The 57,671-nt window shown below is 73.0% G+C and carries 44 protein-coding genes and 2 pseudogenes (1 of these 46 running past the window's edge); 34 read left to right on the forward strand and 12 right to left on the reverse strand.

The features are described 5' to 3' along the window. The 5 genes from ACFQ87_RS13240 to ACFQ87_RS13260 form a co-directional block, all read left to right on the forward strand. Nucleotides 1-369, forward strand: a 369-nt coding sequence (locus ACFQ87_RS13240) for an HAD-IC family P-type ATPase (RefSeq protein ID WP_380610801.1), incomplete at its 5' end; no start/stop codon positions are given. Between the two features lie 376 nt (nt 370-745). Continuing rightward, nucleotides 746-1,804, forward strand: a complete 1,059-nt coding sequence (locus tag ACFQ87_RS13245; RefSeq protein WP_380610802.1) for an iron ABC transporter substrate-binding protein — start codon at nt 746-748, stop codon at nt 1,802-1,804. Then, entirely contained in the window at nt 1,801-3,354 is a 1,554-nt protein-coding gene (locus ACFQ87_RS13250) for an ABC transporter permease (protein WP_380610803.1), read from the forward strand. Before ACFQ87_RS13245 ends, ACFQ87_RS13250 begins: the two co-directional genes overlap by 4 nt. Next, nucleotides 3,351-4,415 carry an ABC transporter ATP-binding protein gene (locus ACFQ87_RS13255; RefSeq protein ID WP_380610804.1) on the forward strand — a complete coding sequence of 355 codons (1,065 nt, stop codon included), beginning with the start codon at nt 3,351-3,353 and terminating at the stop codon, nt 4,413-4,415. The genes ACFQ87_RS13250 and ACFQ87_RS13255 overlap by 4 nt, the downstream gene beginning before the upstream one ends. Before the next feature lie 10 nt (nt 4,416-4,425). Beyond that, complete coding sequence (locus ACFQ87_RS13260; RefSeq protein ID WP_380610805.1) at nt 4,426-4,962, forward strand: hypothetical protein; 537 nt, start codon at nt 4,426-4,428, stop codon at nt 4,960-4,962. Between the two features lie 37 nt (nt 4,963-4,999). On the opposite strand, the gene ACFQ87_RS13265 is transcribed toward ACFQ87_RS13260, so the two are convergent. Then, nucleotides 5,000-6,772: a serine/threonine protein kinase gene (locus tag ACFQ87_RS13265; protein ID WP_380610806.1), complete on the reverse strand. Its 1,773-nt coding sequence runs from the start codon at nt 6,770-6,772 to the stop codon at nt 5,000-5,002. A gap of 205 nt (nt 6,773-6,977) precedes the next feature. On the opposite strand from ACFQ87_RS13265, the gene ACFQ87_RS13270 reads away from it, so the two are divergent. Both ACFQ87_RS13270 and ACFQ87_RS13275 read left to right on the forward strand, forming a co-directional pair. Next, nucleotides 6,978-11,069 (forward strand): hypothetical protein, encoded by a 4,092-nt coding sequence (locus ACFQ87_RS13270; RefSeq protein ID WP_380610807.1) that lies wholly within the window; start codon nt 6,978-6,980, stop codon nt 11,067-11,069. A gap of 129 nt (nt 11,070-11,198) precedes the next feature. Continuing rightward, nucleotides 11,199-11,624, forward strand: coding sequence for a hypothetical protein (locus tag ACFQ87_RS13275; RefSeq protein WP_380610808.1), 426 nt, complete (start codon nt 11,199-11,201; stop codon nt 11,622-11,624). 32 nt (nt 11,625-11,656) lie between these two features. Here the strand turns inward: ACFQ87_RS13275 and ACFQ87_RS13280 are convergent, their stop codons facing one another. Further along, the gene (locus tag ACFQ87_RS13280) at nt 11,657-12,865 is read right to left on the reverse strand and encodes an RNA-guided endonuclease InsQ/TnpB family protein (protein WP_380610809.1); all 1,209 of its coding nucleotides are present in this window, start codon (nt 12,863-12,865) and stop codon (nt 11,657-11,659) included. 59 nt (nt 12,866-12,924) lie between these two features. On the opposite strand from ACFQ87_RS13280, the gene grpE reads away from it, so the two are divergent. The 6 genes from grpE (at nt 12,925) to ACFQ87_RS13310 (ending at nt 19,283) form a co-directional block, all read left to right on the forward strand. Beyond that, the gene (grpE, locus tag ACFQ87_RS13285) at nt 12,925-13,686 is read left to right on the forward strand and encodes a nucleotide exchange factor GrpE (protein ID WP_380610810.1); all 762 of its coding nucleotides are present in this window, start codon (nt 12,925-12,927) and stop codon (nt 13,684-13,686) included. Nucleotides 13,687-13,717: 31 nt separating this feature from the next. Then, the gene (locus ACFQ87_RS13290) at nt 13,718-16,288 is read left to right on the forward strand and encodes an Hsp70 family protein (RefSeq protein WP_380610811.1); all 2,571 of its coding nucleotides are present in this window, start codon (nt 13,718-13,720) and stop codon (nt 16,286-16,288) included. Next, a complete protein-coding gene (locus ACFQ87_RS13295) occupies nt 16,285-16,602 on the forward strand; it encodes a hypothetical protein (protein WP_380610812.1) in 318 nt (105 codons plus the stop codon). Before ACFQ87_RS13290 ends, ACFQ87_RS13295 begins: the two co-directional genes overlap by 4 nt. 93 nt (nt 16,603-16,695) lie before the next feature. After that, a complete protein-coding gene (locus tag ACFQ87_RS13300; protein ID WP_380610813.1) occupies nt 16,696-16,935 on the forward strand; it encodes a chaplin in 240 nt (79 codons plus the stop codon). Nucleotides 16,936-17,074: 139 nt separating this feature from the next. Further along, on the forward strand, nt 17,075-18,715 hold the full coding sequence (locus tag ACFQ87_RS13305) for an AMP-binding protein (RefSeq protein ID WP_380610814.1): 1,641 nt from the start codon (nt 17,075-17,077) through the stop codon (nt 18,713-18,715). Nucleotides 18,716-19,109: 394 nt separating this feature from the next. After that, nucleotides 19,110-19,283, forward strand: a complete 174-nt coding sequence (locus ACFQ87_RS13310) for a hypothetical protein (RefSeq protein WP_380610815.1) — start codon at nt 19,110-19,112, stop codon at nt 19,281-19,283. 74 nt (nt 19,284-19,357) lie between these two features. Here ACFQ87_RS13310 and ACFQ87_RS13315 read toward each other — a convergent pair whose 3' ends face one another. After that, on the reverse strand, nt 19,358-19,759 hold the full coding sequence (locus tag ACFQ87_RS13315) for a YccF domain-containing protein (RefSeq protein WP_380610817.1): 402 nt from the start codon (nt 19,757-19,759) through the stop codon (nt 19,358-19,360). A gap of 125 nt (nt 19,760-19,884) precedes the next feature. On the opposite strand from ACFQ87_RS13315, the pseudogene ACFQ87_RS13320 reads away from it, so the two are divergent. Continuing rightward, nucleotides 19,885-20,004 (forward strand): annotated as a pseudogene (locus ACFQ87_RS13320) (IS630 family transposase); the annotation flags it as partial. A 257-nt stretch (nt 20,005-20,261) separates the two neighbouring features. Then, nucleotides 20,262-22,919: a beta strand repeat-containing protein gene (locus ACFQ87_RS13325; RefSeq protein ID WP_380610818.1), complete on the forward strand. Its 2,658-nt coding sequence runs from the start codon at nt 20,262-20,264 to the stop codon at nt 22,917-22,919. 203 nt (nt 22,920-23,122) lie between these two features. Here the strand turns inward: ACFQ87_RS13325 and ACFQ87_RS13330 are convergent, their stop codons facing one another. Together ACFQ87_RS13330 and ACFQ87_RS13335 are read right to left on the reverse strand one after the other, a co-directional pair. After that, nucleotides 23,123-23,731, reverse strand: a complete 609-nt coding sequence (locus ACFQ87_RS13330) for a hypothetical protein (RefSeq protein WP_380610819.1) — start codon at nt 23,729-23,731, stop codon at nt 23,123-23,125. A gap of 99 nt (nt 23,732-23,830) precedes the next feature. Continuing rightward, the gene (locus tag ACFQ87_RS13335) at nt 23,831-24,877 is read right to left on the reverse strand and encodes a YncE family protein (RefSeq protein WP_380610820.1); all 1,047 of its coding nucleotides are present in this window, start codon (nt 24,875-24,877) and stop codon (nt 23,831-23,833) included. Between the two features lie 135 nt (nt 24,878-25,012). Here ACFQ87_RS13335 and ACFQ87_RS13340 point away from each other — a divergent pair, with 135 nt between their 5' ends. Further along, nucleotides 25,013-25,909: a LysR family transcriptional regulator gene (locus ACFQ87_RS13340; protein WP_380610822.1), complete on the forward strand. Its 897-nt coding sequence runs from the start codon at nt 25,013-25,015 to the stop codon at nt 25,907-25,909. A gap of 95 nt (nt 25,910-26,004) precedes the next feature. Here ACFQ87_RS13340 and ACFQ87_RS13345 read toward each other — a convergent pair whose 3' ends face one another. Next, nucleotides 26,005-28,422, reverse strand: coding sequence for a collagenase (locus ACFQ87_RS13345; protein WP_380610824.1), 2,418 nt, complete (start codon nt 28,420-28,422; stop codon nt 26,005-26,007). A 249-nt stretch (nt 28,423-28,671) separates the two neighbouring features. Here ACFQ87_RS13345 and ACFQ87_RS13350 point away from each other — a divergent pair, with 249 nt between their 5' ends. From ACFQ87_RS13350 to ACFQ87_RS13365, 4 genes are all read left to right on the forward strand, one after another. After that, on the forward strand, nt 28,672-29,097 hold the full coding sequence (locus ACFQ87_RS13350; RefSeq protein WP_380610825.1) for a DUF6153 family protein: 426 nt from the start codon (nt 28,672-28,674) through the stop codon (nt 29,095-29,097). Nucleotides 29,098-29,204: 107 nt separating this feature from the next. Continuing rightward, nucleotides 29,205-30,839 (forward strand): multicopper oxidase family protein, encoded by a 1,635-nt coding sequence (locus ACFQ87_RS13355; RefSeq protein ID WP_380610826.1) that lies wholly within the window; start codon nt 29,205-29,207, stop codon nt 30,837-30,839. A 339-nt stretch (nt 30,840-31,178) separates the two neighbouring features. Further along, nucleotides 31,179-33,113: an amino acid transporter gene (locus ACFQ87_RS13360; RefSeq protein ID WP_380610827.1), complete on the forward strand. Its 1,935-nt coding sequence runs from the start codon at nt 31,179-31,181 to the stop codon at nt 33,111-33,113. A 148-nt stretch (nt 33,114-33,261) separates the two neighbouring features. Continuing rightward, nucleotides 33,262-34,023, forward strand: a complete 762-nt coding sequence (locus ACFQ87_RS13365; protein ID WP_380610828.1) for a methyltransferase domain-containing protein — start codon at nt 33,262-33,264, stop codon at nt 34,021-34,023. 106 nt (nt 34,024-34,129) lie between these two features. On the opposite strand, the gene ACFQ87_RS13370 is transcribed toward ACFQ87_RS13365, so the two are convergent. Next, the gene (locus tag ACFQ87_RS13370) at nt 34,130-34,798 is read right to left on the reverse strand and encodes a transglycosylase family protein (RefSeq protein ID WP_380610829.1); all 669 of its coding nucleotides are present in this window, start codon (nt 34,796-34,798) and stop codon (nt 34,130-34,132) included. A 223-nt stretch (nt 34,799-35,021) separates the two neighbouring features. Here ACFQ87_RS13370 and ACFQ87_RS13375 point away from each other — a divergent pair, with 223 nt between their 5' ends. Then, complete coding sequence (locus ACFQ87_RS13375; RefSeq protein WP_380610830.1) at nt 35,022-35,876, forward strand: S-methyl-5'-thioadenosine phosphorylase; 855 nt, start codon at nt 35,022-35,024, stop codon at nt 35,874-35,876. Between the two features lie 98 nt (nt 35,877-35,974). On the opposite strand, the gene ACFQ87_RS13380 is transcribed toward ACFQ87_RS13375, so the two are convergent. Further along, nucleotides 35,975-36,643, reverse strand: coding sequence for an ArsR/SmtB family transcription factor (locus ACFQ87_RS13380; protein ID WP_380610831.1), 669 nt, complete (start codon nt 36,641-36,643; stop codon nt 35,975-35,977). A gap of 201 nt (nt 36,644-36,844) precedes the next feature. Here ACFQ87_RS13380 and ACFQ87_RS13385 point away from each other — a divergent pair, with 201 nt between their 5' ends. Beyond that, nucleotides 36,845-38,227 (forward strand): rhodanese-like domain-containing protein, encoded by a 1,383-nt coding sequence (locus ACFQ87_RS13385; RefSeq protein ID WP_380610832.1) that lies wholly within the window; start codon nt 36,845-36,847, stop codon nt 38,225-38,227. 391 nt (nt 38,228-38,618) lie between these two features. On the opposite strand, the gene ACFQ87_RS13390 is transcribed toward ACFQ87_RS13385, so the two are convergent. Together ACFQ87_RS13390 and ACFQ87_RS13395 are read right to left on the reverse strand one after the other, a co-directional pair. Further along, on the reverse strand, nt 38,619-39,323 hold the full coding sequence (locus tag ACFQ87_RS13390) for a sirohydrochlorin chelatase (RefSeq protein WP_380610834.1): 705 nt from the start codon (nt 39,321-39,323) through the stop codon (nt 38,619-38,621). After that, nucleotides 39,323-40,447, reverse strand: a complete 1,125-nt coding sequence (locus ACFQ87_RS13395; protein ID WP_380610835.1) for a uroporphyrinogen-III synthase — start codon at nt 40,445-40,447, stop codon at nt 39,323-39,325. Before ACFQ87_RS13395 ends, ACFQ87_RS13390 begins: the two co-directional genes overlap by 1 nt. A 192-nt stretch (nt 40,448-40,639) precedes the next feature. On the opposite strand from ACFQ87_RS13395, the gene ACFQ87_RS13400 reads away from it, so the two are divergent. The 10 genes from ACFQ87_RS13400 to ACFQ87_RS13445 all read left to right on the forward strand — a co-directional run bounded on the left by ACFQ87_RS13400 (nt 40,640) and on the right by ACFQ87_RS13445 (nt 54,282). Then, nucleotides 40,640-42,757 (forward strand): molybdopterin oxidoreductase family protein, encoded by a 2,118-nt coding sequence (locus ACFQ87_RS13400; RefSeq protein WP_380610836.1) that lies wholly within the window; start codon nt 40,640-40,642, stop codon nt 42,755-42,757. Further along, nucleotides 42,754-43,977, forward strand: a complete 1,224-nt coding sequence (locus ACFQ87_RS13405) for an NAD(P)/FAD-dependent oxidoreductase (protein WP_380610838.1) — start codon at nt 42,754-42,756, stop codon at nt 43,975-43,977. The genes ACFQ87_RS13400 and ACFQ87_RS13405 overlap by 4 nt, the downstream gene beginning before the upstream one ends. After that, on the forward strand, nt 43,974-46,559 hold the full coding sequence (gene nirB / locus ACFQ87_RS13410; RefSeq protein WP_380610840.1) for a nitrite reductase large subunit NirB: 2,586 nt from the start codon (nt 43,974-43,976) through the stop codon (nt 46,557-46,559). The genes ACFQ87_RS13405 and nirB overlap by 4 nt, the downstream gene beginning before the upstream one ends. Next, the gene (gene nirD, locus ACFQ87_RS13415) at nt 46,556-46,915 is read left to right on the forward strand and encodes a nitrite reductase small subunit NirD (RefSeq protein ID WP_380610841.1); all 360 of its coding nucleotides are present in this window, start codon (nt 46,556-46,558) and stop codon (nt 46,913-46,915) included. The genes nirB and nirD overlap by 4 nt, the downstream gene beginning before the upstream one ends. Continuing rightward, nucleotides 46,912-48,243 carry a nitrate/nitrite transporter gene (locus ACFQ87_RS13420; protein ID WP_380610842.1) on the forward strand — a complete coding sequence of 444 codons (1,332 nt, stop codon included), beginning with the start codon at nt 46,912-46,914 and terminating at the stop codon, nt 48,241-48,243. The genes nirD and ACFQ87_RS13420 overlap by 4 nt, the downstream gene beginning before the upstream one ends. A 129-nt stretch (nt 48,244-48,372) precedes the next feature. Further along, nucleotides 48,373-48,822, forward strand: a complete 450-nt coding sequence (locus tag ACFQ87_RS13425) for a hypothetical protein (protein ID WP_380610843.1) — start codon at nt 48,373-48,375, stop codon at nt 48,820-48,822. Nucleotides 48,823-49,021: 199 nt separating this feature from the next. Then, nucleotides 49,022-50,884 (forward strand): molecular chaperone DnaK, encoded by a 1,863-nt coding sequence (gene dnaK / locus ACFQ87_RS13430; protein ID WP_380610845.1) that lies wholly within the window; start codon nt 49,022-49,024, stop codon nt 50,882-50,884. A 77-nt stretch (nt 50,885-50,961) separates the two neighbouring features. After that, on the forward strand, nt 50,962-51,201 hold the full coding sequence (locus tag ACFQ87_RS13435) for a DUF6213 family protein (protein WP_380610846.1): 240 nt from the start codon (nt 50,962-50,964) through the stop codon (nt 51,199-51,201). 129 nt (nt 51,202-51,330) lie between these two features. Continuing rightward, a complete protein-coding gene (locus ACFQ87_RS13440) occupies nt 51,331-51,951 on the forward strand; it encodes a hypothetical protein (protein ID WP_380610847.1) in 621 nt (206 codons plus the stop codon). A gap of 336 nt (nt 51,952-52,287) precedes the next feature. Further along, nucleotides 52,288-54,282, forward strand: a complete 1,995-nt coding sequence (locus ACFQ87_RS13445; RefSeq protein ID WP_380610848.1) for an Ig domain-containing protein — start codon at nt 52,288-52,290, stop codon at nt 54,280-54,282. A gap of 77 nt (nt 54,283-54,359) precedes the next feature. Here ACFQ87_RS13445 and ACFQ87_RS13450 read toward each other — a convergent pair whose 3' ends face one another. Next, on the reverse strand, nt 54,360-54,833 hold the full coding sequence (locus ACFQ87_RS13450) for a hypothetical protein (RefSeq protein ID WP_380610849.1): 474 nt from the start codon (nt 54,831-54,833) through the stop codon (nt 54,360-54,362). 589 nt (nt 54,834-55,422) lie between these two features. Between ACFQ87_RS13450 and ACFQ87_RS13455 the strand changes: the two are divergent. Beyond that, nucleotides 55,423-56,025: pseudogene (locus ACFQ87_RS13455) on the forward strand (molybdopterin cofactor-binding domain-containing protein); the annotation flags it as partial. Nucleotides 56,026-56,078: 53 nt separating this feature from the next. Beyond that, a complete protein-coding gene (locus tag ACFQ87_RS13460; protein ID WP_380610850.1) occupies nt 56,079-57,335 on the forward strand; it encodes an alpha/beta hydrolase in 1,257 nt (418 codons plus the stop codon). 25 nt (nt 57,336-57,360) lie between these two features. Here the strand turns inward: ACFQ87_RS13460 and ACFQ87_RS13465 are convergent, their stop codons facing one another. Continuing rightward, nucleotides 57,361-57,671 carry the 3' portion of a universal stress protein gene (locus tag ACFQ87_RS13465; RefSeq protein WP_380610851.1) on the reverse strand. Its footprint extends 175 nt past the window's final position, so the window shows 311 of its 486 coding nt (coding positions 176-486); its start codon lies off the right edge, out of view; it ends in the stop codon at nt 57,361-57,363.

Here is a 57,671-nt window from a genome sequence, read left to right on the forward strand (position 1 = left end):
GACACCGTCAAGCGGCTGCAGGCCGAGGGCAAGGTCGTGGCGATGGTCGGCGACGGCGTCAACGACGCGGCCGCGCTCGCCCAGGCCGACCTGGGTCTGGCGATGGGCACCGGCACCGACGCCGCGATCGAGGCCGGCGACCTCACCCTGGTCCGCGGCGACCTGCTGGCCGCGGCGGACGCCATCCGGCTCTCCCGCAAGACCCTCGGCACCATCAAGAGCAACCTGTTCTGGGCCTTCGGCTACAACGTCGCCGCCCTGCCGCTGGCGGCGGCCGGGATGCTCAACCCGATGATCGCGGGGGCCGCGATGGCCTTCTCCTCGGTCTTCGTGGTCGGCAACAGCCTCCGGCTGCGCCGCTTCCGCTGAGCCCCCTCCCCGACGGCCCCGGGGCCCCGGAACCGCTGCCCGGTTCCGGGGCCCCGGCGCGTCCGGGCCCTCCTTGTACCGCCGATCGCTGTCACGCGCCGTAGTCAAGATCGTCATCGGGATCGTCGCCCCGGCTCGACCGCCGGAATCCGCCTGGTTCGGGCACGTCCACCCTGACCTGCGCTTGAAGGTATTTTGCGTGGGCTTGGGGCGGCACTCACCGAAATCCTACCTCATCGCGACCGGACCGAGATGTGACGCTCCGACACTTGTTAGGCAAGCCTTTCCTGCCCTAGGTTCTCGTGTCGCCAGGTCGATGCCCTGCGGCTGCCGCAGGCGTGCACGGCCGAACCCGCTTCCTCGGAGGACCCTCACCATGCCCGGAACCGCCAGGCCCCTCGCGGCCCTGTCCCTCCTCGCCGCCTGCGCGCTCGCCCTCACCGCCTGCGGCAGCTCGGGTGGGGGCAGCGCTTCCCCCGAGGCCTCCGGCACCGCCCTGGCCGGCCAGACCATCACCCTCTACAGCGGCCAGCACGAGCAGACCGTCAAGGCGCTGACCGACGACTTCACCAAGCGCACCGGCATCAAGGTCGAGCTGCGCTCCGGCGACGAGGCCGAGCTGGCCAACCAGATCCTCCAGGAGGGCGACGCCTCCCCGGCCGACGCCTTCTACGCCGAGAACCCGCCCGCGCTCACCGTCCTCGGCGACAAGGGCCTGCTCGCCAAGGTCGCCCCCGACACCCTCAAGGCCGTCCCGGCCAACGACAGTTCGGGCCAGGGCGACTGGGTCGGCGTCTCCGCCCGCACCTCCGCCTTCCTCGCCGCCACCGGCAAGGGCGCCGACACCGCGCCGCCCGCCTCCGTGCTCGACCTGGCCAAGCCCGAGTGGAAGGGGCGCCTGGGCATCGCCCCCAGCGAGACCGACTTCGCCCCGGTCGTCACCCAGGTCCTCAAGGCCAAGGGCGAGGACGCCGCCAAGCAGTGGCTCAAGGGCCTCAAGGACAACGCCAAGGTCTACGACAGCAACGAGACCCTCTCCGCCGCGATCAACAGCGGGGAGGTCGAGGGCGGCGTCATCGACCACTACTACTTCTACCGGATGCGCGACGAGAAGGGCGCCGCCGAGACCCACGCGACCCTGCACTACTTCCCCAAGGGCGACCCGGGCTCGCTGGTCGACGTCTCCGGCGCGGCCGTCCTCAAGCACGGCAAGCACCAGGCCGCCGCCCAGGCCTTCCTCGGCTACCTCGCCTCCGCCCCGGCCCAGACCGTCATCGCGAACTCCGCGAGCTACGAGTACCCGCTGGTCGACGGCGTGAAGGGCAAGCCCGAACTGCCCGCGCTGGACGGCATCGGCACCGTCGCCGACCCGGCCCAGCTCGGTGACGGCAAGCAGGCCCTGGCCCTGCTGCAGGATGCCGGTCTGCTCCAGTGACGACCCCCGTTGCCGGGCCGCGGGGGCGGTGGCGGGCCACCGGCCTGCTCGCCCCCGTCGCCGTCGCCGTCGTCGCGGTGGTCGCCTCGCCGCTCGGCTTCGTCATCGCCCAGGCCGCGCAGGCCGGTTGGGACCAGACCCGGCGGCTGCTCGGCCGCCCGCTGATCGCCACCCTGCTCGGGCACACCCTCGGCCTGACCGCCGCCGTCACCCTGGCCACCGCCGTCCTCGGCTTCGGCGCCGCCTACCTGGTCGAGCGCACCGCCCTGCCCGGGCGCCGCGCCTGGACCGTCGCGCTCGCCCTGCCGCTGGCCGTACCGGAGTTCGTCCGCGGCTACTCCTGGGTGTCGCTGTTCCGCTCCGTCCACGGCTACTGGGGCGCGGTGCTGGTGATGACCTGCTCGCTCTACCCACTGGTCTTCCTGCCGGTCGCGGCCGCCCTGCGGCACGGCGACGCCGCCGCCGAGGAGGTCTCCCGCTCGCTCGGCCGCGGCCGCCTCGCCACCCTGTGGCGGGTCACCCTCCCGCTCACCCGGCCCGCGCTGGCCGGCGGCGTGCTGCTGGTCTCGCTCTACCTGCTCGGCGAGTACGGCGCCTTCGCGATGCTGCGGTACACCACCTTCGCCACCGCCGTGTTCACCCAGTACAAGCTGGGCTTCGACGCGGCCTCGGCCTCCCTGCTCACCCTGGTGCTGGTCGCGCTCGCCCTGCTGCTGGTCGGCCTGGAGGCCTGGGCCGGCCGCCGGGCCAGGGTCACCCGGCACGGCGCCCTCGCCCGCCCCGCCCCGCCCGTCCGCCTCGGCGGCTGGACCGTCCCGGCGCTCGCCGCCCTGGCCGCGCTGGTCGGCGTCTCGCTCGGGGTGCCGCTGTACGCGCTGGCGTACTGGCTGATCAAGGGCAGTTCCACCACCCTTCCCTCCGCCTCCGTCCTCGGCGCCACCCTGGCCACCCTCGGGTACGCGCTCGGCGCGGCCGTGGTCGCCACCGCCGCCGCCGTCCCGGTCGCCCTGTACGGCTGGCGGCGCGGCACCCGGCCGGCCCGCGCGGTCGAGCGGGTCGCCTACCTCACCCGGGCGCTGCCCGGCATCGCGGTGGCCCTCTCGGTGGTGTACTTCGCGGTCCGCTGGGCCCAGCCCCTGTACCAGCAGCCGCCGATGCTGATCGCCGGGTACGTCGTGCTGTTCTTCCCGCTGGCGTTGACGGCCGTGCGCGCCGCCCTCGCCCAGGTCCCGCCCGGCGTCGAGGAGGCCGCCCGCTCGCTCGGCACCCGGCCGCTCGCCGTCCTCGGCCGGGTCACCCTGCCGCTGGTCCTGCCCGGCCTCGGCGCCGCCGTCGCCATGGTCGGCCTCACCGCCTCCACCGAGCTGACCGCCACCCTGCTGCTGCGCCCGACCGGCACCCAGACCCTGGCCACCCAGTTCTGGGTCTACACCAGCGGTCTCGCCTACGGCGCCGCGGCGCCGTACGCGGCCCTGATGGTCGCGCTGTCCGTCCCCTCCGTCCTGCTGCTGACCCGCCGCACCCTCGGCCCTCCCGGGAGCACCCCATGACCGGACTCTCCGTCGTCGACCTGCACGCCGCGCACGGGCGCAGCCCGGTCCTGCACGGCATCGACCTGACCGTGCCGGACGGCGCCCTCGCGTGCGTGCTCGGCCCCTCCGGCTGCGGCAAGTCCACCCTGCTGCGGGTGCTGGCCGGCTTCCACCCGGCCGCCGCCGGGCAGGTCGTGCTGCACGGCCGCGTCCTGGACGACGGCCGCAACCGGCTCGCCGCCGAACATCGGGGCATCGGCCTCGTCCCGCAGGACGGCGCGCTCTTCCCGCACCTGAGCGTCGCCGCCAACATCGGCTTCGGACTCCCGCGTTCGCAGCGCCGCGCCCGGGTCGGCGAACTGCTGGACCTGGTCGGCCTGCCCGGACTGGGGGAGCGCCGCCCGCACCAGCTCTCCGGCGGCCAGCAGCAACGCGTCGCCCTCGCCCGGGCGTTGGCGCCCCGACCGAGCCTGCTGCTGCTGGACGAACCCTTCGCCGCCCTGGACGCCGCGCTGCGCGCCGAGCTGCGCCGCGAAGTCGCCGCCACCCTGCGGCAGTCCGGGACCACGGCGGTCCTGGTCACCCACGACCAGGACGAGGCGCTGTCCTTCGCCGACACCATCGCCGTGCTGCGCGACGGCCGGATCGCCCAGTCCGGCAGCCCGGACGAGCTGTACCACCGCCCGGCGGACACCGCAGTCGCCCGGGTGCTGGGCGAGGCGAACCTGATCCCCGCCGAGATCAAGGGAGTTGAGGCCCTTACATCATTCGGCGCCCTGCCGCTGGCCTCCTCCTCCGCCGCCCCCGGCCGTGGCCTCGCGCTGCTCCGCCCGGGCCAACTCCGGCTCACGGCCGAGCCGGTGGCGGGAGCCGTCCCGGCGAAGGTGATCGGCGGCGACTTCCGGGGCCACGACCACCGCGTCGAACTCCGCCCCGAAGCCGCCGGGTTGCCGGACACCCTGATCGCCTCCGCCGACCGCCCGTGGTCGGTGGGCGGCGAGACGTACGTCAGCGCCGCCGGGCCGGTGCACGTGCTGCCGGAGGCCCCGGTCGGCCGAGGGACGTCGGTCGGGGGTTAGGGTCCGACCCATGGACGAAGACACCGCACTCTGGCACCGGCTCGCCGATCTCCTCCCGGACCCCGCCTCGAAGGAGGTCAAGGACTGCTGGGACATCGGGGAGCAGGAGTGCGGGCTCGGCCTGCTGGTCGAGGGCCTGCTCGCCCGCCAGGTCCCGGTCGGCGGTACGGACCGGGCGCAGATCTCCGTGCTCGCCGAGCAGTGGGGCGAGCGCGAGCGGCTCACTCCCGGCCTCCTGCGCTGCCCGGGTGACGGCGCGCCCGCCCCGGTGCGGCTGCTCGACGGCGACCGCGACGAGGCCGAGGTGCTGACGGGCTGGAGCGAGCCGGAACTCGCCGACCTGGTGCTGGTGCCGTGGATCGGCTGCAACCGCTGCGGGCGGGTCCTGCTGCGCGCCCACGTCTGGGAGCCCTGGGACGACTTCTCCTACCTCGCCGAGCGTTACGTGATCAGCACGCCGGACTGCGACGCGGCGCTGCGGATCCTCCCGTCCGACTCCGCCGGTGAGGCCTTCGCCGAACTCCTCCACGGCTGCCCGGAGGCGTAGCGGGGCGTCGAGCCGGACGCACCGTGCCCGGCGGGGCTCAGCCCTCCTCCGGCAGCTCCACCGCCTGCCAGCGGTACGCCGCGTCCTCCTGCCACACCTGCAACTCGCCCTCCACCACCGCTGCCAGGCACAGCCGCCAGTCGTCCCCCACGGCCAGCGCGACCCGGGTGGCCGGGCGCAGCGTGGGCCGCCACCAGCGCGGCCGCCGCGAGGCGCCGCCGGCCGGCAGCCGCAGCCGTACCCCGCCCGCGCCCGCCAGGGCGATGGTGGGCCCGCCGCGGTGGCCGACCATGGCGATGCCGAGGGCGGGCTCCCCGTCGCCGATCTCCGCGCCGGTCCCGGGAGCACCCAGGGTGTGCAGTTGGACGGAACCGTCCGCCCGCAGGGTGGCGGCCTGCGGTCCGGCGGAGGTACGGGCCAGCGCCCCGGCGCGCAGGGCGCCCGGCGGGCCGAGCGGGACGGGCGGCTGGCCGGCGCCCGGGCGCCAGCTGAGCACGCGCTCGCGGTGCTCGACCAGCACCAGCCAGGCGCCGGGGCGCTCCTCCTCGGCGGCGAGCACCCGGTCGGCGGGGCAGCCGGGGTGCTCCTGGCCGGTCAGGGTGAGGCCGGGCGCCCAGCGGTAGGAGCGCAGGGCGCCGCCGGCCGCGGTCCACGCCGTCAGCTCCCCGGCCGAGTTGACCGCCCCGGCCAGGCCGCTGATCCCGCGCGCCGCCTCCCACCAGCCGGTCGCGGTGCCGACCCAGAGGGTGCCGGCCCGGTCCTCGGCGCAGACCACCAGCTCGCCCTGGCGACCGGCCCAGCCGGCCGCCAACTCCCGTACCGTCCCTGGGCTCTGGCCGGCGGGCAGCCGCTGCCCGGTGCGGCCGGGGCCGGCCAGCGCGGTGCCGTCCGCGCCGCCGGTGACCACCAGCGGCCGGCCGGCGCGGTCGGGCAGGACGGCCAGGCCCGCGGTGCGTGCCACCGGGCGGTGGGCGCGCAGGAGTTCGCGGCCGCGGGCGACCCACGGACCGAGCGGGGAGGGGCGGCGGTCCGGGTCCCGGGCCAGCGGTTCGCAGGCCCAGCGGGCCAACTCCTCGCCGTAGCCGGCCGCGAGCAGTTCGGCGCGGGCCTGCTCGGCGGCGAGCCGGTGGTCGAGCCGGCCGTGGTCGGGCAGCAGCAGGGTGCGGGCCAGGGTGCCGACCGCGAAGAGGTCCTTGGCGGTGGTCGGGAAGCCGCCGACCTGTTCGGCCTCCGGCGGGACGTGCCCGGGGGTGAACACCGCGACGGTCAGGGTGTGGTCGAGCGGGGCGAGGAAGGTCAGGTCGATCAGCTTGACCTGGCCCTGGCCGTCCACCAGCACGTTGGCGGGGGAGATGTCGCGGTGCACCCAGCGCTTGCGGTGCAGCTCGTCGACGATCCGGCACAGCCGCGCCAGCACCTCGGCCACCGCCGTCTGGCCGCCGCGCTGGCTGCGCGCCCAGGTGTGCAGCGGCACGCCCTCGACCCAGGGCGAGATCTGGTAGCCCAGCAGCCCGCCCGAGGGCACGGTGCCCGGCCGGTGCGGGGAGGGCCCGAGCAGGAAGCTGGGCACCACCAGGTCGTTGACGCCGAGGCGGTGGGCGTTGTGCGAGACGTCGTCCCAGCGCCCCAGCCAGCGGCGCACCTCGGACGGGTCGCGCTCCAGCATGATCTTGGCGGCGACCAGTTCCTTGATCCCGTTGTGGCCGGTACGAACGGCCCGCCACACCTCGGCCTCGCCGCCGCGGTGGTGGAACTCCAGCAGTTCGTACTGCTCGGGGTCGAATTCGGGCCCGAAACGGAGCCCGGGCACCCAACGAGACTCGGACACACGACCCCCGACGCTTCTCACCGCTGCTGATGCGCTGCCCAGGATAGTCCGGGTTCCTGTTCGGCCGCCCCGAGGAGGGCCTATTCTGATGGCGCCCGAGCAACATCACGAAATCACGTCAACTCATGATCGTGCGGGGACTGTTGATCATGACACGGACGACTGTTGAACAACAGGGGGACGGTGCATGCTGCTGATCGCGGTGCTGCTGGTCGTGGTGGCACTGGCCGGTGTGGCCGCCGTCGTACTGGCGCGCAGGCGAACGACCCTGGACGCCACCGGCGTTGCCAAGGCCCTCGCCGCCGCCGCTGAACAACTCGCCGCCGGCAAGGCCCCGCAGGCCCGCCGCCGCTACGCCCGGCTGGCCCGCCAACTCGCCAACGGGCCCGCGGAGCTGAGCCCGCAGCGCGGCCTCGCCCTGCTCGGCCAGGCCGAGGCCACCATCCCCACGGGCGACCAGCAGGCCACCCTCGCCCTGCACCGCGAGGCCTTCCCGCTGCTCGCCGACCCCGCCCGGCAACTGCCCCGGTGGAGCCTGCGCCGCCTCGCCGAGGAACGCATGCAGGCCCCCGACGGCGACCTCGGGCCGCTGCTCGCCTTCCTCCAGGCCACCGCCGCCGGCGCCGACCCCGGCGAGGAGGCCGAGGCCGCCGCCCGCACCCAGCACTGGCTGCAGCGGCTGTGCCACGAGGGCACCGCCGACCAGCGCGACCACGCCACCGCCCGGGCGCTCGCCGCCCTGCCCGGCCGGGACTGGCCGGTGCTCGCCCGGGCCGCCCTGCTGCGCGCCGCCGGCCGGGCCGCCGAGACCGAACCCCTGCTCGCCGCGGCCGCCCCCGGCGGCAGCGGCGAACTCTGGTTCCGCTGGGGCGCCCAACTGTTCACCCTGCACCGCGACGAACCCGCCGTCACCGCCTTCGACGAGGCGCTGCGCCGCGGCCCCGGCGAGCCCTCCCCGTGGGGGCGCGGCCCGGCGCTGCGCACCGACAGCCTGCTCTTCCGCGGCCTGGCCCGCCAGCGGCTCGGCGCCACCGACGCCGCCTGGGCCGACCTCGCGGCAGCCGCCGGGGAGAGCCCGAGCGATCCGCGCCCGCGCTACGCCCTCGGCCGGCTCGCCCTGCTGCTCGGCGCCGACGACCAGGCCCGGGAGCAGTTCACCGCCGCCCTGACCGTCCAACCCTCCTTCGCCCCCGCGCGGTTCGGCCTCGCCCTGGTCCACGAGCGGGCCGAGCGCCCGGCCGAGGCCGCCGCCGACTACCGGGCCGGTCTCGGCCAGGCCCCCGACTGGCGCGCCGCCCGGGTCCGGCTCGGCGCCGCCCTGATAGCCGCCGGCCAGGCCGCCGAGGCCGAGCCGATCCTGCGCGCCGAGGCCGACACCGAACCGGACTCCCGCTGGAGCCGGATCGCCGCCTTCCACCACGGCCTCGCCCTCGCCCGCACCGACGACCAGGCCGGCGCCCTCGCCCGCTGGGAGCAGCTGGACGACCCCGAGCTGAGTGAGCGTCGAGCCCTGGCCCGCGACCGGCTCGCCCGCACCCGGCTGGCCGCCGACCCGGTCGCCGCCCGCGAGCTGTGGCAGCAGGCCGCCGCCGAGCACCCCGCCGCCCCCGGCTACCGGGCCGCGCTGCGCGAAGCCGCCCTGCGCGAGGCCGTCCACCTGCTGGTCACCGGCCGCGACCGCCCCGAAGCCCGCCAACGCGCCGCCGCGGCGCTCGCCCTGGCCGACGCCCTGCCCGGCGCCCTCACCCACCGGCAGTCCCGGCTGCGCGCCGCCCTCGCCCTGGCCGAGGGCGCCCCCGAGCAGGTCAACGCCCTCCTCGACGCCACCGCCGGGCTGCGCGATCGCTACCACCTGGCCGCCGTGGCCCTGCTGGCGGGCCGTCCGGTCCAGACCATCGCCCTGCTCGGCCCGCTCGACCCCGATCCGACCGGGGACCCGGCGCTCGCCCGGTTACGCGCTTTGCTCGCCGAACGGGCCGGCAACTGGGCCACCGCGCTGGACTGGTACCGCCACTTCCTGACCGCCCCCGCCACGCCTCAGCCGGCTCCCACCGGCGACTGCGCGGTCTGCGCCGGGCCCGCCACCGGAGCCTGCGGCGGCTGCGGCCGCGAGGCCTGCGCCGCCCACCTGCACGCGCCCGCCGGGGCCGCCTCCCCGCGCTGCGTCCGCTGCACCGGCCCGGCCCTGCGCGCCGTCCTGGACTGCGCGCGTCGAGCCGGCGCCCCGGAGCAGGCCGAACCCGTCCTCGCCGCCTGGGCCGAGGCGCTCGGCGACAGCGAGGCCGCCGCGCCGTTGCGGCTCGACCTCGCCCTGTTGCGCGCCGAACTCGGCCGCCTGGACGAGGCGTTGGCCGACCTGCCGGAGACCGCCACCGCCGCCCGGGCCGCCGTGCTGGTCCGCCGGGCCGGTGCCGCCCTCGTCGCCGAACAGCCCGGACGGGCCGCCGGCGACCTGCGCCAGGCCCTCACCCTTGCCCCCGACCACCCGCAGGCGGCCGGCGCGCTGGTCCTGCTCGCCGAGCACGAGGCCCACCAGCACGCCGTCGAGGGCCGCCACCACGAGGCCTACCGGGCCTACCGCGCGCTGCTGCGCAAGGACCCGGCCCACCCCCGGCTGCTGCACGCCCTCGGCCTCGCCGGCTACCGGCTGGCCGTGACCGCCGACGACCAGGACGTCTGGGCCTGGACGCTCGGCTGCCTGGTCGCCGCCCTGCACCAGCCCGACCTGTGGACCGAGGCCGCCCGGATCACCGGCCGCACCCCCGAACAGCAGCGGACGGCGGCCGCCCGTACCGCGCTCACCGACCGCCTCCACGAGGACCTGCGCGCCCTCGACCGGGCCGCCGGACGCAGCGGCGACGAGGTCACCGCCTGGACCCTGCGCCTGGGCATGGAGGCCCACGCCGCCGACGCCTTCGCCCAGCAGGACGTCCGGATCACCCTGCCCGGCCGCCCCGCCCGCCGCCTCGCCGTCGGCCCCACCCTCGACGGGCTGCTGCGCGCCGAGCCCGAACTCGCCGCCTGGGCCGCCGCCTTCGAGCAGGCCGTAGGGGCCTGGCGGCGCCCGGCGGGCCCGGACGCGCCCGCGCTCACCCGGGCCCTCGGCCTGTTCGGCGAGCTCGGCCCGCAGCGCTACCTGAGCCTCCAGGGCCGCCAGGCCGCCGCCGTCGCCGCCCTGGACGCGGTCGCCGAGCACGAGCGCGGCGAGGGCTGGCAGGCGCTGCTCGGCGAGTCCCTGGTCAGCCAGGCCCGCGAGCACCACCGCAACCAGGACTGGCGCGAGGCCCTGGAATGCCTCACCCGCGCTCGGACCGTCCCGGGCGCCGTGCTGCCCGCCGACGCGGCCAGCATCGCCGCCGAGTCCGGTGTCCGGGCCGCCCGCGCCCTGCTCAAGGGCAGCGACGACGACCAGGCCGGAGCCGCCGCGCTGCTGGAGAAGGCCTTCGCGCTGGCCCCGGACGACCGCGAGGTGCGCGGCGACCTCGGCGCCACCTACGCCCAGTGGGCCCGCAAGATCAACAACGAGGACAAGGACTACCCGCGCGCCCTCGCCCTGCTGCAGAAGAGCCTCGACCTCGTCCCCGGGGACCCGACCGCCAAGCACTTCCTGCAGGCCGCCCTCGGCAACCGGGCAGGCCAGCTCAGCCGCCCCGACGCCTCCGCCGAGGAGCTGATGGAGGCCGCCGAAATGTGGGATCGGCTGATCGAGCTCAGCCCCGATCCGGACCACCGGCTCGGCCTAGCCTTCGTCATGCGCCAGCTCTCCCGCTTGGCCGCCTTCGCCGACGACCACGACACCGCCGTCGAGCTGATGGCCGAGGCACTGCGAGCCGACCCGGAGTGGGACGGCGACGTCGCGCGCGAGGCGCCGCGCCGGGTCGCGGTGCTGCTGGCCAACCACATCATCGACAACATGCAGGACAGCCCGTTCACCGCCCAGGCCGCCATGCTGCAGAAGGCCAGGTCCTACGACGACTCGGCCGACATCCGGCGCCTGATGGTCAGCGTCTGGCGCGGTGAGGCGATCGGCCACTACGAGGCCCGCCGCTACGGGGAGGCGACTCGGCTCCTCAAGGAGGCACTCGGCCTGTCCGGCTCGCCGGAGGACACCGCGAAGCTGAACAGCGAACTCGGCATCGTCCTCAGCTCCTTCGCCGTCGCCGAGGCCAACGCCCACCGCTACTGGGAGGCCCGTCAACTGATCGCCACGGCCATCGAGTGCAACCCGGGGGACAGGGAGCTGCGTGCCCTGCAGACGCGGATCAACCGGCTCCGGTGACCGGCAACCGCGCGGGAGTCGCCGTCGTCGTAGACCGTGCGCCTTTCGAGTAGTCGTCAGTTCCCGGCCGGAACTCGTGAGTTCCGACCGTTCGACCCGTCCGAGCCGTGAGGAGAGGGACCGCCCGTCATGCCACTGCACGAACCTTCGCCGTACGAGGTCCTGGGCATCCCGCTCACGGCCGGGGTGCGCGAGATCAACCTCTCGGTCGGGAAGGCGCTGAAGGCGGGCCGGTTCACCCGTCAGCAGATCCAGGACGCCGCCGCGCTGCTGCGCAACCCGGACCGCCGACTGGAGGCGGACCTCCAGCAGCCGCTCCCGCCGGAGCCGGTCGACCAGGCCGCCGACCTCCTCGCGCCCGCGCTGGCCGAACCGCTGCTGGTGATCGAGCGCCCGCCGCTGCCGCCCGCCCCGGCCCTTCTCGCCCTGCACCGCGCCGAGTTGGCCGCGGACTTCGCCGAGCCCGCACCCGCCGGGGCCGACCCCGAACCGCCCGTCCCGGCCCGCTACGCGGCCGACCTGTCCGTCCTGCCGCAGATCGAGGTTCCAGATTGACTTGCCCCTCCCGTGAGCGAGAGGGATTCCCCTCAGCCTCGCGGCTGAGCCGCTGCGCGTGTGCGCTGCGGTGGGACGACTTCCTGCTTCATCGACGACTGCCCGTCCGGAGTGCTCCGTTGAGGTCTTACACCGTCTCCACAGGCTGCTACCGCCAGTCCGGCGGCCAGGATGTTGCGTGCTGCGTTCACGTCCCGGTCGTGGACTGCTCCGCAGTCACACTCCCACTCGCGGACATTGAGCGGCATCTTCGCGGCGATGATGCCGCAGACCGAGCACGGCTTGGAGCTGGGGAACCACCGGTCGATGGTCACCAGGTCGCGGCCGTACCAGGCGCACTTGTACTCCAGCATGGTCCGCAGCTCGGCCCAGCTCGCGTCCGATACGGCGCGGGCGAGGCGTTTGTTCTTGAGCATGTTGCGGACCGTCAGGTCCTCGATCACGACCGTTTGGTTTTCACGGACGAGTCGAGTGGTGAGCTTGTGCAGGAAGTCCCTGCGCCGGTCGGCGATCCTCGCGTGGACGCGGGCGACCTTCCTGCGGGCCTTTTCCCGGTTGGCGAAGCCCTTGGCCTTGCGGGCGAGTTCCCGCTGGGCCTTGGCCAGGCGTTCCCGGTCGCGGCGTTCGTGCTTCGGGTTGGTGATCTTCTGTCCGGTGGAGAGCGTCACCAGGCTGGTGATACCGGCGTCGATCCCCACCGCCGTGTCCACTCGGGGGAGTGGCTTGACGCCGAGGTCGTCGCACAGCATCGAGACGAACCAGCGTCCGGCCGCATCCCGGCTGACAGTCACCGTGGACGGGCTCGCACTGTCGGGCAACGGCCTCGACCACACGATGTCCAGCGGCTCGGCCATCTTCGCCAGCGTGAGGCGACCGTCCCGGTACCGGAACGCGGACGTGGTGTACTCGGCACTGTCACGGGACTTCTTCTTCGACTTGAACCGGGGGTACTTCGCCCGCTTCCGCCAGAAGTTGGAGGACGCCCCCGGCAAGTGCCGGAGTGCCCGTTGAAGCGGCACGGAGGAGACCTCGCTGAGGAATGCCAGCGACTCGGTCTTCTTCCACGCCGTCAGCATCGCCGAAGTGGCGTTGTAGTTCACTCGCTCCTGACGCTGCGTCCACGCTTCCGTAGGGGCCGCGAGCGCCATGTTGTAGACCTTCCTCACGCACCCGAACGTGCGCGACAGCTCAGCTGCCTGCACATTGGTGGGATAGAAGCGGAACTTGAAGGCCCGCTTCACGTGGGTGGTGGTCGTTACGCGTTACATGATGCATCGTCAATTTGTGATGGGGGGTTCTGATGACCGACGCACTGACCGCATCCTTGCTCGACGGTCACCAGCGGCTGGAGGTCCCGCCGGGCGTCGAGTCCGTCGACCTGGACGCCAAGTTCAGCCAACTGCTTTTCCGTGCCTCGCTGTTGGGCAGCAAGCTGACAGAGCAGAAGCAGGCCGCCCGGGCCGAGCAGCGTGAACTGCTGGGCGTCCTGGTCGAGGTGGACGACGCGCTCGCCGCCCTCGGCCTGGACCGCGAGCTGGTGGCGCTCGGGCGCGGCGCGGGCATCGAGGCCACCCGCCGACGGCTGCTCGGCCGGCTCGCCAAGGCCGGGGTGCGGCCGATGCGACTGGAGGGGCTGGCGGCGGACCCGGCGCTGACCGAGATCGTCGGCATCGAGGTACGGCCGGGAGTGGCGCCGGAGACGGTGGTGCAGACGGTGGTGACCGGGTTCTTCTGGGACCAGGAGGTGCTGCGGCGGGCCCAAGTGGTGGTCGCCGCACCGGAGTCGGCGCTGCCGCCTGCAGCGGACCCGCGGATCGCGGAGCTCGGGCGCGATGAGTCCGTCGAACCCGAGGCCGTCGAGGGGACCGGCGCCGAGCCGTCGGCCCTCGAGCCGGAGACCGTCGAGCCGGAGACCGTCGAGCCGGAGACCGTCGAGCCGGAGACCGTCGAGCCGGAGACCGTCGAGCCCGTCGAAGCCCGGGCCAGGCCGGTCCCGCCCCGGGTCCGTCGGCAGGTCAGGGCCGTCGGCAAGCCGGGCAAGCGCGGCAAGCGCAAGAAGTAGCCAGGACCACGAGGGGCAAGAGGGGAACGACATGTACCGCACACTCGGCATCGACCTGGGCACCACCAACTCCGTGGTGGCCCACCTGCGCCGGGGCGAGCCGGAGATCATCTTCAACCGGCAGAACCAGGAGGCCACGCCCTCCGTGGTCGGCAGCGGCCGCAAGGGCGAGCTGCTGGTGGGCTCCACCGCGCGCAGCCGCACCGCCATCGACGGCGCCAACGTGATCCGCTCGGTCAAGCGCTTCATGGGCCGCAAGTTCAAGGACCCGCAGGTGCAGGCGGCCCTCAAGGAGGTCGACTACAAGGTCACCGCGGGCACCGACGGCGACGTCAATGTCTGGTTCAACGGCCGCTCCTACACCCCGATCGAGATCTCCGCGATCATCCTGCACCGGCTCAAGGAGGACGCCGAGCAGCGCTTCGGCGAGCCCTTCCACCGGGCCGTGATCACCGTCCCCGCCTACTTCGGCGAGCGGCAGGTCGCGGCCACCCAGGAGGCGGGCCGGATGGCCGGCCTGCACGTGCTGCGGATCATCAACGAGCCGACCGCCGCCGCGCTCGCGTACGGGCTCGCCGGCGAGGCCGGCGAGGAGGGACGGACCGTCCTGGTCTACGACCTGGGCGGCGGCACCTTCGACATCTCCATCCTGCTGCTGGTGCCCGGCTCGGTCTCGGTACTCGGCATCGAGGGCGACAACCTGCTCGGCGGTGACGACTTCGACCGCGCGATCACCACCGCGCTGCTGGAGGACATCCGAGAGGAATACGGCTCCGAATACCAGCCCGACCTGCGCGACCGCCCTAAGATCGCCTCCACCGCCGAGACCGTCAAGATCGAGCTGTCCAACCAGCAGTCCTCCGAGGTCATCCTGCCGGGCCTGGGCGCCGGACAGCTGGTGCTGGAGACGGAGTTCGAGCGCGCCCGCTTCGAGGAGCTGATCGAGGCCCAGATCGAGCGGACCATCGAGCTGACCCACAAGGCCATCATGCAGGCCAACCTGACCGTCGGGGACATCGACGAGGTGGTGCTGGTCGGCGGCTCGACCTCGATCCCGCTGGTCGCCCGGCGCCTCGGCGAGGTGTTCGGCAACCACCGGATCAAGCGCGGCGTCAACCCGATGCAGTGCGTGGCGCTCGGCGCGGCCGTGCAGTCCGCCCTGGTCGGTGAGGTGGAGTGCCCCGAGTGCCGGGCCCCCGGGGACCTGTCGGCCTCGAACTGCGCCAACTGCGCGACCTCCCTGCTCGGCGGCGACCGCGTCTCCTGCCCGACCTGCCACATCCCGGTCGGCGCCGAGGCCGCCGACTGCCCCAAGTGCGGCCAGGACATGGCCGGTTCGGCCACCTCCGGTGCGACCGTCCCGAGGCAGTCGCAGGCCACCACCGTGCTGCGCAGCGACAACTGCCCGCGCTGCGGCACCCCGGCCGCCCCCGGCGTGACCGCCTGCGAACTGTGCGGCGAACCGCTCAACTCGGCCGTCCCCGGCCAGACCAAGGTGTCCTCCACCGCCGCCGAGGACGTCGGCCTGCGCTGCGCCTCCTGCTCCAAGGTCAACCCGCCCGGCACTGAAGTCTGCTCGGACTGCGGCGAGTTGATGCAGGTTACCAACCCCTTCGACATCACCCCGAAGAACCTCGGCATCGAGCTCAATGACGGCCGCCTCGCCGTCATCATCCCCAAGAACACCAGCTACCCGACCAGTTCGCCGGTCAGCCGGGAGTTCGTCGTCTCCGGCAGCGGCCGTCAGCGCCTGGAGATCGCCGTCTACGAGGGCGAGCACGAGGTCGCCCAGCAGAACGAGCTGATCGGCCACCTCACCCTGCGGCTGCCCGAGGGCCTCGGCGGCCGTACCCCGGTGGAGGTCTCCTTCGGCCTGGACCGGGACCGCACCATCACCCTGTCGGTGCGGATCCAGGGCGGCGGCGAGAAGACCGTCAAGTTGGAGCGGGTCACCCTCGACCCCGAGCTTAAGGTGCAGGTCGAGGAGCAGCAGCGGCAGATCGAGACCTTCACCGACCGCTGGGGCGGCGAGCTGACCGAGGCCGAGATGCGCGAGGCGCAGCGGCTGATGGACGCCCTGGACGACCTGGCGGCCGGGCAGACCCGCGGCCAGTCGGTGGACGAGGCCCTGGAGCGGGCCCAGCGCCAGCTGAAGGCCCAGCGCTGGGTGCGCGGCTCGGAGGCGTACCTGAGCCTGTTCATCCACTACTGCGAGAAGCACCTGGACCCGAGCGACCTGGACCGGCTGCGCTCGGTGGCCGCCGAGCTGCGGCTGCGCCGCGAGGCCGCCGACTGGGAGGGCGCGATGCGCGCGGCCCAGAAGGCGGACGAGCTGTGCGACTCGCTCGGGCACACCTTCCGGATGCTCACCATGTGCAACGTCTACGTCAACCAGAACATGGTCTCGCCGGCCCTGGCCCAGCGGATCATGGCAGAGCTGCGCGGGCTGGACGAGGCGGTGGAGGCGCCCAACATGGAGGCGGTCAACACCCACATGTCGAACCTGCTGGCGCTGTACGCGCAGGCGCAGCGGGAGCTCGGCAGCGAGCCGGCCGCCGAGTCGCTCGGCCCGGTGCGCCCGGAGGAGGCCGGTCCGCGATGACCACCGTGAGCCTCCTCGAGGTGCAGTGCCCGCTGTGCCGGGTGCCGGCGGACCCGCAGACGCTCGGCTGCCCGTCCTGCCGGGAGGACCTGAGCGTGCTGTTCCGGCTGCGTTACGCCGGTCGGATCGATTACAACCGGGCACTGGACGCCCTGGCGGCCGGGGACGGGGCGCTCGCGCTCGGTCTGCTGCACCGTGCGGTGGCGGCCGAACCCGGGTTGGAAGCGGCCCGGGAGCTGCTGCGATCACTGAGCGTGGCCGGGGCCGCCGGGCCCGCACCGGGGGTGCGGGAGGGCGACACGCCCTCTGATTGACCAATTCGGACGCTCCCGGCCTGCGGTGGAGTTCGATCGGTGTGAGTGTGATGGTCACACGGCTGTTTCGCCACCCTCACAAGGAGTGACGCAATGCGTATTCGCACCACCCTCGCCGCCACCGCGCTCGCCGCGGTGGCGGTCCTCGCGGGCGCCGGCACCGCCGCGGCCGGCGACGCGACTGCCAACGGCATCGCCACCAACTCGCCCGGCTTTCTCTCCGGCAACCAGATCCAGATTCCGATCAACTTCGAGTCCAACATCTGCGGCAACACGTTCAACCTGGGCGGGATCCTCGGCCAGGCGGGGAGCATCGTCTGCATCAACGGGTGACATCAGCACCGGGGCCGTCCGTCGAACCCGACGGGCGGCCCCGGTGCCGTGTCCGTACCCCCGTTCGGGGGTGGCGGCGCGGGCCCGGGAAGGGCGACCATGGTCCCCGTCCCGCACCTCCGCACCCAGGAGCCAGCCCGTGCCGACCACGCCCGCCCCGCGCAGCTACGCCTCCGGCACCTCGGACGTCCCGCTGCTCGGCGACACCATCGGGGAGAACCTCGACCGCGCGGTGCGCGCCTTCCCCGAGCGCGACGCCCTGGTCGACCGGCGCACCGCCCGCCGCTGGACGTACGCCCAACTCGCCGCTGACGTGGACGCGCTGGCGCTCGGCCTGCTGGAGCTCGGGCTCGCCAAGGGTGACCGGGTCGGCATCTGGGCCCCCAACTGCGCCGAGTGGACCCTCACCCAGTACGCCACCGCCAAGCTCGGCGCGATCCTGGTCACGGTCAACCCGGCCTACCGGGCGCACGAGTTGGAGTACGTACTGAACCAGGCCGGGATCCGAGTGCTGGTCGCCGCCGAGCGCTTCAAGACCTCGGACTACGCCGCAATGATCGAGGAAGTCCGGCCGAACTGCCGCGAGTTGGAGCGGGTGGTGCTGTTCGGCAGCCCTGCCTGGGACGCCCTCCTGTCGGCCGGCCGCGAGGCCGACCCGGCCCTACTCGCGCTCTTCGCCGAGCGCCAGGGCGAGTTGGCCCCCGACGACCCGATCAACATCCAGTACACCTCGGGCACCACCGGCTTCCCCAAGGGCGCGACCCTCTCGCACCACAACATCCTCAACAACGGCTACTTCGTCGGCGAGCTGCTCAACTACACCGAGCAGGACCGGATCTGCATCCCGGTGCCCTTCTACCACTGCTTCGGCATGGTGATGGGCAACCTCGCCGCCACCTCGCACGGTGCCTGCATGGTCATCCCGGCCCCCTCCTTCGAACCCGGCGCCACCCTGGCCGCCGTCGCCGCCGAGCGCTGCACCTCGCTGTACGGCGTGCCGACCATGTTCATCGCCGAACTCGCCGACCCGGACTTCGCCCGCTACGACCTCGGCAGCCTGCGTACCGGCATCATGGCCGGCTCACCCTGCCCGACCGAGGTGATGAAGGAGGTCATCGACCGGATGGGCATGGCCGAGGTCTCCATCTGCTACGGCATGACGGAAACCTCGCCGGTCTCCACCCAGACCCGCACCGACGACTCGATCGAGCGCCGGGTCTCGACCGTCGGCAGGGTCGGCCCCCACCTGGAGGTCAAGGTGGTCGACCCGGCCACCGGCCGTACCGTCCCGCGCGGCGAACCCGGCGAGCTGTGCACCCGCGGCTACTCCGTCATGCTCGGCTACTGGAACGAGCCCGAGCGCACCGCCGAGGCCGTCGACGCGGCCCGCTGGATGCACACCGGGGACCTCGCGGTGATGGACCAGGACGGCTACCTGGCGATCACCGGGCGGATCAAGGACATGGTGATCCGCGGCGGGGAGAACCTCTACCCGCGCGAGATCGAGGAGTTCCTCTACACCCACCCGGACATCCTCGACGTCCAGGTGATCGGCGTCCCCGACGCCAGGTACGGCGAGGAACTGATGGCCTGGATCCGGATGCGCGAGGGCGCCGGGCAGCTCACCGCCGAGGCCGTGCGCGAGTACTGCACGGGGCGGCTGGCCCACTTCAAGATCCCGCGCTACGTCCACGTGGTCGAGGAGTTCCCGATGACCGTCACCGGCAAGATCCGCAAGGTCGAGATGCGCGCGCTGGCCGTCCGCATCCTCGGCCTCTAGGGCCTCCCAGTACCTTCGGAGCGCGCGGGAGGCGGCCCCGGGTGCCCGGCGGGAGAGTGGGATCATGCTCCTCGACGTCACCGTGGAACTTTGGGCGCCTGGCCCATGCGACACCGCGCATGGGCCACTGAGGTGAACTAACCGGCGACAACTCGCAGTTCAGGCGCAGCCATGCAACCTTGGTTGCCATGTGTCGACCTGCGGCGCTGTTCACGGAGCGCCGGCGCGACAAGGAGCTGACCGAGTGGGAATCCAAGTTCTCTGCAATTGTGGCACCCAGTGCCCAGAAGAGGGTAGTTGTGGCTGCGTTTGGATCTACGACGAAGAAAGGTGCCAATGCTTTTGCGGCCCAGACATTGAGGTAGGACGGCGTAGCCTTTCTCAGGATGCCTTGGTGGACCTCGACGTCAGGGATCTCAAGCTGTCGTCCCTCGGAAAGTTCCTTGACGGACTCAGTGCCGCCGATGTGCTGATCCCGGCCTCGCTTATCGACAACAAGGTGTCACTGAGCCTGAAGCGGGTCACGCTGAAGGACGCTGTCAGGGAAGCCGGTCTGAGGCTGGGTTGATCGGGCCTGACCCGCGCAGACACTGATGGCCGACGAGGGCGAAGGTCCTCGTCGGCCATCAGTGTTCGTGGCGGCTAGTAGGTGCCCCACTCCCGGTCGGTGGAGACGATCTCGCGGCCGAGCGGCATCAGCGAGATCGGGATCATCTTGAGGTTCGCCCAGCCGAAGGGGATCCCGATGATCGACAGGAACAGCGGGATGCTGGTGGCCAGGTGCGCGAGGGCCAGCCACCATCCGGCGAAGATGAACCAGATCACGTTGCCGATGCAGGACGCGGCCCCGGCGTCGCGCCGCTCGACGGTTGTCCGCCCGAACGGCCACAGTATGAAGCCGGCGATCCGGAAGGAGGCAATGCCAAATGGGATGGTAATCACGAGCAGGCAGCAGATAATTCCGGCGAGCACGTAGGCAAGAGCCATCCAAATGCCGCAGAAAACCAACCAGATGACATTGAGGATGAACTTTATTGCACTCATGCCCGGTACCTTCTCACGACTGATGGCGTTGCACTACGACCGTGCCATGCCCGCCGGCGCGCGTGTCTACGCCCTTAGGGGTTGCACCTCAGGGATCGGTCCGGGTCGCCGCCGCCAGTAGGGTCGACCAACTCGAAGCCCTCGTTCGCAACCGCCTCAAGCGCCTCCAGTGCCGCGCTGACGTCCTCGACGGCTTCCTCGCCGGCACCGGACTCTCCCTCGACCTCCCACCGCCATCACCGTGAAGCGCCGAGGTCAGTGCGCGGGCGCAGCGTTCCGATCGCCTCGACGAAGGGGCACCCCAGGACAGCGGGTGGGGCCCCGGACAGGTTGTCGGCGGGGGTCGGTAGCCTGACCGCCTCATCTCTTGCTTTGCTTCACGTACCTGACAGAGGGGCCAGTGTCCTACCGCCGTCTTGTCGCGTCGGCCGCGGTTCTCGCGGCCGGTCTCGCACTCTCACCGGGAACGGCCCATGCGGCCGGATCGTCCGGTGGGAGCGCCGTGCCGCACCCCGCCTACATGCCGTTCGTCCTGCCGAACACTCCGGGATTCTCCAGCCCGGTGAGCAACTCGGTCCGGTTGACACCGCTGCCACCGGCGCCTTCCGGGGCCCCGGCCGCGCCCGGTCCGGTCACCACGGGTACCGGCCGGACGCTGTACGCCTCGTTCGCCGGGGCGCCCTGCACCCAGGAGTCCGGCACGGGCACCCAGGCCAGCCCCTACTGCCTCCTGCAGGACGCGGTGAACGCCGCGCAGCCCGGTGACACCGTCGACGTCCTGTCGTCCACGGGGTCCTCCTCCCAGGAGTCCGTGACGGTCCGGACGTCCGGCATCTCGATCGTCGGTACCGGCCCCCAGGCATGGGTCAGCGCGGGCAACGCCAACAGCGGCAAGCCCGCGCTCGTGCTCGACCACGTCTCCAACGTGACGGTCAGCAACCTCATGCTGACCTCGTGGGGCAATGCGACCGCGGTCGAGGTCATCGGGTCCACCGGGGTGACGATCGACTCGAGCTTCGTCAGCACGAGCAACAACCCCACCGGGGCCGACGCCCTCACCATCGACGGCGCCTCCAGCAACGTCACCGTGAGCCGGACCTATGTCGACACCGGCTTCTCCCGGACCGGGGCCCGGGCGATCAGCGTCGCCTCCGGGGCGCGAACCGTATCCCTCGCCGGCGACGTGCTGGCCGACGCCGGCATCACCGCGACCGGCGTGAACGGCCTGAACGTCGTCGGCAACACGATCCAGCGCGGCTGCGGCTCCGCGGTCGACCTCGAAGGCACCTCGTCCGGCGTCAGCGTCGAGAACAACCTCATCGAGGACGCCAACCCGAGCACCGACTACATGGGCACGTACCAGTCCAACTGCTCCGGATACGGGCTGACCTGGGCTCCGGACGTCACCGTCTCGCCCGGGTCGGCCGCCGGTACCACGGCCGACTACAACGACTTCTACGTCTACGGCAACGACGCCACCGCGCCCTACAGCTGGGCCGGCACCACGTACCCGACCCTGGCCGGCTTCCAGTCCGCTGTGGCCCAGGGCGCCCACGACACGAACGACACCAAGCAGGCGACCTCGACCGGGCTGCGGCCGAACACGTCGTCCCTCGTCGACATCCAGCCCCAGGTGGGTTCCGCCGCGATCAACTCGGCCAACCCGGCCGCGCCCGGGGCGCTGGGCTCGGACTTCTTCGGGACCAGCCCCCACACCAGCCGGGGGGCCGAGGAGTTCGACGCCAACCCCAACCTGGCCGTGGCGCTGACCGGCACGGACAACACCGCTTACTCCGTGTACGTCGGCATCAACGCCACCAGCGACGTGCAGACGCTCACCTATGACATCGCCTGGGGTGACGGCACCACCACCCACGCCACCGGCCGCCCGGACAGCCCGCCGGAGAGCCCGCACACCTATCCGCAGCTCGGCACCTACACGGCCAAGGTCACCGTCACCGACCAGTTCGGCAACGCGGTGACCAACAGCATCACCGTCACCACGTCCGGTTCGGAGTACGTGGCGTTCGGTCCGACGCGTCTGTTGGACAGTCGGGACGGCAGCGGGACGCCTCAGGTCGGGGCCTACTCGACGACCCGGGTGCAGGTGGCGGGTGCGAACGGCATTCCGGCGGGTGCGACGGCCGCGGTGCTGAACGTGACGGTGACGGGCACCACCGGTGCCGGGCACGTGACGGTGTTCGGGGACGGTTCGGCGGCGCCGACCACGTCGAACGTCAATTACATGGCGGGGCAGACGGTTCCGAACATGGTGGTGGCTCCGGTCGGGGCCGGCGGGTACGTGGATCTGGTCAACGCCGGTCCTTCGCTGGACCTGGTGGTGGACATCACCGGGTACTTTGTGAGGTCGTCGGCCGCCGGGTACACGCCGCTGTCGCCCTCGCGTCTGGTGGACACCAGGTACGGCACCGGTGCACCGCAGTCGCAGGTGGGTGCCGGGCAGGCGTTGCCGGTCCGGATCGCCGGTGCGGCGGGCGGTCAGCTGCCCACCTCGGGCATCACGGCGGTGGCGCTGAACGTGACCGTGACCAACCCGGGCACCGCCGGTCACCTGACCGTCTACCCGGGCGGCCAGCAGGCGCCCAACGCGTCGAACCTGAACTTCACGGCCGGGCAGACGGTCGCCAACTCGGTCGTCGTCCCCGTCGGTTCGGACGGCACGATCCAGGTGCTGAACGCGGCCGGGGCCTCCTCCGACGTGATCGTTGACGTGGTCGGCTACTACAGCCCCGCCGGCAGGAGCGCCTACCTGCCGGTCACCCCGACCCGCCTGCTGGACACCCGTGACACCACCAAGTGGCAGTACGGCCCGGTCGCCCCCTGGAGCTACGTCTACATGCCGGTGTCGGGCCAGCCCGACATCACCGCGTTCGCGCTGAACGCAACGATGACCAACACTACGTCGGACGGCCACCTGAGTGTCGCCCCAGACCCGAACACGCTCACCCAGTACGCGCAGAACACCTTCGCGCCGCTGTCGCCGCCGTCGGTCTCCTCGCTGAACTGGACGGCCGGCGGGACGGTGCCGAACCTGGTCCAGACGCCGACGGGTGCCAACAACATCATCGATTTCTGGAACGGGGCCGGCGGCACCAGTGACCTGATCGTCGACATGTTCGGCTTCTACCAGAACAACTGACCCCCGCAGTTCAGGGGCCCGGTGCGACGACTCGAACGCCGCACCGGGCCCTTGCCGGTTGCCTTGTCGGCCCACACCCCAGCCACTGGCTGCTGGCCGCTACTGACATCTGCTGTTTGGGGGATGGATTTGCCGTTTCGCTGACGGAGAGTCATCGGAACCGACGGCGATCCCCTGGATGTCGTTGCCGTCGGTGATCACCGTCAGTGGGCATCGCGGCAGCTGCCGGTGGGGGTGCAGAGGGTGATGGAGAGGGGCCGGCCGGTCGGGGGGATCCGGTAGTGGTATTCGGCGAAGGTGACGAGGTCGTCGGCGCCGAGGTCGATGGTGCTGTGGTGGACGGGGCTGACGATGTGGTCGGTGTCGCCGGAGACGTTGATGTCGTCCACCTGGCCGCGGTAGGCCGTGAACGCGTAGGCGTCCACGCCTGCCGTGGTGTCGGTCGGCATGGGGGTACGGGGGATGAGGTCCTTGATGGCGGTGAACCAGATGGTCGTGGGCGCCTCGCCGGTGTGGTTGATGATGGCGTAGCAGACGTCGAAGTTGTCCACCAGCCAGAACGCCATCGCCCGGTACTGGCCGTCGCTGTCGAGGACCACCAGGGTCGGTCGTGTCGGTTTCGGGCACTGGGGCGGTGTGTTGAGCGAGGCGATGAGGTCCACGATCCACTGCGCGGACGGCGGGGCGGGTTCGGGGAGCAGGACCGCGTGGCGGATCGGGCCGGGGGCGGGGATCGGCTCGCACGCGGCGGCCGCAGTCAGGGCCGTTACCAGCGCGGCCGTCGAACAGAGCGCACCGAAGCTGCGTTTCATCCTGTCTCCCCGGAACGACGGGTGCGACTCAGGATGCGCCCCCGACTCGGGCGGCGGCAAGACTCCGGGCGCGGGCCGCGCCCGGAGTCCGGTGGTGCGTCAGGAGCGCCGGGGGAGGTATGCGAGGCCGTGGGCGCCGGGTTCGGCGAGTTTGGGGAGGGTGAGGCGGGAGACGGCGGTGAGCGTGTCGAGGTCGATGATGTCGACGGTGGAGGAGACGACGCTGGAGACGTACGCGAGTCGGCCGTCGGGGGAGGAGGTGATGGTGAGGGGGAAGAGGCCGATGTCGACGGAGCCGAGGTGTCGGTGGGTGTCGGCGGAGAAGACGGTGAGGAGGCCGGGGGCCTGGCGGCCGAGGGGGGAGTCGGGGTCGGGGATCGCGCGGGTCTCGCCGGCCAGGAGCTTGCCGGTGGAGGTCAGGTGGACCGGGAGCACGGGGTGCTCGGTGGGGAGGGTGGCGGTCACCGAGGCCGAGCGGGCGTCGATGACGCGGATGCCGGGGGTGGAGTCGGGCTTCGCGGCGAAGCCGAGGTAGGGGGCGGCGACGTAGGCGCGGGTGCCGTCGGGGGAGACGGCGAGGCCCTCGCTACCGGGGACCTCGACCTTGGCGGTCAGGACACCGCGGTCGAGGTCCACGATGGACACGAACGGGGCCTCCTTGTTGGTGGCGAAGCCGGTGCGGCCGTCCGGGGAGATTTCGAACCAGTGCGGGCCGGGGGCGTCGGTGTCGATCCGGCCGATCGGGCGGCGGGTCTCGGTGTCGATGACCACGACGCCGCCGGGGCGGTCCGCCGAGGCCTCGACGCTGACGTAGAGGCGGCGGCGCGCCGGGTCCAGGGCCAGGCCGTGCGGGCCGTGCTCGGGGGCGAGGTCGATCACCTCGACGATCCGGCGGGTGTCGGCGTCGATGACGGTCAGCTTGGTGCAGTGGCCGCTGTGGGCGTTGTAGTAGCCGGAGTGGTACGCGCTGCTGCACCAGAGCAGGCGCTGGGTCGGGTCGAAGCACAACTCGTGCGGCTGGGCGGTGACTTCGATGCTGTCGAGGAGGTCGTCGGTGGCGGCGTCGAAGAAGGAGACGGTCGGCCCGCTCTGGCTGACGGCGGCGAGGACGTCGCCGGCGAGGTGGGACCGGGGGTTGTTCGGCACGGGTGCTCCTTGGAACGGATGTCGAGTGGACGGTGTGGACGGGTTCCACTCTCCGCGGTCCGGGGCGGCTACACCATGCAAGGATTGGCACGGGATCATTGACGTAGACGCAAAAGTACAGTTCAGGAGCATCGAATGGACCTCAACCTGCTGCGGGTCCTGGACGCCCTGCTCCAGGAGAACAGCGTGACCCGGGCCGCCGAGCGGCTCGGCACCTCGCCTGCGGCGGTGAGCCGGATGCTGGCCCGGCTGCGCCGGGCAGTCGGCGATCCGCTGCTGGTGCGGGCCGGTCAGGGCCTGGTGCCGACACCGCGGGCGGTCGAACTGCGGGATGAGGTGGGCGCGTTGCTGCGCGGCTGCGAGAACGTGCTGCGGCCCGGGGCGGGCTTCGATCCCGTGCACCTGGAGCGGACCTTCACGGTACAGACCAGCGACCTGGTGCTGGTCCGGGTGGCCGGACCGCTGACCGAGCGGATCCGTGCGGAGGCGCCGAACGTCGACGTGGTGTTCCTGCCGGAGGCACTGGAGGGCGGGCCGGCGCTGCGCCAGGGGCTGGTGGACGTCGAGGTGGGCGTGCTCGAGCAGTTGGACCCGGAGATCCGCACCCGGTCGCTGGTCAGTGCGCCGGTGGTGGCCGTGGCGCGCGACGGCCACCCGCTGTTCGAGGGGCGGATCACCGCCCGGCGCTTCGCCGCCGCCGACCATATCGGTATCTCCCGGCGGGGCAAGCGGCTCGGGCCGATCGACGCCGCGCTGGCCGAGCGCGGGCTGCGGCGCCGGGTGGCGGTGGTGGCGCCCAGCCACACCAGTGCGATGCTGCTGGCCCGGGACAGTGACCTGGTCTCGCTCGGCCTGGCGGACTGGCTGCCGGAGACCCTCGCCGCGCTGGGCCTGCGCACCTTCCCGATCCCGCTCCAACTCGCCCCGCTTGAGCTGGGTATGGCCTGGCATCCGCGCAACTCGGCGGACCCGGGCCAGCGTTGGTTCCGCGAGCATGTGGCAGCCGCCGTCCGGCAGGCGCGGGCGGAGTGAGTCGGCGGGGAGCGGCGGCGGGGAGCGGCAAGGGGCGCGGCAAGGGGCGCGGTACGGACCCCACCGTCCGTACCGCGCCCCTCAGTTGAGCTCCGTCACCGGCGCAACGGGCCCTCGCAGGTGTAGTCGGCGGTGCCCGCCTTGCCGTTGGTCCAGACGTCGACCTTGCCGAAGGTGCAGTTCATGTCGTTGAGGTTGTTGGCGTCCTCGACGTCCTTGGTACGGCTGAGGATGAAGTAGTCCACGGTGTCGGACATGTCCTTGAAGACCTTGTCCGGGTTCGCGGAGTCGGAGAGGTTGGCGGTGATCTTGCCGGTGCAGATGAAGCGCATCGGCTTGTTGGCCCAGTCGCCGTTGTCCTTGCAGTTCGGCGTGGCGCCGGTGGCGTCGGCGAACGCGTCCTGGACGTCGCCGGCCTCGGCGAGGTCCAGCGAGCCGTTGTCGAGGAAGGAGGTCGACGGCACGTAGAGGTTGTCGACGTTCTTGATCTGCGCGTCCAGGAAGGCGTAGTACTCGGTCTGCAGGGCGGCGTCGGAGCCCATCCGGTCGCGCCAGGCGTCGAAGCCGGCCGGGTCGTCGGCGCGCTGGTAGCCGTACATCTCGCGGATCAGTGAGGGGTGCTTCTGCCAGAGGAACTCGAAGAAGGTGCCGGCGTAGTTGTAGAAGTGGAACGCCGGAGTGTCGTTGTAACTGGAGTGCAGGATCTGGGCGATGGTCATCCGGGGGATGCCGGCGGCCTCGTCCGAGGCGAGCTTGCGGACCAGGGACTTGCGCACCAGGATGCCCTGGTCGCGGGTGGAGCCGTCGAAGAACTCGGCGGTGCCCTCGTCCATCGCGGTGGTCTTGTCGTTGGCGTACCAGCGCTCGTCGCCGAAGTAACCCGGCACCGCCCAGCGGCCGTTGAGGTAGTGAACGTACTCGTGGCGGAACAGTTCCTCGAGGGTGAGGGTGGAGTCCTGCGGGACGCGCCGCTGGTAGGTGTAGAAGGTGGCGCCGCGCTCGATGTAGATGCCGCCGTTGTTGGTGCTGTAGCCGGTGAGGATCGGGTGGTACACCTCGTAGTCGGCGCGCGAGGCGTAGAGGTGGATGTGCAGGGTGGTGTTGATGTCGTCGGCGAGCGGCTGGTCGGTGCCGAGGACGCGGAAGTACTGGCTCTTCACCTGCTTGCTGGCGTAGTACATCTGGTCGACGGTGGCCTTGTCGAGGGCGGTGCGGACCTCGATGGCGCCGTTGTCGTAGGTGTACGTGTGGGGGAAGAGCCGGGCCTCCAGGTCGGATATGCAGACGCCGTACTGCTGGCAGACGCCGTAGGTGTTGGCCCAGCCGATGGCCTTGGCCCATGGGTCGGACCACTCGCCGAAGGTGGTCTTGGTGGCGTCGATCAGCGGGCCGAGGTCGGCGAGGGCGGCGTCGTGCAGGGCCGGGACCTGGCCGAAGCGGCCGTACTCGCCGACGGCGTCGCGGGCGGCCCAGGCGTTCCGGGTGCCCTTGAGGTGGCCCCAGGAGGCGTACGCGCGGAACGCGGCCCGGTAGTCGGCGTCGGAGGCGACGGCGGCGAGGAAGGCCGGGTCCTGGTTGTAGATCCCCAGGTAGTTGAGGTTGAGCGCCTGCAGGACGGCGTTGCCCCAGTGGGTGTTGTCGGCGAGGGCGGTACCGGGGGCGAGCGAGGCGAGGATGCGCTTGGCGAGGCCCAGGTTGTGCTGGCGCAGGCCGTCGGCGCCGGCGGTGATGGCGGTCTCGCGCAGGATGTCGGCGGCCAGGTCGGTGCCGTCGAAGGCGTGCGCGCTGCCCGCGTACGTCGTGACGGCCTGCTGGATCGCGGTGAGCGTGGCCGGGTCGCCGACGTTCAGCTCGTGGTGGTTGAAGGCGTGGTAGACGGTCGCGTGCAGGTACGTCCACAGCTCGTAGAGGTGGGAGGCGCCGGTGCCGTCGTCGGTGGCGGACAGCTGGGCGATCCGGTGGGCGACGGCCTGGACGTGGGCGTTGTCCATGGTGGTGGCGAACCGGGCGTCCCAGGTCCAGATGACCGAGCGCAGGCAGCCGTCGGCGGTGACGGCCGGGTCGGCGAGGAAGGCGACCAGCTGATCCGGGTTGAGGCCGGTGAAGCCGTCGACGGTGCAGGGCACCCCGGCGCTGGTGTGGGGTGCGGCGCCGGCAGGGGTGGCGGCGAGTTGGTCGGCGGTCGGGGCGGGCGCGCCGACGTGGTCGGGCAGCAGGCCGGGGATCAGGGTGCTGCCGAGCGAGCCGCCGCCGGGGGCCGGGGCGGGGGCGCCGGGCTTGGCGGCGGCGGTGCCGAGGTGGTCGGCGTCGTCGTAGGCGGTGCGCTGATCGGGGTCGGTCTGGCTGGGCTTGGTCTGGCTGGGCTTGGTCTGGGCGGGCGCGGCCTTGGTGGCCGTCGCCGAGGGGGCGGGGGTGGGTGCGGCGGCCTGGGCGCTCTGCAGGGTGGGCAGCGTGAGGGTCGCGGCCGTCGCGGCGGCGAGCAGGGCTCGCTTGGCAAGGCGGGAAGTTGACACCGGCTCTCCTGGAGGGGGAAGTGGCAGGGCGGTGCGAGGCGGCAGTGCGGTGGATTTCCGGACCGGGACTGCCGGGGGCCGGGGCGGACGCTGGGGGGCTGTGGCCGCCCTCGGGTGAGCCGTAACATAGCAATGTGAAATTGCACCTGCCAAGAGGGTGAACAGGTTTGACCCCGGCTCAGCGTCCAGTCGCACTTCTGGATACCCTGCGGGGGTACAGGGCAGCCGGAGACGGTCGGGAGGCGAACCATGGAGCGGCCGCGGCCGAACGGTGCGCCGGTTCCGTCGGTGCTGCGTCTACTGCTCCTCGCCGCCCTGCTGTTGGGTGTCGTGACGATGCACACGCTCGGCCACCCGACCGGCGGCCACGGCAGTCACGGAGCGGAGGTGGCGGCGGTCCAACGGATGCCGGAGCACCACGCGGCAGCCGTCCCGATGACACACGCGAGCGTGACCGCCGACCCCGCTGCCGCCGGCGGCATGGATCCGATGACGGTCTGTCTCGCCGTCCTGGCCGGCTGGACCTTGGTGCTCCTGATCGTCGGCCCGCTGCTGCGCCGCAGTGGCGACGCCGCCGCCGAGGTGCGGGCCCGGTTGCTACGGGCCGTCCGCGCGCTGCCGCCGCCCGAAGGCGGGCGGATCCTCCTCAACCGGCTGTCGGTGCTGCGTCAGTAGGCGCGCGCCCGCCGCTCCGTGCCCGCGCGCACTTCCTCGCGCCCGCGTACGGAACGGCCGACGCGACGTCCCGTACGCCCACTCCACCGCACGAGGTGCACTCCGCCATGCGCACTCCCACCCGTCGTACCGTCCTCGGCGCCGCGCTCGCCGCCGCCGGGACCGGCCTGCTCGCCGCCTGCTCCTCCGACTCGATGAAGGGCATGGACCACTCGTCCATGAACCACTCCTCGATGAACGGCACCGGCACCCCGGCCGCCGCCCCCGCCGGCTTCGTCGCGCCCAACGGTCCCGAGGTCGCCGCCGCCGAGGCCGAACGCAAGCCCGGACCCGAGCGCAAGGTCGCGCTCACCGCCACCGAGGCCACCCTCGACCTGGGCGGACGAACCGTCCGCAGCTGGGCGTACGGCGACCGGCTGCCCGGCCAGGAGGTGCGCGCCACCCTCGGCGACACGCTCGCCGTCACCCTCGCCAACCACCTGCCGCGGTCCACCTCCCTGCACTGGCACGGCCTCGCGCTGCGCAACGACATGGACGGCGTGCCGGGCGTGACCCAGGCCGACGTCAAGCCCGGCGCCTCCTTCGACTACCGCTTCGCGCTCGCCCACCCGGGCACCTACTGGTTCCACCCGCACTCCGGCGTCCAGCAGGACCGCGGCCTGTACGCGCCGCTGATCGTCGAGGACCCGAAGGAACCGCTGCGCTACGACAAGGAGTGGGTCGTCGTCCTGGACGACTGGGTGGACGGTGTCGACGGCAGCACCCCGGACGCCGTCCTCGCCGAGCTCGCCAAGGGCATGGGCGGGACGGACCACTCCGGCCACGACATGTCAGGGACGCCCGGCATGGACATGCCCGGCATGGACATGGGCGGCACGGGCGGTACGCGCGGTGCCCCCACCGGATCCACCGGCCCGTCCCGGATGCTGATGGGTGCCCGGAGCCCGCTGCTCGGCGGCGACGCGGGCGACGTCGCCCACCCGTTCCACCTGGTCAACGGCCGCCTGGCGAGCGCCCCCGAGACCTTCACCGCCGAGCCCGGCGACCGGATCCGGATCCGCCTGATCAACGCGGGCGGCGACACGGCCTACCGGGTCGCCCTCGGAGGCCATGACCTGACGGTCACCCACACCGACGGCTTCCCGGTCGAACCGGCCACCACCCAGGCGCTGCTGCTCGGCATGGGCGAGCGCTACGACGTCCTGGTCACCGCCAAGGACGGCGTCTTCCCGCTCACCGCGCTCGCCGAGGGCAAGAACGCCGCCGCCCTGGCCGTGCTGCGCACCGGCGGCGGCACCGCGCCCGACGCCGGGACGCGCCCGGCCGAGATGGACGGCAGGCTGCTGACCGCCGCGCAGCTCAAGGCCGACGCGAGCGTGCGGCTGCCCGCCAAGGCGCCGGACCGGACGGTGAAGCTGGAGCTCACCGGCGGCATGGCGAAGGCCGACTGGGCGTTCAACGGCCGAGGGTACGACCCCTCGCAGCGCTACCCGGTGGCGGCGGGGGAGCGGGTGCGGCTGGAGTTCCGCAACAGCACCGGCATGTGGCACCCCGTCCACCTGCACGGACACGCCTTCGCGCTGGGCGGCGACGGCCCGCGCAAGGACACCGCGATCGTGCTGCCGGGCACGACTCTGGCCGTGGACTTCGACGCCGACAACCCGGGTCTGTGGATGGTGCACTGCCACAACGTCTACCACTCGGAGGCCGGCATGATGACCGTCCTCGGTTACCAGTCGTAACCACGGTCCACGTTCTGAGACGCCGGGCCGGGGGCCACCCCCTCGCCCCGTTCCACGTTCTGAGACGCCGGGGCGGGGGCCGTCTCCCCCGCCCCGGCAACCGTCCCGCCGCACCATGCCACCCGCCCCGACCTGCGCATCCATGACGTTTTCTTAACGCGGGCCGATGACGTCTCCTTAACGGCTGTCGCATAGCCTGGCGCACTGCCGTCGCCCGACGGCGCTTTTACGGGGTCTTTAAACAAGAGGTGCAAGGTGGTTTCGTCGGGTTCGACGGAGACGACGACGGAGGATCCGTCGTCGGCTCGAATACGGCTCCGCAGCTGGCTGCTGGAGGACATGTCCCCGGACAAGTCCGCCCAGAAGGCCGGCACGGAGGCATCGGAAGGCGGTGCGGAGCCGGGGGACTCCGCCGCCGGCGCCGAGCACGGTGCGCACGCCGGCCAGCCCTGGTGGCGCGTGATGTGCCTGACCGGCCTGGACTACTTCTCCACGCTCGGTTACCAGCCGGGCATCGCCGCCCTCGCGGCCGGCCTGCTGTCGCCGATCGCCACGATCGTGCTCGTGCTCGTCACCCTGCTGGGCGCGCTGCCGGTCTACCGGCGGGTCGCCAAGGAGAGCCCGCGCGGCGAGGGCTCGATCGCGATGCTGGAGCGGCTGCTGCCGTTCTGGAAGGGCAAGCTGTTCGTCCTCGCGCTGCTCGGCTTCGCGGCGACGGACTTCATCATCACGATCACGCTCTCGGCCGCCGACGCCAGCGCGCACCTGGTCGAGAACCCGCACCTGACCAGCGTGCTCGGCGGCAAGCAGATGGTGATCACGCTGGTCCTGGTCGCCCTGCTCGGTGCGGTCTTCCTCAAGGGCTTCAGCGAGGCGATCGGCATGGCCGTGGTGCTCGTCGGGGTCTACCTGGCGCTCAACGTGGTCGTCGTCGTGGTCGGCATCTGGAAGATCATCCAGGCGCCGCACGTCGTCGCCGACTGGTCCAACGCGCTGACCGCCGAGCACGGCAACGTGTTCGTCATGATCGGCGTCTCGCTCGTCGTCTTCCCGAAGCTCGCGCTCGGCATGTCCGGCTTCGAGACCGGCGTCGCCGTGATGCCGCACATCAAGGGCGACGCCGGCGACACCAACGCCAACCCGGCCGGCCGGATCCGCGGCACCCGCAAGCTGCTCACCACCGCCGCCGTGATCATGAGCGCCTTCCTGATCGCCACCAGCTTCATCTGCACGCTGCTCATCCCGGCCAAGGAGTTCGAGGACGGCGGCCAGGCCAACGGCCGCGCCCTCGCCTACCTGGCGCACGAGTACCTGGGCGGCGCCTTCGGCAGCGTCTACGACCTGTCGACCATCGCCATCCTGTGGTTCGCCGGCGCCTCCGCCATGGCGGGCATGCTCAACCTGCTGCCCCGCTACCTGCCGCGCTACGGCATGGCCCCGCACTGGGCCCGCGCCGTCCGTCCGATGGTGATCGTCCTGACGATCGTCGGCTTCCTGATCACCTGGCTGTTCGACGCGAACGTCGACGCCCAGGGCGGCGCCTACGCCACCGGTGTGCTGGTCCTGATCAGCTCGGCGGCCATCGCCGTCACCATCGCCGCCTACAAGAAGCGTCAGCGCGGCTGGACCATCGCCTTCGGGATCATCTCGGCGGTCTTCCTCTACACCACCGTGCTGAACACCATGGAGCGCCCGGACGGTGTCAAGATCGGTGCCTGCTTCATCGCCGGCATCATCCTGGTCTCGCTGCTCTCCCGTCTGAAGCGCGCCTTCGAGCTGCGGGTCACGGACGTCGTGCTGGACGAGACGGCCGAGCGCTTCATCCGCGACTACGCCCACCGCCCGCTGCGCCTGATCGCCAACGAGCCGACCAACCGGGACGTCGCCGAGTACCGCGACAAGATCCGGCAGATCCGCGCCGACAACGACATCCCGGGCGAGGACGACCTGGTCTTCGTCGAGGTGACGGTCCGCGACGCGTCGGACTTCGAGTCCGAGCTGACCGTGCGCGGCGAGGTGCTGCACAGCCGCTACCGGGTGCTCACCCTGGAGAGCTCCAGCATCCCGAACGCGATCGCCGCGCTGGCGCTCACCGTCCGGGACCGCACCGGGCAGCGGCCGCACCTGTACTTCGAGTGGACCGAGGGCAACCCCTTCGCCCAGTTCCTGCGGTTCTTCCTGTTCGGCCAGGGCGAGGTCGCGCCGGTCACCCGTGAGGTGCTGCGCGAGGCGGAGCCGGACCGGACCAAGCGTCCGCGCGTCCACGTCGGCTGACCCGCGCCCCCGCGCCGCCACGGCCCGTCCGGTCCTCCACGACCGGGCGGGCCGTCGCCGTTCCCGTAGGTACCCCTAGAGTGCGATCGGACCGACACCCCGTTGGTCGAGCACAGCGCCGGACACCGCGAGAAAGGGCCCAGCCCGCATGAGTACCGCACCCGAGCACTACGACCGTCTCCTCGCCGCCCACTACACCTGGATGCTCGGCGGCGACATCCCCGCGCTCGCCGAGGCGCAGGCCGAACTGCTGGCCGGGCTGGGGGTCGCGCCCGGGGCCGGTTCCGGCACCGCCGTGGACCTCGGCGCCGGCCCGGGCACCCAGACCCTGGCGCTGGCCGCGCTCGGCTTCGGGCCCGTCCTCGCGGTCGACACCAGCGCGCCGCTGCTGGCGGAGCTGACCGAGTCGGCGGCGAAGGCCGGGTACGCCGAGGCGGTCCGGACCGTACGGGCCGACCTGCGCGGCGCGCTGCCGCAGCACACCGAGCCGGGCTCGGTGACCACGGTGGTCTGCATGGGCGACACCCTCACCCACCTGCCGTCCCGCGCGGACGTGGCCGCACTGCTGCGCGACGCCGCCGCCGCGCTCGCCCCGGGCGGGCGGCTGGTGCTCACCTTCCGCGACCTCACCCGCCCGCTGGCCGGCACCGACCGCTTCCTGCCGGTGCGCTCCACGCCGGACCGGATCATGACCTGCTTCCTGGAGTACCCGGACGAGGACACCGCGCTGGTGCACGACCTGATCCACACCCGCGCCGGCGAGGGCTGGACCCAGCAGGTCAGCAGCTACCCGAAGCTGCGGCTGGCGGTCGGCTGGGTGGAGGAGCAGGTGCGCGCGGCGGGCCTGGAGGTGCGCCACGGCGAGACCGACGCGCGGGGGCTGCACGTGCTGGCGGCGGTCCGGCCGTAGCCCGACCGTAGCGCCGGGGCGACTCGCGGAGAAGCCCTCGGGGAGACGACCGCAGGGCGCCGCCCACGCCAGGAGGGGGCGTGGGCGGCGGCTCGGTGGGGCGCGGTCAGGACGGCAGGCGAAGCACCAGGCCGGGCTCGATGAGGTCCGGGTCCTCGCCCACGACGGAGCGGTTGAGCGCGTAGAGGGCGGGCCAGCCGCCGGGGACGCGCAGCGCGGTGGCGAGCTGGTCCAGGGTGTCGCCCTCGCGGACGGTCCACTGGCCGTCCTCGTCGGCGGAAGCGGAGGAGGAGGCGGCGGACGTGGACGCGGGGGCCGACGTCGCGGCGGGCGGCGGCAGCACGGCGGCGCGTCCGTGGTCGCGGGTGGCCCCGTGGCCGTGGCCGTGGTCGTGGCCGTGGCCGCTGCCGGCGCGGGCGCGGGCGCCGCAGACCGGCCACGGGGCGAGGCCGCGACGGTCGGCGAGGTGCTGGGCGACCGCCATCTGTTCCTCGCGGCTGGCGAGGTCGGGGCGCGGGGCGTAGGCGAGGCCGCCGTTCGCCCGCCAGGTGGACTGGTCGAACTGGAGGCCGCCGAAGTAGCCGTTGCCGCTGTTGACGTGCCAGTTGCCGCTGCTCTCGCAGGCTGCCACGCGCTCCCAGTCGTACCTCCCGCCGGGATCGGTCCCGGTCTCCCCGCCCGGGGGTGCGGCGTGGGCCGCGGAGGAGGCGAGGGCCACGGCAAGGGCGCAGAGCGCGGTGGGGACGAGGCGGCGGAGACAGGCGGTGGGAGGCATGGGCGACTCTCAGGTCCGGGGACAGGGCGTGCACCGCCCGGAGGCGGCGCGTTCCAACCGACGCATGCCGAGTGGGGCGTGTGGTCGGCGACACGTCGGACGGGTCACCCGCCCGGCCCCCCGGGACCACCCCGGCGGCCCTCGGTCGTCCGGCCGTTCCCCTGCTGAAGGACCGACTCCTAGAGTGGCCGGGATACCTCTCGACGAAGGGTACGGACGAACGATGACGATCGATCAGGGCACCGCCCGGGCCGAGCTGGGTGTGATCGGCGGTTCGGGGCTGTACGCGCTGCTGGACGACGTGGCGGAGGTGCGGGTCGACACGCCGTACGGTCCGCCCAGTGACGCGCTGTTCGTGGGCGAGGTGGCGGGGCGGCGGGTGGCGTTCCTGCCCCGGCACGGGCGCGGCCACAAGCTGCCGCCGCACCGGATCGACTACCGGGCCAACCTGTGGGCGCTGCGGTCGCTGGGGGTGCGGCAGGTGCTCGCGCCGTGCGCGGTGGGCGGGCTGCGGGCGGAGTACGGGCCGGGCACGCTGCTGGTGCCGGACCAGTTCGTCGACCGGACCTCGGGGCGGGTGCAGACCTTCTACGACGGGCTGCCGCTGCCGGACGGCTCGGTGCCCGAGGTGGTGCACGTGTCGATGGCCGACCCGTACTGCCCGGCCGGGCGGCGGGCCGCGCTGGAGGCGGCGCGCGGGGCGGCCTGGGAGCCGGTGGACGGCGGCACCCTCGTGGTCATCGAGGGCCCGCGCTTCTCCACCCGGGCCGAGTCCCGCTGGTTCACCGCCAACGGCTGGTCGGTGGTCGGCATGACCGGCCATCCCGAGGCCGTCCTCGCCCGTGAACTCGGGCTCTGCTACAGCTCCTTGGCGCTGGTCACGGATCTGGACGCCGGGGTGGGGAGCGGCGAGGGCGTCACCCACGCGGAGGTGCTGAAGGTCTTCGCGGGCAACGTCGACCGGCTGCGCACGGTGCTGTTCAAGGCGCTGGAGCTGTTGCCCGGCGAGCGGGACTGCGTCTGCTCGCACGCCCTGGACGGGGTCGCCACCGGGCTGCCGGGGGTGGTCGCCGGCTGAGCCGGGACGCCTCGGCCGCTGTCGTCCGACCGGCCGCTGTCGTCCGACCGGCCGGGCGGGTGCTCAGCCGGCGAGCCGGGTCCGCATGCGTCAGGTCCTCACGCGGTGGCGCCTCCGGCGACCGGCAGCTCGGCCAGGCGCCACTCCAGCATGCCGTCGTGGAGCCGGACCGCTCGCCGCCCGCGCGCGCTGAGCAGCCGGACGGCGTCGTACGCGAGCACGCAGTACTCGCCGCGGGAGTAGACGACCACCTCGGTGTCGTCGGGCAGCTCGTCCAGGCGGTCGGCGAGCTCGTCGACCGGGATGGAGAGCGCGCCCGGGATGTGCCCGGCCCGGTACTCCTCCGTCGGGCGCACGTCCAGCACGACGACCTCCCCGGCCGCGGCCCGGGCGCGCAGTTCCTCGTTGTCCACCTCGCGGGCGCCGTCCTCGCCGAGGTAGGCGTCCAGGGCGGGCGGTACGGCGGCCTGGTGGCGCTCGGCGACCTTGCGGAGCAGGGCGAGCAACTCGCCGACGTCCTCGCCGGAGAGCCGGTAGTGGATCCGGACGCCTTCACGGCGGGTGGCGACGAAGCCGGCCTGCTTGAGCGCCTGCAGGTGGGCGGAGGCGGTGGTCAGGTTGAGTCCGGCCGCCTTGGCGAGCGCGTCCACGGTGCGCTCGCCCTGGGCCAGCAGGTCGAGCAGCTCCAGGCGCTTTCCGCTGGCCAGGGCCTTCCCGCTGGCCGCGAACGCGTCGTACAGCTGCGCCTTCGCACCGTTCTGGGTCATCGCTTCCTCGCTTCCTCCGCGCGGTGCTCCGGAACCGTAATCCAAGGTTCCATGGAATAGGGTACCGGGCTCGCTTTGACCGCCTCGAACCGTATCCCATCCCCCCCTGACCAGTATCTTCCAAAAATCCATGGAATATTGTTGATAGTGCCGCTTGCTGCATCCGGACGCAGGCCGCACTGTCAAACCAGGAGGATCGAGATGCGCTTCGCCGACGAAAACCTGATACCGCTGGTCGACGAGGGACTGGGCAACAGTGCCTACCTGGTCGACCTGGGCGACGGCCGCGCCCTGGCCGTGGACGCCAGCCTGGACCTGCGCGCCCTACGGGCCGCCGCCGACTGGCGCGGGCTGACCGTGGCCTTCGCCGCCGACACCCACCTGCACGCCGACTTCCTCTCCGGCGCCGTCCAGCTCGGCCACGACGACGGAGCCACCGTGCTCGCCTCCGCCGCCGGGCACCGCACCTTCCCGCACACCCCGCTCGCCGACGGCGACGAGGTCGACCTCGGCGGGCTCACCCTGCGCGCCCTCGCCACCCCCGGGCACACCGACGAGCACCTGTCCTTCCTGCTCCTCGACGGCGCCGGAGCCGGCGCCACCGAGCTCGGCGTCTTCACCGGCGGCTCGCTGATCGTCAACTCCGCCGCCCGCCCCGACCTGCTCGGCCCCGAGCGCACCGAGGAACTCGCCCGCGCCCAGTACCGCTCGCTGCGCCGCCTCGCCGCCCTCCCCGACCACCTCCCGGTCTGGCCCACCCACGGCGCCGGCTCCTTCTGCTCCGCCCCGCCCGGCTCCGCCCGCACCACCACCGTCGGCGCGCAGAAGCAGTCCAACCCGCTGCTCGCCGCGCCCACCGAGGATGCCTTCGTCGCCGAACTGCTCGCGAGCCTCGGCAGCTACCCCGCGTACTTCGCCCGCCTCGGCGAACTCAACCGCACCGGCCCCCGGGTGCTCGACGGCACCCCGCGGCTCCCGCTGCTCGACGCCGCCCAGCTCGGCCGACTGCTCGCGAGCGGCGGCCAGGTCGTGGACGTCCGCCCGGCCGCCGACTACGCCGCCGGGCACATCCCCGGCGCCCTCTCCATCCCGCTGCGCGGCCAGTTCGCCACCTGGCTCGGGTGGCTGCTGCCAGACTCCGCCCCGCTGGCCTTCGTCGCCGGCGAGGACCAGGACCTCGACGAACTGGTCTGGCAGGCCCACAAGATCGGCTACGAGCGCCTGGCCGGTCGGCTGGCCGGTGGCATGCGGGCCTGGCGCGAGGCCGAAGGAGCCGTCGCCGCAACCGAGTTCGTCACCCCGGAGGAGGCCGGGCAACGCCCGTACCTGGACGTCCGGCAGGAGTCCGAGTTCGCCGCCGGGCACGTCCCGGGCGCGGCCCACATCGAACTGGGCTCGCTGACCGGCCTCGCCGCCGACGCCCCGCAGGGCGCGCTGGTCGCCTGCGGCCACGGCGAACGCGCGATGACCGCCGCCAGCATCCTGGAGCGCGCCGGGCACACCGGCCTGGCCGTCCTGCGCGGCGGGTTCGCCGAGTACGCCGCCGCCCGCGGTGTCCGCCTGGTCGAGGGGACGGCCGTGTGAGCGGGCGCAGCGATCGAGCCGTCGAAAGGTTGAGGCCGGCCAGGCAGACCTCGAACCCGGACAGCATCACCTGAACGGTCCTGAGCCGGGGCCCGTACGTCGGCTTCAGGGAGACGGCCGGTCCCGGCGCACTGGTGCCCGTGGGTGAAGGCGTGGGCGACGGCCTGTCCGTCGGTGAGGGGCTCGCGCCCGTGGCGAGGACGGCGAGGACCGCGACGAGCGTGGCAAGGCCACCCGGTAGCGCCTTCACCAGCGACTCCGTCCTCCGCCCGGCCCCGCCGCCCATTCTCGCCACCAACCCGTTCGTGTGCACCCCATGGTCGCGGAGTCGGCGACCCTCAGGTCACCGGTTCCGTCGGCCGGGAGCGGCAGGCGGTATGCGTCGGGCTGTTCAGGCTGCCGAAGGCATCACGGCCGCCGCCCGTGCCTCGTCGTAGCGCTGCAACACCAGCCGGGCGACGGCCGGGTGGGCAGCCAGCGGGGCGCTGGTCCAGGCCGCCGCAGTCGTGGCGGCGCGGCGGGCGAAGAAGCCGGGGGAGAGGAGGTAGCCGGCGAGGGCCACAGCGGGGTGGCCGGCGGCGTGGAGGGTGGCGACCGCCTGGTGGGGGGTGGGGGCGGCGGCGGAAAGGTGGGCGGGGGTGACCGGTCGGTCGAGGCGGGTGGCCAGCAACTCCGCCATCCGGGTGGTGTCGGCGACGGCGGTGGGGTCGGAGGAGCCCGCTCCGGCGAGGACCACGGGCGCATCCGGCGGGGCGCCGGCCTCGGTGAGGCGGTCGGCGAGGGCCTCGGCGAGCAGGGGGTGGGGGCCGAGTGCGGGGGCGAGGTGGGTGAGGGGGAGGCCCGCGGCGGCGAGTGCCTCGGGCAGGTCGCCCCGGACGTGGTAGCCGGTGCCGAGCAGGAGGGGGACCAGGATCGGCCGCTGGCGCGCGAGTCGGGCCAGGGAATTCGAAAGTGCGGGTTGCGCGAGGTCCAGGAAGCAGCAGCGTACGGTCAGTTCGGGGCGGAGGAAGCGAACCACCCGCAGCAGATCCCGGGTTGAGGCCGCTGCTGCCGGATCGCGGCTGCCGTGGGCGACGGCGAGCAGCACCGGCGCCATCAACCCGCCGCCAGCCGGTAGCCACGCTTGGGGACGGTGCGGATCAGCGTGGCGTGCGGCCCGAGTGCCGCCCGCAGCCGTCCGACCGCGGCCTCCACGGCGTGTTCGTCGGCGGTGGCGTCCGGCCAGGCGGCGCGCAGCAGGTCGGCGCGGCTGAGGACCCGGCCGGGCCGCTCGGCGAGCGCCCGCAACACCGCCGCGCCGCGCGGGCTGAGCCAGTGGCTCTCGCCGTCGACCAGGGCGGCGTTCCCCTGGAGGGTCAACACCTGCCCGGCGAGGGCGACTTCACGACGGGCCCGGCCCGGCAGGGTGTCCGCGAGCAGCCGGACCAGTGCGCCGAGGCGGCCGCGCTCGGGGTGGACGGCGGGCAGGCCGAGGTCGGTGAGGGGGCGGGCGCACAGGGTGCCGACGCAGACCGGGAGGACGTCCGCGCGCAGGGCGTCCAGCAGCGCGTCGTACAGGCCTTCGGCCTCCGCCGCGGCGAGCAGCGCCGTGATCGCGGGCGCGCTGGTGAAAGTGAGGGCGTGCACCTGGCGGCGGACGGTCTGGTCGAGGAGCTTGCGCACCGCGCCCGGATCCTCCGGGGGCGCCCAGCGGTAGACCGGGACGGAGATCACCTCGGCGCCGCGTTCGCGCAGCGCCGCCGCGAAGACGTCCAGGCGGACCCCGTGCTCCTGGACGGCGATCCGGCGCCCGGCCAGCGGGCGGGCGAGCAGCCAGGTGAGCAGTTCGTCGGTGGCCTCGGTGCCGGGGGAGTAGCCCTCGTCCAGTCCGCTGGCCCGGACCGCGCCGGTGGCCTTGGGGCCGCGGCTGAGCACCACCGCGCCGCGGCAGGCCTCGGCGAGGGCGGCGCCCCGGCCCCAGCCCTCGGCCGCGCTCATCCAGCCGCGCCAGCCGACCCCGGTGGTGGCCACCACGTAGTCGAGCGGGGCGGCCAGGCAGCGGTCGGTGGCCTCGCGCAGCGCGAGGTCGTCGGCGAGCGGCAGGATGCGCAGCACCGGGGCCTCGACCACCTGCGCGCCGCGCCGGGTGAGCAGGGCGGTGAGCTCCTCGCGGCGGCGCGCCGCGGTGACGCCGACGGTGAAGCCGGTGAGCGGTCCTGGCGGGGTGAGGGTTGCTGCCATGCGCGACAGCCTGCGGTGCGCGTGTTACGGGGGCATTGCCCGACCGTCACCTGCCGGTAAGCGAAAGTGCCGCTGCGGTTACGCCAGATGTCCGGCCGTGCACCCCGGTGGTCGGGCGACGTGAGCGAGGTGTACCGCGCCCGCAACATTGACGACCCGATCGCGAAACAGCGGACGGCGACCTTTCTCGGCATGACGTTGACCAGCCCCGCCGTCCTCGCCACGGCCACCGACACGCACTGCCCGTACTGCTCGCTGCAGTGCGGGATGCGGCTGTCGGCAGGCGCGGACCAGCCCGCCGAGGTGCTGGAGCGGCCCGAGTTCCCGGTGAACCGGGGCGCGCTGTGCGGCAAGGGCCGTTCGGCGCCCGCGCTGCTGGACCGGGCCGTCCGGCTGATCGGCCCGCTGCTGCGCGACCGGCCCGGCGCCCCGCTGCGCTCGGCGAGCTGGTCGGAGGCGCTGGACCGGGTGGCCGCCGGGCTGGCCCGGACGCGGGCCGAGCACGGCGCGGACACGGTGGGCGTGTTCGGCGGCGGCGGGCTCACCAACGAGAAGGCGTACCTGCTGGGCAAGTTCGCCCGGGTCGTGCTGGGCACCGCCAACATCGACTACAACGGCCGGTTCTGCATGTCCTCGGCGGCCGCCGCGCACCGCCGGGCCTTCGGCCTGGACCGCGGGCTGCCGTTCCCGCTCGCCGACATCCCGCACACCGGCTGCCTGATCCTGGTCGGCGGCAACCCGGCCGAGACGATGCCGCCCGCCGTCCGCTACTTCCGCGAACTCCGGGAGAACGGCGGCACGTTGATCGTGGTCGATCCGCGCCGCACCCGCACCGCCGAACTGGCCGACCTGCACCTGCAGCCCCGCCCCGGCGGGGACCTGGCGCTCGCCCTCGGCCTGCTCCACCTGGTGATCGCGGACGGCCTGGTGGACCGCGAGTTCATCGCGCGACGAACGTCGGGCTTCGACAGGGCCCGCGAGTCGGCGATGGCCCACTGGCCCGACCGGGTGGAGCGGATCACCGGCGTGCCTGCCCATCAACTCCGCGAAGCATCAAGGCTGTTCGGCGAGTCGGACACCGGCATCGTGCTGACCGCCCGCGGCCCGGAGCAGCAGAGCAAGGGCACCGACACCGTCGGCGCCTGGATCAACCTGTGCCTGGCCACCGGCAAGGCCGGCCGCCCGTACAGCGGTTACGGCTGCCTGACCGGCCAGGGCAACGGCCAGGGCGGGCGCGAGCACGGCCAGAAGGCCGACCAACTGCCCGGCTACCGCTCGATCGAGGACCCGGCGGCCCGGGAGCACGTCGCCGCCGTCTGGGGTGTCCCGGCCGAGAGCATCCCCGGCCCCGGCAAGTCCGCCTACGAGCTGCTGGACGACCTCGGGCAGCCGGGCGGCGTCCGGGCGCTGCTGCTGGCCGGCTCCAACCCGGCGGTCTCCGCGCCCAACGCCGGGCACGTCACCGAGCGGCTGCGCGCGCTGGACCTGCTGGTGGTCGCCGACGTGGTGCTCTCCGAGACGGCCGCGCTCGCCGACGTCGTGCTGCCGGTCACCCAGTGGGCCGAGGAGGACGGCACCACCACCAACCTGGAGGGCCGGGTGATCCTGCGCCGCCGCGCCCTCGACCCGCCCGAGGGGGTGCGCAGCGAGCTGTGGCTGCTGCGCGAACTCGCCGCCCGGCTGGGCGTTTCGGACGGCTTCCCGGCCGAGGCCGAGCAGGCCTTCGCCGAACTGCGCCGCGCCTCGGCCGGCGGCGACGCCGACTACGCGGGCATCAGCTACCAGCGGATCGCCGCCGAGGACGGCGTCTTCTGGCCCTGCCCGACGCCGGACCACCCGGGCACCCCGCGGCTGTTCCTGGACCGCTTCGCCACCCCGGACGGCCGGGCCCGCTTCGCCGAGGTCACCCACCGCCCGGCCGGCGAGGAGCCGGACGAGGAGTACCCGCTGTTCCTGACCACGGGCCGGGTGCTCTCCCAGTACCAGAGCGGCGCGCAGACCCGCCGGGTCGCCGAGCTCAACGCGGCCGCCCCCGGCCCGTTCGTCGAGCTGCACCCGCGGCTGGCCGGGCGGCTCGGGATCGCCGACGGCGAGCCGGTCGCGGTCACCAGTCGGCGCGGCCGGGCGGTCGCCCCGGCGCGGATCACCGACGCCATCAGGCCCGACACCGTCTTCATGCCCTTCCACTGGGCGGGCGCCGGCCGGGCCAACAGCCTCACCAACCCGGCGCTCGACCCGGTCTCCCGGATGCCGGAGTTCAAGCTCTGCGCCGTCCGGGTGGAGCCGGTCCTGAAAGAGGTGACGACATGACCACCAGGATCGCCGTGGTCGGCGGCGGCATGGCGGCCGCCCGCTTCGCCGAGCGCTACGGCGCTCTCGGCGGGCCCGGCACGGTCACCGTGTACGGCGCCGAGCCGCGCGCCCCGTACAACCGGGTGCTGCTCGCCGAGGTGCTGACCGGGCGCTACGACGCGGAGTCGATCGCGCTGCCGCTCGGCGGGGCGTCGGCCCGGCCCGGCTGTGAGGTCGTCGCCCTCGATCTGGAGGCCCGGACGCTGGGCCTGGCCGACGGCACCGTGGAGCCCTGGGACGAACTGGTGCTCGCCACCGGCGCCAACCCGGTGCTCCCGCCGGTCCGCGGGCTGCGCCGCACCGACGGGTACGGCCTGGCCGAGGGCGTGCACACGCTGCGCACCCTGGCCGACTGCGCCCGACTGGCCGAGGAGGCCGTCGGCGCCAAGCGGGCGGTGGTGATCGGCGGCGGGGTGCTCGGGGTGAGCGCCGCCCGGGCGCTGGCCGCTCTCGGGGTGCGCACCGAAATCGTCCACCAGGCCCAGAATCTGATTGAGCGTCAGCTGGACCCGGAGGCGGCCGCGGTGCTGCGCGAACGGCTCCAGGGGCTCGGCGTCGAGTGCTACACCGGCAACCGGGCTCGGGCCGTGCACGGCGGTGAGAGGGTCGGCGCGGTGGAGCTGGCCAGCGGCTACCGGCTGGACTGCGACCTGGTGGTCCTGGCCTGCGGCACCCGCCCGCGCACCGCGCTGGCCCACGCCGCCGGACTGCCCGTCAACACCGGGATCCTGGTGGACGACCACCTGGCCGTCGCCCCGCACGTGCACGCGATCGGCGACTGTGCCGAACACCGCGGCACCGTCCACGGCCTGGCCGGCCCGGCCTGGGAGCAGGCCGACGTGCTCGCCCGCCGCCTCTCCGGCGCCGAGCCCGGGGCCCGCTACCCCGGCACCAGCCCACGCGCCCGGCTCAGCACCGGGGACCTGGAGTACGCGGCCTTCGGCACCGTGGACGAGACGCTCGACCCGGGCCTCGACGTGCTGCGGCTCACCGACGCCACCCGCGGCAGCTACAAGAAGCTCGTCCTGCGCGGCGACCGGCTGGTCGGCGCCATCCTGCTCGGCGACCTGGCCACCGTGGACGCGCTGGCCGGCGCCTTCGCCGACGGCGGCGCGCTCGCCGGCCACCCCCTGCACCTGCTCACCCGAGGAACTGCAATGACTGGAGAAGCGCGATGACCCTTGACGACCGCACTGTCCGCGACCTCGTCCTGGTCGGCCACGGCATGGTCGGCCAGCGCTTCCTGGAGGCCTGGACCGAGCAGCCGGCCGCGCGCGGCTGGCGGGTCACCGTGCTCGCCGAGGAGCCCCGGCCCGCCTACGACCGGGTCCACCTCAGCTCGCTCTTCGACGGCAGCACCGCCGAGGACCTCGCGCTCTGCCCGGCCGGTTTCCTCGCCGAGCACGGGATCGACCTGCGCCTGGGCGACCCGGCCACCGCGATCGACCGGGCCGGGCGGACCGTCACCACCCGGTCCGGTACCGAAGTCCGCTACGACGTCCTGGTGCTGGCCACCGGCTCGGTGCCGTTCGTGCCGCCCGTGCCCGGGACGGACGCCCCCGGCTGCCACGTCTACCGCACCATCGAGGACGTCGACGCCATCCGCGCCGAGGCCGCCGGCGCCGGCGCCGGCGTGGTGGTCGGTGGCGGACTGCTCGGCCTGGAGGCAGCCGGCGCCCTGCGGGCCGGGGGCCTGGCCACCCACGTGGTGGAGTTCGCGCCCCGGCTGATGGCCGTGCAGGTGGACGACGGCGGCGGCGCCGCGCTGCGCCGCAAGATCGAGGACCTGGGCGTCACCGTCCACACCAGCGCCGGCGCCAGCGGCGTGCTCACCGGCCCGGACGGCCGGGTCCGCGCCCTCGCCCTCTCCGACGGCCGGGAGCTGCCCGCGGACCTGGTGGTCTTCTCCGCCGGGGTGCGCGCCCGCGACCAGCTCGCCCGGGACTGCGGACTGCCGGTCGGCCAGCGCGGCGGCGTCGTGGTCGACGCGCACTGCCGCACCGAGGACCCGGCGATCCTCGCCATCGGCGAGTGCGCCCAGGCCGTCGACGGCCGGGTCTACGGGCTGGTCGCCCCCGGCTACCAGATGGCCGAGACGGCGGCCCGGACCATCGCGGAGCGGGAGGGCGAAGGCTTCACCGGTGCCGACCTGTCCACCAAGCTCAAGCTGCTCGGCGTCGACGTCGCCAGCTTCGGCGACCCGCACGGCAGCGCCGAGGGCGCCCTCGACGTGCTGTACAGCGACAGCCGCACCGGCGTCTACCGCAAGCTGGTGATCGGCCCCGACGGCGCGCTGCTCGGCGGCGTCCTGGTCGGCGACACCGAAGGCTACGGCGCCCTGCGCCCGCTCGCCGTGGCCGGCAAGCCGCTCACCGTCGCCCCCGAACAGCTGGTGCTGCCCGCCGGGTTCGCCTCCGCCGGAGCGGTCGCGCTGCCCGACGAAGCGGTGCTCTGCTCCTGCCACAACGTCACCCAGGGCGCCGTCCGGGCCGCTGTCCGCGAGCAGGGCGCCGACAGCGTCGCCGCCGTCAAGAAGTGCACCCGGGCCGGCACCGGCTGCGGCAGCTGCCTCAAGCAGCTCGGCACCGTCGTCGGCGAGGAGCTGGAGGCCGCCGGGGTCTCCACCGTCAAGGGCCTGTGCGAGCACTTCGCCCACACCCGGGCCGAGTTGTACGAGATCGTCCGGGTGACCGGGCTGGCGAGCTTCTCCGAGCTGCTCGCCAAGCACGGCAGCGGCGAGGGCTGCGAGATCTGCAAGCCGACCGTCGCCTCCATCCTGGCCAGCCTCGGCAACGGCCACATCCTGGACGGCGAGCAGGGCGCCCTGCAGGACTCCAACGACCACTTCCTCGCCAACCTCCAGCGCAACGGCTCCTACTCGGTCGTCCCCCGGGTGCCAGGCGGCGAGATCACCCCCGAGGGGCTGATCGCGATCGGCGAGATCGCCCGCGACCACGGCCTCTACACCAAGATCACCGGTGGTCAGCGGATCGACATGTTCGGCGCCACCGTCGACCAACTCCCGGTCATCTGGAGCAAGTTGGTCGACGCCGGGTTCGAGTCCGGACACGCCTACGGCAAGTCGCTGCGCACCGTGAAGTCCTGCGTAGGCGAGACCTGGTGCCGCTACGGCGTCCAGGACTCCACCACCCTCGCCATCGAACTGGAGCTGCGCTACCGGGGGTTGCGCTCCCCGCACAAGCTCAAGGCCGCCGTCTCCGGCTGCGCCCGCGAGTGCGCCGAGGCGCAGAGCAAGGACTTCGGCATCATCGCCACCTCGGCCGGCTGGAACCTCTACGTCGGCGGCAACGGTGGCATGACCCCCCGGCACGCCGACCTGCTCGCCGCCGACCTCGACCGCGAGACCCTCATCCGCACCATCGACCGCTACCTGATGTTCTACATCCGCACCGCCGACCGGCTGGAGCGCACCTCGGTCTGGCTGGAGCGGCTGGAGGGCGGCCTCGACCACCTGCGCGCCGTGGTCCTCGACGACTCGCTCGGCATCGCCGCCGAGTTGGACGAACTGATGGCACGTCACATCAGCGGCTACCAGGACGAATGGGCCGAGACCCTGGCCGACCCCGAGCGGCTGCGGCGCTTCGCCTCCTTCGTCAACGCCCCCGGCACCCCCGACCCCGCTGTGACCTTCGTCCCCGAACGCGGCCAGATCCGCCCCGCCCGCCCCGGCGAGGCCGGCCACACCCTCAACGTCCCGGTGCTGGTCGCCGGGGCCCGACTGGAGGTGCTCACCCCGTGACCGTACAGATCCACGACGGCATCCGCTGGCAGACCGTCTGCTCCCTCGCCGACCTCGAACCCGGCCGCGGCGTCGCGGTGCTGCTGCCCGACGCCGGACAGGTCGCCCTCTTCCGCGACCGCGCCGGGGAGCTGTACGCCGTCGACAACCTCGACCCGTTCAGCGGCGCCCCGGTCCTGTCCCGCGGCCTGATCGGCAGCCGTGGCGAGCGGCCGACCCTCATCTCCCCGATGTACAAGCAGGTGTACGACCTCACCGACGGGCGCTGCCTGGACGAGGACACCGCCCCCGACGGCGCCCCCGCCGTGCTGCGGCGCTGGCCGGTCCGGGCCCTGGCCGAGGAGGCCGTCGCATGACCACCGTCCTGGAGTCCAGAACCCCCGCCCCGCTGGCCGGCTGGGACCCGGAGGACGAGGAGTTCTGGGACCGCAGCGGTGCCCGGATCGCCCGGCGCAACCTGGTCTTCTCCGTCCTCTCCGAGCACATCGGCTTCTCGGTGTGGAGCCTGTGGTCGGTGCTGGTGCTCTTCCTCGGGCCCGAGTACCACATCGACACCGCCGGGAAGTTCACCCTCACCGCCCTGCCGACCGCGCTCGGTGCGCTGCTGCGGCTGCCGTACACCTTCGCCGTCGCCCGCTTCGGCGGCCGCAACTGGACGGTGATCAGCGCGCTGCTGCTGCTGGTGCCCACCGTGCTGGCGGCCGTGGTGCTGGAGCCGGGCGTCTCGTACGGGACGCTGCTCGCGGTGGCCTGCGTGGCCGGGGTCGGCGGCGGCAACTTCGCCTCCTCGATGGCGAACATCAACGCCTTCTACCCGCACCGGCTCAAGGGCTGGGCGCTCGGCATCAACGCGGGCGGCGGCAACCTCGGCGTCCCGGCCGTCCAACTGCTCGGGCTGCTGGTGCTGTCCACGGCCGGCGCCGCCCACCCCCGGCTGCTGCCGCTGGTCTACCTGCCGCTGATCGTGCTGGCGACGGCCGGGGCCTGGTGGAGGATGGACAACCTGCCGGTGTCCGCCAGCGGTGAGGGACGGGCGCTGCGCGAGGTCGCCCGCGACCCGTACGGCTGGGCGGTCTCCACGCTGTACATCGGCACCTTCGGCTCCTTCATCGGCTTCGGCTTCGCCTTCGGGCAGGTGCTGCAGGTGCAGTTCCACGAGCGCTTCGACACCCCGGTCAAGGCCGCCGCGCTCACCTTCCTCGGGCCGCTGCTCGGCTCGCTGCTGCGGCCCGTCGGCGGGCGGCTCGCCGACCGGTACGGCGGCGCGCGGGTGACGCTGGCGACCTTCCTCGCCATGGGGGCCGGGACGGCCGTCGTGCTGGCCGCCTCCCGGGCGGGCTCGCTGCCGCTGTTCCTGGCCGGGTTCATCGCGCTGTTCGTGCTCAGCGGCATCGGCAACGGCTCGACGTACAAGATGATCCCGGCGCACTTCCAGTCGATCGCCCGCAGGGCCGTCGCGGGCGGCGCCGACCCGGCCGCCGCCGAGGCCGACTCCCGGCGCCGGGCCGGGGCGCTGATCGGGCTCGCCGGTGCGATCGGCGCCTTCGGCGGGGTGCTGGTGAACCTGGCCTTCCGGCAGTCCTTCCAGGCCAGCCACAACGGGGACGCCGCGTACCTGGGGTTCCTGGCCGCGTACGTGCTCTGCTCGGTGCTGACCTGGGCGGTGTGGCTCCGGCGGCGGTGAGGCGAGGCGGGCCCGCCTCGGCCGCGCCGGCGCCGGGTCGTTCGTACGGCGATCGGACGACTCGGCGCGCGGGCATCCGGAGCGCCGGTTAGCGTCGGCCGCAACACGTTCTCAGCCCCGGAGGTTGCAGTGCAGCGGTGGATCGTTCTGACGGTACTGACCTCGGCCCTCGCCGGCCTCGCCTCCCCGGCCCTGGCCGCCGACCCGGACCCGACCGACGACCCGGTCACCACGACGGTGACCCTCGGTAAGGCCCGGATCGATCCGAAGGTCCCCGGCCGGGTCCGGGTGGACGTCGACTACCTCTGCTCGGTCGCCGACGAAGCCCGCTCGCTCACCGTCTCGGTCGAGCAGAAGGACCCGGAGGACGCGTCCTCGATCGCCTTCGGCTCCAGCCGGACGGCCGAGGCCGACATCATCTGCGACGGCACGGCGCAGCAGCGGCAGCTGGTCGTCCAGTCCAAGACCGTCAACTGGATCCCGGGCGCCGACGCCGTCGTGATCGCCACCGTCTCCAACATCGGCGCCACCCCGCCGGCCTCCGCCGACAGCCGCCGGGTGAAGCTCACCGCCGACTGATGCGTCCGTTCGTCCGGGCCGGCGCCCTCGTCCTACCGCGGCACGTACCACCACTTCGTGCGCGGCATCCTGACGGCGGCCGGAGCCCGGCAACCCGGGCCCGGACCCGCGGCTTGACCCCTGTCCGCTCGGGCTCTATGCCTGAATTGAGGCAAATCGCTCCGGTGGCCCTGCGCCCGGAGGATCAGGAGGCCGGGAGATGACACGCGCGGTCGGGATAGACCTGGGTACGACGAACTCGGTGGTCTCCGTCCTGGAGGGCGGCGAACCCGCCGTCATCACGAACACCGAGGGCGCACGGACCACACCGTCCGTCGTCGCCTTCGGGAAGGGTGGCGAGGTGCTCGTCGGCGAGGTGGCCAAGCGCCAGGCGGTCACCAACGTCGATCGCACGGCCCGGTCGGTCAAGCGGCACATGGGCGAGAGTGCCTGGCGGTTCCCGGACAGCGGGGACGTCGAGGGCCACCGCTACACCGCGCAGGAGATCTCCGCCCGGGTCCTCCAGAAGCTCAAGCGTGACGCGGAGTCGTACCTCGGCGAGAACGTGACGGACGCCGTGATCACGGTGCCCGCGTACTTCAACGACGGCCAGCGCACCGCGACCAAGGAGGCCGGCGAGATCGCCGGGCTCAAGGTGCTGCGGATCGTCAATGAGCCGACTGCCGCCGCCCTCGCCTACGGCCTGGACAAGGAGAGCGACCAGACCGTGCTGGTCTTCGACCTCGGTGGCGGCACCTTCGACGTCTCCCTGCTGGAGATCGGCGAGGGCGTGGTCGAGGTGAAGGCCACCAACGGCGACACCCATCTGGGCGGCGACGACTGGGACCAGCGCGTGGTCGACCACCTGGTCAAGCAGTTCAAGAACGGTTACGGCGTCGACCTGTCCAAGGACAAGATGGCCGTCCAGCGGCTTCGGGAGGCCGCCGAGCGGGCGAAGGTGGAGTTGTCGTCGGCGACCGAGACGACGATCAACCTGCCGTACATCACGGCCTCCGCCGAGGGCCCGCTGCACCTGGAGGAGAAGCTCACCCGCGCCCAGTTCCAGCAGCTCACCGCCGATCTGCTGGAGCGCTGCAGGGCGCCGTTCCACCAGGCGGTGAACGACGCGCGGATCGAGGTCTCGGACATCGACCACGTGATCATGGTCGGCGGCTCGACCCGGATGCCCGCGGTGACCGAGCTGGTGCGGGACCTCACCGGCAAGGACCCGCACAAGGGCGTCAACCCGGACGAGGTGGTCGCGATCGGCGCCTCGCTCCAGGCGGGCGTGCTGAAGGGCGAGGTCAAGGACGTCCTGCTGCTCGACGTCACGCCCCTGTCGCTCGGGATCGAGACCAAGGGCGGCATCATGACGAAGCTGATCGAGCGCAACACGACCATCCCGACCAAGCGCTCGGAGATCTTCACGACGGCCGAGGACAACCAGCCGTCCGTGCAGATCCAGGTGTTCCAGGGCGAGCGCGAGATCGCCGCGTACAACAAGAAGCTCGGCATGTTCGAGCTGACGGGGCTCGCCCCGGCGCCGCGTGGAGTCCCGCAGATCGAGGTCACCTTCGACATCGATGCCAACGGCATCATGCACGTCGCCGCGAAGGACCTCGGCACCGGACGGGAGCAGAAGATGACCGTGACGGGTGGCTCGGCGCTACCCAAGGACGACATCGACCGGATGGTCCGCGAGGCGGATCAGCACGCGGAGGAGGACCGGCAGCGCAAGGAGGCGGCCGAGACGCGCAACAGCGCCGAGCAACTCGTCTACTCGACGGAGACGTTCCTGCGGGACAACCAGGACAAGATCCCGGGTGATGTGCGCGGCGAGGTGGAGACGGCCGTGGCGGAGCTGAAGGAGAGGCTCAAGGGCGAGGACGGCGCGGCGATCCGGGACGCGCGGGACCGGCTCGCCCAGGTCAGCCAGAAGCTGGGCCAGGCCATCTACGGGCAGGCGGGCGGGAGCGGGTCCGGGGCGTCGGGCGCCCCGGGCGCGTCCTCGGGGGCCGCTGCCGAGGAGGAGGTTGTGGACGCCGAGATCGTCGAGGACGAAAGAGGTGGCAAGGCCGGCTGAGCACCCTTGTCCGCCGTGGGTGGGGAGGGAGAGGCTGGATGGAGGGAGTGGGGCCGCGCCGAGGTCAGGAGGCAGCGGTGGTTCAGGTGAGCGTCCCCGTGGTCTTCCCGCGCAGTGGCGGTGTGCTGATTCCCGCCGCCGAGGTCACCACCATGCTCCGCAAGGTGGCGGCCGGCTGGGTGGACCTGGCGAATGGCCGGGACGGGGAGACGGACTACGACCCGGAGACCCTCCTCGCGCTCGCCGGGGCCTTGGGCCGGCTGGCCGACCAGATCGACGTGGAGTGCATCGCCTTCTCGTCGCGGCGCCGCGAGTGAGGAGGAGACCCTTTCTTCTCCCTCGATTCCACAGGTGAACCGGGAGGCCTCGGCCTGGCTCCGTGTTCTACAGTGCTGTAGAACTGTGGCCTTATGGCCCACAGGTGAACAGCGAACGGGGGGCACACCATGGACAGGCCGCTTCGACTGCCGCAGCAGGACCGGGCCGACTTCGAGACGGAGCTCGGCAAGGCGCTGGCGGCGCCGCAGGTGCGGGCCGCGCTGCGGGACGGCGGGGAGGAGGCGCCGGGGGTGGAGCGGCTGCGGCGGGCGGCGCGGGAGAACGCCGAGTACGTGCTGGCCGCGGCGGCGCCGGAGTACGAGCGGTACGCGGCGCTGCGGGCGGACGCCGACTCGGTGGCCCGGCTGCCGGTGGACGCACCGGCGCGGGAGCGGGTGTCCGGATGGTGGGGGGTGCTGGGGGTGATAGCGCCGATCGTCGCCGCCGCGGCCGCCGCGGTGCTCCTGCTGCTCGGCTACCTGTTGGGGCTGGCCGAGGGCATGGAGGTGCTGGGGCGCGCGCTGGTGACCGCCGGCTGGGTGGCCGCCGGGGTGGCGGCGGTGTGTCTGCTGGTGGGCGGGTTGGGCCTGTTGGGGGCGGCGTTCCGGGCGCAGGACCCGGCGGCGGCCGAAGAGGGCGAGGACCCGGGGGAGTTGGTGCGGGCGCGGGACGTCTGGCGGTCGGCTCTGGCGGAGCGCGGGTTGGTGCCGTTCCTGGTGGCGCAGGCGAACGCGGGGCGACACGTCTGACGGGGGGAATCCCAAGACGAGGCCGGGTCGGGTAAGGGGCAGTTAAAATCCGCGCCGGGTCGCCGAGTTGGCGAGCCGGTCGCAGGGGTGCCTGTTCGAGGGTCATCGGGCCAGGTGGGGCGGGTGCGCCACCGCGCCGGGGTGGAGCCGGGTGGGGTGTCCGTGGGCGGGTGGCGCCGGTTCGCGCCGCCCGCAGGGGCCTTGTGCGCGAGGTTCAGTGAAATATCATATGGCGCATTGCACAGCGGTCCGGGCGAGATCCTGTTCCCCGTCCCCAGCCCCCGCCGCGAACGCGCACCCTCCCCCCCCCACGTCATGAGAGACGGAACCCGACCCGTGATCAGATTCCGATCCCGACTGTTCCAACGCGGCCACCGAACCGCACTGGTGGCCCTCGCCGCCGCCCTGGCCGGCGCCGCGCTGAGCAGCCCGCTGACCGCCATGGCCGAGCCGCACAAGGCGGAGACCGCCACCGTGGCCGCCGAGCCGGGCACCCCGAAAACGGCGACCGCCGCTCCACAGACGAAGTCCGGCCCGCACCGGGCCCGGGCCGCCCGGACCGGCCCGGTCGCCACGGCCGCGAACGGCACCGGCGGCAAGAAGACCCCCCAGCTGGCGGACGGCGCCGACCCGGGCACCGGCAAGGACGGCGACGGCAACGTCGCGAACCAGTACGACCTCCAGGTCACCTACAAGGGCGGCCAGGAGTCGACCGGCGTGGTGATCGGCGCACCCAAGGTCTACCTGGTGCTCTGGGGCTCCCAGTGGGGGACCCCGTCGACCAACTCGACCGGCGACGTCGTGACGACCGGGGACCCGGATCAGGCCGCCCCGTACCAGCAGGACTTCTTCAAGGGCCTCGGCAGCGCCGGCGACGGCTGGAGTGCCGTCCTGACCCAGTACTGCGAGGGCATAGCCGCCGGTTCCGTCCAGTGTCCGGCCGGGGCCGCGCACATCCCGTACCCGCAGGCGGGGAGCGTGCTCGCGGGTGTCTGGGTGGACAACGGCGCCCCCGCGCCGCAGGCCGCGACCGAACCGCAGCTCGGTGCGGAGGCGCTGGCCGCCGCCAAGCACTTCGGCAACCTGACCGAGGCGCAGAACCGCGACGTCCAGTACATCATCGACTCGCCGCAGGGCGCCGACCCGGACAAGTGGAAGGAACTGGGCTACTGCGCCTGGCACGACTTCCAGCGCTCGCCGTACGGCCAGCTCGCCTACACCAACATGCCGTACCTCACGGATGTGGCCGGCTGCGGCACCAACTGGTTCGGCGAGAACACCCCGAGGGGCCGACTGGACGGCTACGGGATCATCGGCGGCCACGAGTACGCGGAGACGGTGACCGACCCGAACACCCCGGGCGGCTGGACCGACGCCACCGGCCAGGAGGTCGGGGACAAGTGCGCCTGGATCCCGAAGGGCGCCAACGGCGGGCTGTTCTTCGAGGACCTGTCGACGGGCAGCTTCCCGCTGCAGACCCTGTGGTCCAACACCGACCACCTGTGCATGGCCTCGGACCCGGTGGTGAGCGGTCCGCCGGTCTCGGTGAGCACGATGTGTGACCGGACCGACAGGGCCGGGCAGCCGCTGTCGGTCCCGGCGGTGGGCGTGTCCAGCAGCGGTTCGGCCCTCACCTACAGCGCCACCGGGCTGCCGCAGGGGCTGGCCATCGACGCGCACAGTGGGGTGATCTCCGGCACCGCCGCCGCGACCAACGGCTACCAGCGGATCACCGTGACGGCGACGGACGCGGCGGGCAGGGCGGCGTCCACCGGCTTCTGGGAGAACGTCAGCGCCGCCGCCGGGACGGGCTGCGGCCCGATCGAGCAGCTCATCGACCCCGGCTTCGAGAACGGCTCGGCGGACGTCAACCACACCGTGATGACGGACGCCTGGAGCCCGTCGGGGTACAACATCATCACCCCGTCCAGCCTGCACGCGCCGCACTCCGGCTCGTGGTACGCCTGGCTCGGCCAGAACACCGGGACGGACGACTCCATCACCACCTACCTGAACACCTACCCGGGCTACGGGCAGGCGAGCTTCTCCTTCTGGCTCGACACCGAGTCGACCAACGCCTCCACCACCGCGCCCGACACACTGTCGCTGGTGGCGGTCAACCAGTACACCGGGCAGCCGATCGGCACGGTGAGGACCTGGAGCAGCCAGAACCCGACCAACGGCTACCAGTACCAGTCGGTGGATCTCTCCTCGGTCATCGCCCAGGTCGGCTGGGGGACCACCATCGGCCTCAAACTGGTCTCCCACGAGACCGGTACGACCCCGACCACCGCGTTCCTGATCGACGACGCCTCGGCTCGGGAGAGCTGACCTCGCGCCCGAACGTCGGCCCCGCCACCGCGCGTTGCGGTGGCGGGGCCGACGCCGCTGCGATCGCGGCCCGGGGGTCACGGTCCGGGCAGCGGCCGGGGGCCGGTGTGTGCGCGGGCGGCGTCGGCCAGGAGCTGGACGGCGTCGAGCGGGATGTCGAGCCGCCGGGCGATCCACGGGGCCGGGCGGCCGGCCTTGGCGAGCATCCAGGCCGAGTACAACTGGCCGAGCTGGGGGGCGTGTTCGGCGAGCAACAGGGGGCGGACGGCCTCCATCGGGAAGCCTTCGAGCGCCCGGGCGCTGTACTCGCGCCCGTTGGGGCCGAGCGGTGGCAGCGGCAGCGGGCGGCGGGCGTCGAGCCAGCGGCTGAACAGCACCGCGCCGACCACCACCAGCCCGGAGCAGGAGGCGCCGATCAGGATGCCGCCGATCACCGGGCGGTCCTCCTCCTCCGCCATGCCGAGGGCGATCTCCTCCAGGACGAGCAGCCCGAGGACGGCGAGCAGGACCGCCGCCTCGCGCGGGCGCGGGAAGAGCCGGGACGTCGTCATGGGGAACCTCCTCCTCGGCGGGGGCGCCGGGGGTCGGGGGCGGGCGCGGCGACTCACCTTCCGTACAACGGCGGCGGGCGGCCCGGGGCACGCCTGAACGGCCAGGAGGTGAGAGTCGGTCGCCGAGTTGACGCGACGTCAGAATGTCACCGGGTGGGCCTAGTTCTGCCGGGGGTCGGCTCGGTGGTTCGGGAGCGGACGTGGGTGTGGTCGCGGGCCGGACTCCTGCGGTCCACGGGTCTCGCCTCCTTCCGGTCGGGTGCGCCGGGGTTGGTGCGGACGTCGACGGGGCGGGGACTCATCGTGCGGACCTGTCGCCAGCATAGCCCGGCCATGCCAACTTCGACAGTCTTGTCGAAGTTGGCATGCGGAGCGGCCAACTCCCCGTCCGCCCTTGGGTGATCAACCAGTGCGCAACCGGTGCGAATGGTGCCCGGACCCACTCGTGACGCCCGTGCGCCGGCGGCTTCAACGCGATCTAGCCTTTACAGCCGAGAAGCTGACTCGCCCTACCGAAGTGATGGACCGGGCTTGCGGGTAGGGCGCGGCTGGCTGTCGCGTGGCCTCCCACGAGTACGCCCGCAGCCCGCGCGCCCTGGTGCGGCTCGGCGCGGAGGCGGCGGACTGCGAGGGCCGGGCCATTGTGCTCCAGGAGCTGTAGGAGGCGGCGCGGGCGCGCGGGGTGGAGTTCTCCGCCGCCGGGCACTGGGGCGGCTCGCCGCGCTCGATCGCCTTCAACTCCCAGTGGTTCCGCATCGCCGTCGACCCGGACACCGGCGAGATCCGCATCCTGCGCAGCGTCCACGGCGCCGACGCCGGAAAGGTGATGAACCCGCTGCAGTGCCGGGGCCAGGTCGAGGGCGGGGTCGCCCAGGCGCTCGGCGCGACGCTGTTCGAGCGGGTGCTGCTGGACGAGCGGGGCGAGGTCACCACCGCAGCCTTCCGCCGCTACCGGCTCCCGGCGTACGCCGACGTGCCGCGCACCGAGGTGCACTTCTCCGACACCTCGGACGCGATCGGCCCGCTCGGCGCCAAGTCGATGAGCGAGAGCCCGTTCAACCCGGTCACCCCCGCCTTCGCCAACGCGCTGCGCGACGCCACCAGCATCCGCTTCACCGACCCGCCGTTCCTGCGCGACCAGGTGTGGCAGGCGCTGGCCGACCGGCGACGGCAGGGTGGCCACCCTGAGTAAAGGGAGTCGCTTCCCGGGCCGGTGGTACACAGTAGTAGGGGAGGCCGGGACGGATGGGACTCACCAGTCACAGACTGCTGGCGCTGGCGGCGCTGTTCGCGGTGGCCACCGTGCTCGGCACGCTCTGGGTCTGGCCCAAGCTCGCCGTCCGCAGCTGGCCCGCGATGTTCCTACGGCTGGGCACCATCGCCCTCACCCAGGTGGCCCTGCTCGCCACGCTCGGGCTCGCCGTCAACGACTACTTCATCTTCTACAGCAGCTGGTCCGACCTGCTCGGGCGCGAGCACGGCGCCGGTGTCATCCAGGGCGCCGGAGCCACCCCGGGCACCAGTGCCACCCCGGGCACCAGTGCCACCCCGGGCACCAGTGCCACCCCTGGCACCAGTGCCACGCCGGGCACCGGCACTCCGGGCGCCGGCGCCACCCCGGGCACCACCGGCACCCCGGCGGGCGGGCGCCCCGGGGTGCAGGCGCTCGGCAGGGCCGAGATCACCGGCGCCGGTTCGGCCAACCGGGACCCGGCCCAGATCGGCCGGCTCGACCAGGTCCGGCTGCCCGGCACCACCACCGGGCTGAGCACCGACGGGTACGTCTACCTGCCGCCGCAGTACTTCCAGCCCGGCAACGAGGGCCGGCACTTCCCGGCCGTGCTGGTGATGACCGGCTTCCCCGGGGACGCCAAGAACCTGGTCACCAAGCTGCGCTACCCGGCCACCGAACTCGACCTGCTGAACAAGGGGACGATGAAGCCGACCGTACTGGTGCTGATGCGGCCCTCGCCCAGCATGCCCCGGGACAGCGAGTGCGAGGACATCCCGCACGGCCCGCAGGCACAGACCTACTTCACCACCGACGTGCCCGCCGACCTGCGGGCCTCCTACCGGGTACTGGGCGGCGCGGACAGCATGGGCGTCATGGGCGACTCGACCGGCGGCTACTGCGCTCTCAAGCTCGGCATGGTGCACCCGGGGGTCTTCCCGGCCGCGGCCTCGCTCTCGGGCTACTTCAAGGCCGCGGAGGACGTGACCACCGGCGACCTCTTCGGCGGCAGCCGGCAGCGCCGCGACGAGGCGAACCTCGACTGGCGCCTCGCCCACCTGCCGCCGCCCGCGCTCGCCGTGCTGCTCGCCGACAGCAAGGAGGACGGCAGCACCTACGCCGACTCCACGGCCTTCGCGGCGGCCGCCCGTCCGCCCCTGGTGGTGGCCCAGGCGACGGTGGACACCGGCGGCCACAACTTCACCACCTGGAACCGGCTGATCCCGCCCTCGCTGAGCTGGCTCAGCGCACACCTGGCGGATCCGGCGTAGCGGGCGCGTCGGAAGGGTCGCGCGCTCACCGCGCGAGCAGCGGCAGCGGTGCCCCCGTACGAGCGGGCAGTTCGAGGCGGGTCAGCAGCGCCGACGGCGAGACCTCGACCACCCGGCAGCCGGCCCGGTGCCGGCAGTGCCGGACGACCGACGTGCCGCGCAGCCGGTCGAAGCCGCGCCGGGTGGCGGCGCCGAGGACGAGAAGGTCGTCCGGGCCGGTGACGGCGGCGACCAGGGCGGGCCCCGGCTCGGCGTTCACCACCATGGGGTGGATGACCAGGCCGGAGGGGTAGCCGCCGTAGGCCTGTTCGAAGGCGATGTCCAGCCGCCGCCGGG

The organism is Kitasatospora sp. NPDC056531, from assembly GCF_042794375.1.
GTDB lineage: Bacteria > Actinomycetota > Actinomycetes > Streptomycetales > Streptomycetaceae > Kitasatospora.

Excerpts from the sequence above, each read along its gene's own strand:
- ACFQ87_RS13245 (WP_380610802.1), top strand. The coding sequence starts at position 746 with ATGCCCGGAACCGCCAGGCCCCTCGCGGCCCTGTCCCTCCTCGCCGCC.
- ACFQ87_RS13255 (WP_380610804.1), top strand. The coding sequence starts at position 3,351 with ATGACCGGACTCTCCGTCGTCGACCTGCACGCCGCGCACGGGCGCAGC.
- ACFQ87_RS13260 (WP_380610805.1), top strand. The coding sequence starts at position 4,426 with ATGGACGAAGACACCGCACTCTGGCACCGGCTCGCCGATCTCCTCCCG.
- ACFQ87_RS13270 (WP_380610807.1), top strand. The coding sequence starts at position 6,978 with ATGCTGCTGATCGCGGTGCTGCTGGTCGTGGTGGCACTGGCCGGTGTG.
- ACFQ87_RS13275 (WP_380610808.1), top strand. The coding sequence starts at position 11,199 with ATGCCACTGCACGAACCTTCGCCGTACGAGGTCCTGGGCATCCCGCTC.
- grpE (WP_380610810.1), top strand. The coding sequence starts at position 12,925 with ATGACCGACGCACTGACCGCATCCTTGCTCGACGGTCACCAGCGGCTG.
- ACFQ87_RS13290 (WP_380610811.1), top strand. The coding sequence starts at position 13,718 with ATGTACCGCACACTCGGCATCGACCTGGGCACCACCAACTCCGTGGTG.
- ACFQ87_RS13295 (WP_380610812.1), top strand. The coding sequence starts at position 16,285 with ATGACCACCGTGAGCCTCCTCGAGGTGCAGTGCCCGCTGTGCCGGGTG.
- ACFQ87_RS13300 (WP_380610813.1), top strand. The coding sequence starts at position 16,696 with ATGCGTATTCGCACCACCCTCGCCGCCACCGCGCTCGCCGCGGTGGCG.
- ACFQ87_RS13315 (WP_380610817.1), bottom strand. The coding sequence starts at position 19,759 with ATGAGTGCAATAAAGTTCATCCTCAATGTCATCTGGTTGGTTTTCTGC.
- ACFQ87_RS13330 (WP_380610819.1), bottom strand. The coding sequence starts at position 23,731 with ATGAAACGCAGCTTCGGTGCGCTCTGTTCGACGGCCGCGCTGGTAACG.
- ACFQ87_RS13340 (WP_380610822.1), top strand. The coding sequence starts at position 25,013 with ATGGACCTCAACCTGCTGCGGGTCCTGGACGCCCTGCTCCAGGAGAAC.
- ACFQ87_RS13350 (WP_380610825.1), top strand. The coding sequence starts at position 28,672 with ATGGAGCGGCCGCGGCCGAACGGTGCGCCGGTTCCGTCGGTGCTGCGT.
- ACFQ87_RS13355 (WP_380610826.1), top strand. The coding sequence starts at position 29,205 with ATGCGCACTCCCACCCGTCGTACCGTCCTCGGCGCCGCGCTCGCCGCC.
- ACFQ87_RS13360 (WP_380610827.1), top strand. The coding sequence starts at position 31,179 with ATGTCCCCGGACAAGTCCGCCCAGAAGGCCGGCACGGAGGCATCGGAA.
- ACFQ87_RS13365 (WP_380610828.1), top strand. The coding sequence starts at position 33,262 with ATGAGTACCGCACCCGAGCACTACGACCGTCTCCTCGCCGCCCACTAC.
- ACFQ87_RS13370 (WP_380610829.1), bottom strand. The coding sequence starts at position 34,798 with ATGCCTCCCACCGCCTGTCTCCGCCGCCTCGTCCCCACCGCGCTCTGC.
- ACFQ87_RS13375 (WP_380610830.1), top strand. The coding sequence starts at position 35,022 with ATGACGATCGATCAGGGCACCGCCCGGGCCGAGCTGGGTGTGATCGGC.
- ACFQ87_RS13380 (WP_380610831.1), bottom strand. The coding sequence starts at position 36,643 with ATGACCCAGAACGGTGCGAAGGCGCAGCTGTACGACGCGTTCGCGGCC.
- ACFQ87_RS13385 (WP_380610832.1), top strand. The coding sequence starts at position 36,845 with ATGCGCTTCGCCGACGAAAACCTGATACCGCTGGTCGACGAGGGACTG.
- ACFQ87_RS13390 (WP_380610834.1), bottom strand. The coding sequence starts at position 39,323 with ATGGCGCCGGTGCTGCTCGCCGTCGCCCACGGCAGCCGCGATCCGGCA.
- ACFQ87_RS13395 (WP_380610835.1), bottom strand. The coding sequence starts at position 40,447 with ATGGCAGCAACCCTCACCCCGCCAGGACCGCTCACCGGCTTCACCGTC.
- ACFQ87_RS13400 (WP_380610836.1), top strand. The coding sequence starts at position 40,640 with ATGACGTTGACCAGCCCCGCCGTCCTCGCCACGGCCACCGACACGCAC.
- ACFQ87_RS13405 (WP_380610838.1), top strand. The coding sequence starts at position 42,754 with ATGACCACCAGGATCGCCGTGGTCGGCGGCGGCATGGCGGCCGCCCGC.
- nirB (WP_380610840.1), top strand. The coding sequence starts at position 43,974 with ATGACCCTTGACGACCGCACTGTCCGCGACCTCGTCCTGGTCGGCCAC.
- ACFQ87_RS13420 (WP_380610842.1), top strand. The coding sequence starts at position 46,912 with ATGACCACCGTCCTGGAGTCCAGAACCCCCGCCCCGCTGGCCGGCTGG.
- dnaK (WP_380610845.1), top strand. The coding sequence starts at position 49,022 with ATGACACGCGCGGTCGGGATAGACCTGGGTACGACGAACTCGGTGGTC.
- ACFQ87_RS13440 (WP_380610847.1), top strand. The coding sequence starts at position 51,331 with ATGGACAGGCCGCTTCGACTGCCGCAGCAGGACCGGGCCGACTTCGAG.
- ACFQ87_RS13450 (WP_380610849.1), bottom strand. The coding sequence starts at position 54,833 with ATGACGACGTCCCGGCTCTTCCCGCGCCCGCGCGAGGCGGCGGTCCTG.
- ACFQ87_RS13460 (WP_380610850.1), top strand. The coding sequence starts at position 56,079 with ATGGGACTCACCAGTCACAGACTGCTGGCGCTGGCGGCGCTGTTCGCG.